Genomic DNA, 56,548 nt, shown 5'->3' with positions numbered 1-56,548 from the left:
GAACGCGATACCGAGCTCGCCAGGTCGGTCTCCTGCGATCCGGACGAGCCGCCGGACGGCGCGTTCGACGACTTCACCGACGAGGAGTTCCGGCTCACCGGCGACCCGGTGATCGACGGCGACTCGGCGACGGCGCCGTTCGAGGTGACCGGAACCGATCCGGACAGCGGTGAGGAGGTCTCGGAGTCGAGGGAGCTGTCCATGAAAAAGGAGTCCGGCCGGTGGTGCGTCACCTGACTGGGGAAAGGCGGCTGGCCATGAGGTCGAGACGCGGGAGCATGGCACTGGGGGTCGCTGTCGGGGTCGTACTGGTGCTTGCCACCGGCATCGGGATCCTCGCGTTGTTACTGCACGCGAGCACGACCCGACCAGCCGTGTCACGCGGCACGGCGACCGAGCCACCGCTCGACTCCCCCGGTGGCCAGAGCGATGCCGGGATGGCGAGACGCGCGGACGGCTCGCACACCGCCGAGGCACGGCGCGTCGCCGACGAGCTCGTGGCCGCCGCCAACACCAGGGACCTCGCGCGGTTCCAGCGCGTACTGTGCGAACCGTCCAGCGCCCGCGCGGAGGATCTCGCCGAGATCGCGCCGCAAGCCCGGTTCACGCTGCTCGGCGACCCTGTCGTCGAGCAGGCCGACCCCGACCGAGCGCACTGCGTCGTGCTCGCCGAGGTGGGCTCGGCCGCGGAGGAAATCACCCTTCACCTCGTCCGGAACGGGTCGCGCTGGTGCGTGACGGGTGGTCGGGCCGCTGCGCAGTGACCGCACCGCGCCCGGTCCCGCCGCGCAGGACCGGCCGCGCAGGGGCCGGCCCGGGTCAGCCCCGGCTCGGGCGCCGGTGCACGCGGGGCGGCGTTACGCCGTCGGCCAGCCGACGCGCGGTCAGCAAGAAAGCCGTATGCCCCTGCATGCGGTGTTCCGGCCGCACCGCGAGACCGACGACGTGCCACGGCCGGTCGATGGTTTCCCAGGTTTCCGGCTCGGTCCAGCACTGCTGCTCGCGCAGCGCCTCGGCGATACGGGACAGCTGCGTGACGGTGGCGACGTAGACGGTCAGCACCCCGCCCGCGACAAGGCTCGCGGCGACGGTGGGTAGGGAGTCCCACGGGGAGAGCATATCCAGGATGATCCGATCGACCTCCCCGGTGTGCTCGGCGATGTCCTGCACGTGCAACGACCAGTTCTCCGGCTGCTCCCCGAAGAACCGCTCGACGTTGGCCCTGGCGTGTCCCGCGTGGTCCTCGCGGGACTCGTAGGAGAGCACGCTGCCGTCGTGCCCGACAGCCCGCAGCAGCGAGCACGTCAACGCCCCCGAGCCCGCGCCCGCCTCCAGGACGCGGGCGCCGGGGAACACATCGCCCCACATCACGATCTGTGCCGCGTCCTTGGGATAGATGACCTGCGCGCCCCGGGGCATCGACCGGACGTAGTCGGCGAGCAACGGGCGCATCGCGAGGTAACTGGTGCCGCCTGCCGAGCTCACCACCGACCCCTCCGGCTGACCGATGAGCTCGTCGTGCGCCAGCAGGCCGCGATGCGTGTGGTACTCGCCACCCTCGGACAGCACGATGGTGTAGCGCCGCCCCTTCGGGTCCGTCAGCTGTACCCGGTCCCCTACTCCAAACGGCCCTCGCCCGGACACTCGATCTCCTCCATTTGTCGCGCCGAACCAGCAGCGTTCGATCGTCCCAGACCCGTCCCCCACCCCCACAGCCGGATGCGCTGAACGACGCGTTCACTCCACGCACGGGACCGAAAGCGTCATTCGGCCGCACCGTGCACGTCCTGCCTGTGCAGCACGCCGGCCGGACGGCCCTCGTCGTCGATGACCAGGAACTGCCAGGCGGGAGTGTCGCGCACACGTTCGGCGATCTCGTCTCCCGGCTCGGAGACCAGCACGATCGTCTCGGGGCGCACCGGCTCCGCTGCCTGCGCCGCGGGCGCCTGCGGCGACCGGGCGGCCAGCTCCCGTGCGGCGTGCGCATCGAGCAGGCCAGCAGCGATGCCGTCGACGCGCACCAGAACGACCCCTCGACCGGCACCCGCAGCCAGGGCGTCAGCGACAGGGCTCTCCGCCGACAGCTGCAGCACCGGCCGCATCAGCCGGGCCACGTCCAGCTCGGCGCGACCCTGCCTGCGCCGGTCGGCTCGCAGCTCCGCCCGCGCTCCTGCCAGCACGAACCAGCCGACCAGCAGGCCGAGCGCCAGCCGCAGCCAGCGGTCCGGACTGTCCACGGCGATGCCGTGCAACGCCCAGACGAACAACCCGGCCGCGATCACGCCGCCCCCCACGGCCGCGGCACGGGTCCCCGTCGAGCGCGCCCCCGTGACCGACCACACGCCCGCGCGGAGGATGCGTCCCCCGTCGAGCGGGAGTCCCGGCAGGAGGTTGAACACGCCCACGAGCCCGTTGGCGACCGCGCACTGCGCCACGAGCAGCCACACGGCACCGCCTGCCGGTACCGTCAGCAGCATCCCGGCGAACGCCGCGGCCAGCACGAGGGACACCACGGGGCCGGCCACCGCGACCAGCCCTTCCTGCCCGGGCCGCCGCGGCATGCGCGCGATCTCGGAGAGCCCGCCGAGCAGGAAGAGCCGCACGCGGCGCACGGGAAGCCCCATGCGCAGCGCCACGAGGGTGTGTCCCAGCTCGTGTGCCAGCACCGACGCACCGAGCAGCAGCGCGAACGCCGTCGCGACGGCCCAGGACACCACCGGCCCCGCACCCGGAAGCACCCTGCCCACCAGCGGCGCGTACAGCACGACGAGCACGAACGCACCGAGCCACCACGAGGGGGCGAGCAACACCGGCACCCCTCGGACCTTGCACAGCAGCAACCCGCCGCGCGTCAGGTTCACCGAACGTGGCCCGCTCGCCCTGTCCTCTCCGGTCGATGACACACCGAGCACGATAAACGGTGCGGTGTGTGTCAGCAGTGATGCGATGTCCGTACCGGACGCACGCGACACGGCCACCCCGCGGCTGTCGCGCGGTCCACCCCCTTGTCGGTCATCTGGCATAGGGTGCTCGGTATGAGTCAGAGTGCCCCTGCCGACGCCGAACCGCGACGCCAGCCAGCGCTGTCACCGTCCAGGGCCAGTGACTTCAAGCAGTGCCCCCTGCTGTACCGCTTGCGCGTGATCGACAAGCTCCCCGAGTCCCCCAGCCGCGCACAGGTTCGCGGCATCCTCGTACACACCGTGCTCGAGCGCCTCTACGCCCACCCGCCCGAGGAACGGGACCCGGCGGCGGCGAGCGCGTTGCTCGAACCCGCCTGGACCGAGCTCTACGCCGAGCACCCCGAGTGGCAGGAGGCGTTCGACGGCGACGACACCCCGGCGCGGTCCGAGTGGCTCGCGTCCGCACAGCGCCTGCTCGACGCCTACTTCCAGCTCGAGGACCCCAGCACCCTGCGTCCGGAGGCCTGCGAGCTCTACCTGGAGACGGAGCTGTCCTCCGGGTTGCGGCTGCGCGGGTACGTGGACCGGCTCGATGTCGCCCCCGCAGGCGATATCCGCGTGGTCGACTACAAGACCGGCTCCGCGCCGCGCGAGGTCGGCGAGGCCAAGGCGCTGTTCCAGATGAAGTTCTACGCGGTCGTGCTGTGGCGGTTGCGGGGGGTAGTACCTCGCCAGCTGAAATTGCTCTACCTCGCCGATGCGCAGCAGCTGACCTACGCCCCGGACGAGGCCGAGCTACGCAAGTTCGAACGGACGCTGGACGCGATCTGGCAAGCGATCCTGCGCGCGGGCGAGTCCGGCGATTTCCGCCCCAACCCCAGCAAGCTGTGCGGCTGGTGTGATCACAAGCCGATCTGCCCGGCCTACGGGGGCTCCCCACCGGAGTATCCGGGATGGCCCAGTTCCCTCGGCGCGGCCGAGACCGTGCTGGACAGATCCGATTAGGAGCGTGTTGTGGTGGACGCATTCTACGACGCCGCGGGTGACGGCGTGTTCACGTCGACCCCGCACACCGCTGGCCCGTGGTTCGCCGACGCCCAGCACCTCGGCCCGCCGTCGGCGTTGCTCGTACGCGCGCTGGAGGCGCTACCCGGTGACGGGGAAAGCGTGCTCGGGCGAGTCACAGTGGACATTCTCGGACCCGTCCCCGTGACGGAGGTGGCGGTCTCGGCGCGGGTCGAGCGGCCGGGACGCTCCGTCGAACAGCTGCGCGGTGAGCTCACCGCCGACGGGCGGCTGGTGGCGACCGCTACGGCCTGGCGCATCGCGAGCTCGGACACCGGCGACCACGTCACCGGCGGCGCGGGGGTACTACCCGCTGTCCCGCAGGCCGAACCCGCCACCCGCCCTCCGGGATGGCGCCCCGGCTATCTCGACGCCATGGACTGGTACCTCGTGCACGGCGCGTTCGGCGAGCCCGGTCCGGCATGCGCGTGGGTGCGCCAGCGCGTCGATCTCGTCTCCGGCGAGCGACCCAGCCCGTTGCAGCGCCTCATGACCGTCGCCGACTCCGCGAACGGGTTGTCCAGCCCTCTCGACATCGAGGACTGGCTGTTCATCAACACCGAGCTGACCGTGCACGTGCAACGAGAACCGGTGGGTGAATGGGTCGGCATCGACGCCAACACCGTCATCGGCCCTCGTGGCGTCGGCACGGCAACCAGCGTCCTGCACGATCGGCTCGGGCAGGTGGCGACCGGTGCGCAGGCGCTGCTCGTACGGCGCAGGAAGCCGGGGTAGCGCGTCGCGGTCGCGAACACCGGCGTGACCGATTACCGTGCGGGAGTCCGCTCCGCTCGGGCAGGCCCTCCTCGGGCCGTGATGGGACACAGGAGCTACGACATTGGCCATGCAGATCACCTCCGTGATCAACCAGAAGGGTGGGGTCGGTAAGACGGCCCTGAGCGTGGGCGTCTCCGCCGCGCTCGCCGAGCAGGGCAAGCGGACCCTGCTTGTCGACCTCGATCCGCAGGGTCACGCCACCACCGAGTTCCTGGGCCTGCCGGAGGCACAGCCGGGCCAGCCGAGCCTGCCGCTGGCGCTGAGCAAGATGTGGAAGGGCTCCGTCGAGGAGCTCGCCGTGCGCCATCCGCGGTGCTCTGTCGCGCCGGGTGGCTGCCTGGATGTCGTGCCGACCGCACCAGGCATGTTCGACCTGGTGCGCAGGCTCGACCAGTTCCGGGTGCCGGGATGGCAGCTGGCCCGGGTGATCCAGTTCGGCAACTACGATCACGTGATCATCGACTGCCCACCGGCTCTCGACCTGCTGACCAACAACGCGCTGGCCGCGACGCACGGCGTGCTCGTTCCCGTCCAGCCGGACCGCACGAGTATCCGCGCGCTGCGGTTGCTCTACGAGCAGGTGAACTATCTCGAGCAGCTGATCGACCGTGACCCCATCACCTACTACGGCCTCGTACCAGGGTTGTACCGCAGGCCGATGTCTGCCTACGCCGATACCGCGTTGCGTGAGCTACATGCCATGGGTATCCCGGTACTGCCGCACATCCCGATGGGAGTGGTGATCAACGAGGCGGCCCAGCGCGGGATACCGATCACCACGTTCGCGCCACACTGCGTCCAGACATCGGCGTTTCACCAGATCGCCCAGATTCTCGAAGGGCGTCGTGCCCAGCAGACCTCCGCGCAGGGGACCAAACCGGCCGCGGACGGTACCGAGGAGTTCGTCTTCGAGGACTTCATCAGCGACATCTCCGGAACCCGCAGCCGCAGGGACACCGGTGCGCGCAGCGGGTTGTACGACCTCATGCCGCGGCGCAAGTCGCGCTGAGCGCCACTTCCGGCGGATCACCCCGGAGTACCCGGCGACGTGCCCGCGAGCGTCGCCCGCTACAGGCGGCAGGAGCGGATGTCGGAGGCCAGTACGGCTTTGGCTCCCAGCTCGGCCAGCGCGTCCATGGTGTGGTTGACCTCCTTGCGAGCGACCATCGCGCGAACGGCCACCCAGCCCTCCTCGGCGAGCGGGGCCACGGTCGGCGACTCGAGGCCCGGTGTGAGGTCGACGGCCGCGTCAAGCAGCGAGCGTGGGCAGTCGTAGTCGATCATCATGTACTGCTGGGCGAACACGACGCCCTGCAGGCGGGCCGTCAGCTGAGCCTTCCACTTCTCGTTGTCCGATCCCGTGCTGGCGGCGCGCTGGATGAGCACGGCCTCGGACTGGCAGATCGGCTCGCCGAACGCAACGAGGTTGTTCTGCCGCAGGGTACGGCCGGAACCGACCACATCCCCGATCGCCTCGGCCACGCCGAGCTGGATGGAGATCTCCACCGCGCCGTCCAACCGGATCACCTCGGCCTCGACGCCGTGGCCCGCGAGATCGTCTTGCACCAGGCGCGGGTACGAGGTCGCCACCCGCTTGCCTGCGAGATCACCGATGGTCCATTCGCGGTCCGCGGGGGCCGCGTACCGGAAGGTCGACCCGCCGAACCCGAGGCTGAGCCGGTCCTCGACAGGAGCACCCGAGTCCAGGGCGAGATCCCTGCCCGTGATCCCCAGGTCGAGCTCGCCGGAACCCACATAGATCGGGATGTCCTTGGGGCGCAGGAAGAAGAACTCCACCTCATTGACCGGATCGATCAGGATGAGGTCGCGCGCTTCATGGCGTTGCCGGTACCCCGCCTCGGCGAGCATCTCGGATGCGGGCCCGGACAGCGTGCCCTTGTTCGGCACGGCTACACGAAGCATGGTGCTACCTTTCCCCTATCTGCCGCTACACGGAGCATGGACTACGGACCCCTCTGGCACACCCGGCGCACCGCGCCCGCGATCGCGGGTCACAGGTACCGGTAGACGTCCTCGGCACGCAGACCCCTGCCGAGCATGAGCACCTGCACCCGGTACAGCAGCTGCGAGATCTCCTCGGCGAGCCGCTCGTCGGGTTCGTGCTCGGCCGCGAGCCACACCTCGCCCGCCTCTTCGAGTACCTTCTTGCCCTGCGCGTGCACGCCCGCGTCGAGCGCGACCACCGTCCCGGAGTCCGCTGGGCGCGTGGCCGCCTTGTGGCTCAGCTCGGCGAACAGTTCGTCGAAGGTCTTCACGTGACGATCCTCGCACCCGCACGCCGTATCCGCCGATCCGCCCCGCTCGGCTGCAGTCCGGATCACACCGCCGCGCCGTTCTGGCCCGCCGTCATCGCGGGAACGTGCCGGTCAGCGCCGCCTCGTCCAGGGCGGTCAGCGAATCGAGCACCCTGCGGCGCGGCCCGTCCGGGACCTCCAGCTCGCTGGGCACGACCAGGACCACGCATCCGGCGTCCTCGGCCGAGGAGACCCCGGTCGGCGAGTCCTCGACGGCGAGGCACTCTTCCGGGTCGACGCCGAGCAGGTGAGCGGCCCGCCGGTACGGCTCGGGGTCGGGCTTGTTCCGCTCGTCCACCTCGTCCCCGCAGACGATCGCGTCGAACCAGTCCCTGCCGACCGTCTCGAGCGCGAGCTCGGTGAGCTCGCGTGTCGTGGACGTGACGAGGGCCGTGGGCACGCCTGTGCCGCGCACCAGCCGCAGCGCCTGCGCCGCGCCGTCACGCCACCGCAGATCCGTACGGAACAGCTCCGACATGCGCTTGGTCAGCCAGCTGTCCGCGTCGGCGAGCGTCTCGCTGTCCCTCGGTAGCCCGACCTCGCGGAGCAACAGGTCGAGCGTGACATCGGCGTTCTTGCCGACCATGAGCGCACGCGTCCGCGGGCTCAACCGGCCACCGAGCCGCTCGGCGCTCTCGTACAGCGCCCTGTCCCAGAGGCGTTCGGAGTCGATCAGCGTTCCGTCCATGTCCCACAACACCGCGGCGGGAAGCCTGGTGCCTGCGGCGGGTACTGGGAGGCTTCCAGACATGCCGTCCAGCCTACGGTCTCCCCGATTGGCCGTTGGGTCTTAGGCTGGGGAAGTGACCGAACAAGAGCGGAGCGAGCACACGCGGCTCGACAGCGACACGAACACGGCGCCGATCATGATCGTGGCGTTCGAGGGCTGGAACGACGCCGGTGACGCGGCCAGTACGGCGGTGGAGCACCTGCAGCTGTCCTGGGACGCGACCTCCGTCGGCGAGCTCAACCCGGACGACTACTACGACTTCCAGGTGACTCGCCCGACCATCAACGTCGTCGACGGCGTGAGCCGCAGCCTCGAATGGGCGACCACGACCCTGTCCACGAGCAGCCCGGAAGGGCTCGACCAGCAGGTCGTCTTCGTCAAGGGGCCGGAACCCAACTTCCGGTGGCGTGCCTTCTGCGCGGACCTGCTCGAGCGCGCCGAGCAGTTCGGCGTGGCCAAGGTGGTGACGCTGGGAGCGCTGCTCGCGGACACGGCCCACACCCGGCCCATTCCGGTCACCGGTTCCGCGCACGAGACCGCGGCCCTGGACCGCAGCAACATCGACCGCAGCAAGTACCAGGGGCCGACCGGCATCACCGGGGTGTTCCACGACGCCTGTGTACAGGCCGGGATACCCGCCGTGTCACTGTGGGCGGCTGTACCGCACTACGTGTCGCATCCACCGTGCCCGAAGGCCACCCTGGCGCTGCTGCGCACGCTGGAGGACGTGGTCGACGTCGAGATCCCCATGGGCACGCTGCCCGAGCAGGCCGAGGAGTGGCAGCGCACCGTCTCCGAGCTCGCCGAGGACGACGAGGAGGTCAGCGAGTACGTCCGTTCGCTGGAGGAACGTGGCGACGAGCAGCGCGGCCTCGAGGAGACCAGCGGCGAGCAGCTCGCCGCCGACTTCCAGCGGTACCTGCGCAGGAGGCGTCCCGGCCCGGGCCAGAGCACCTGATCAGGCTGATCAGGCTGATCAGGCACCGCCCTGTGGTGCGGGTGCGGACAGCGCACCCACGACCATGCGTGTGAGGTTGTCCACGAACGCCTCGTGTGCGAGCAGGAGCGTGCCGCCCTCGTCGAGTTGCCTGGCGCGGTCGGCCAACGTGCTGGCAAGCATCCCGGCGATGGTGGCCACCCGTTCGCGCGCGAGCCGCTCGGACAGCCGCTCGGCGCAACAGCGCACGGCCAGCTCCAGCTGGTGCTGCAGCACCGTGCCGGTCAGCGGTTGCGGTGGTGTGATGGCGCGGATTCCCGCGTAGCCCGCGAGCTGTGCGGTGATCCGCAGGAAGTCGCGCCCGTCGCCGGAGTGCAGCGCATCCGCGGTCGGATCCAGGATGCCTCGCACGACCGCGGTCAGCTCGCCGTGCAGGCCGTCGCGCTCGAGCAGTCGCTGGTGTTCCGCGCGGGCGGGTTCCATCCGCCGCACGTGCTTGACCAGGATCGCCTCGAGCAGGCCCCTGCGCGACCCGAAGTGGTAATGCACAGCCGAACCGTTGGACTGCCCGGCTTCGGCGACGATATCCCTGGTCAGTGCCCCGTCGACGCCGCGGGAGGCGAACAGCCGCTCCCCCGCCCTGATCAGTTTCTCGCGCGTATCGCTTGCGTCCCTGGCCACAGGTGCATAATACTCCCTATTAATGACTCTCATTAATAGGGAGGGTGTATGCGACTCGGTCGAGTGGCGGCAGTCGTACTGGCCGGTATCCTCGCCGCCGGCCTGACCACGACGAGCGACTCCGCACCGGAGGCCGGTGCGGCGGAGGTATCCACGCCGCTCTGCGGCTGGCCCATCGCGCAGACCGGCATGACCCCGAACGTCATGGCGCCGCATCCGGACACCGGGTACTGGTTCCTGCGCTACTCGGCCGTCCCGGAGGGGCGCCTGGCCATCCGGGGCAGCTATGCCCGGGCGCGGTACTTCTCGTTCGTCGTGCACGACGAGACGGTCACCGCGCTCGACGGCATCAACGACTCGCGGATCGCCCCTGACGACGGCAGCGTGAACCCGTTCCTGACGCGCAGGCCCGGCGATACCGACTACACCGTCTACATCGACTTCGGGCCCGAGCCGCCCGACCCGGAGCCGAACACGCTCTACGCGGGCGAAACCCTCGAGGGCGAGCCCAACCCGGGCGGGTACCTGGTCTATCGCGTGTTCCTGCCGCACGACCGTTCCGACCCCGCCGGTGGTGTACCGCTTCCGGAGGTCACGCTGGAACTTCCCGGTGGTGACGCCGAGCTGACGTTCGACTCGTGCCCGCCGTTCCCGCCCACCGGGGCGCAACGGCCCCTCAACGAGCTGGTCGCCGGTGCGAGCAGGCCCGCCGCTATCGCAGGCGTGCCGCCGCCGACCAACCGGGTGACCTACCCGCCGGAGTTCGAGGTCATCCACAACGGTCAGGTGCTGCAGGCCGCGCTGAGCCAGGTGCTGCCCGAACCGATCTACGCGCTGCTGCCGGAACGGAAGGGCACCACCTACGGAAACACCGACGTCGCCTACGTCGTGCTGCTCACCCATCGCCAGTACGGTGACCTCGTCGTCTTCCGGGCGCACTCGCCCAGCCACACCGACCTGCGTGGCGGTGAGCTGGCCACCGCGCGCAAGCAGGTACGGCTGTGGAACGCCTGCACGTCGGGATCTCCGCAGGAGGGCGGCTTCTACTCGCTGGACTGCATCGACGACGAGGAGGCGGCGCTCACGCCGCGCCCGCCGCGCGGCGCGGTGACCCCGGATGCCTGGGAGACGGGTGCCGGAGCCACCTTCGTCGTGTCCGATCCCGAGCACAGACCGACCGAGCACATGAGCGACGTCAACTGGCTCCCGCGTGGCCCGTTCGCCGAGACGATGGTCTTCTACCGGTTCATGCTCCCGCATCCCGACTTCGAGCAGCACCCGGGCAACGTCGACGAGGGAACGGACCCGGAGGAGGTCATGGGCGACTACTTCCCCGAGGCGACCTACTGCTCGACCGAGACCTTCAACGAGGGCGGAGCCGACGCGTGCTTTGCTGAATGACGCTTTCAGCTTCGCACGTCGATGCCGAGCAGGGCGTCGATCGCGCCGGCCATCACACCGGGGGCCTCCCGGTCGTCGCCCCTTCCGGTGTTCGCCTCCCGCGCCCAGGAGTCGACCGCGGCGAGCGCGCCCGGGGTGTCCAGGTCATCGGCGAGATGATCACGCATCCGGGCGATGGTGTCCTCGGCGGCGGGAGCACTGGACCGCGTGGCGGCTTCCCGCCACGCGCCGAGCCGCTGACCCGCCTCGTCCAGCAACTCGCCCGACCACTGGCGGTCGGCGCGGTAATGACCGGACAGCAGGGCCAGCCGGAGCGCGGCCGGGTCGGCACCGTCCGCGCGCAGCCGGGAGACGAACTCCAGGTTGCCGCGCGACTTGGACATCTTCTGCCCGTTGAGCCCGATCATGCCGGCGTGCGCGTACAGCCGGGCGAACGGCTCGTCCCCGGCGAGGGCCCCCGCGAGGGCCTCGGCGTGCGCGGCGCTGTACTCGTGGTGCGGGAACGCCAGGTCCGATCCCCCGCCCTGGATGTCGAAGCCCAACCCGAGCCGGTTCAGCGCGATCGCGCTGCACTCCACGTGCCAGCCGGGACGGCCGGCACCCAGCTCGGAGTCCCAGGACGGTTCACCCGGCCTGGCCATCCGCCACAACAGCGCGTCAAGCGGGTGTCGCTTGCCGGGTCGTTCTGGGTCGCCCCCTCGCTCGGCGAACAGCGCGTTCATGGTCTCGACGTCGTAGTTGGACTCGTAGCCGAACCGGCCGGTGGCGTTGTGCGGGAAGTACACGTCCGGGTAGTCGGGATCGTCGGCACGGTAGGCCGCGCCGCAGGCGAGCAGCTTGCGCACCATCTCGATGATCTCCGGGATGGTCTCCACCGCACCGATGAACTCGGTGGGCGGCAGCACCCGCAGGAACTCCATGTCCTCCCGGAACAGCGCGGTCTCCCGCATCGCCAGCACCACCCAGTCGTCCTGATCGCGCTCGGCGCGCTCGAGCAGGGGGTCGTCGATGTCGGTGACGTTCTGTACGTAGTGCACCTCGTGACCGGCGTCCAGCCACAGCCGGTACACCAGATCGAATGCCAGGTACGTCGCGGCGTGCCCCAGATGGGTCGCATCGTAGGGCGTGATGCCGCAGACGTACATGCGCGCGGTCTGTCCCGGCGCTACCGGCTTCAGCGACTGCGTCGCGGTGTCGTACAGGCGCAGCGGCCGGGGTGTGCCGGGCACCCGGGGAACCGCGAGCGGCGACCAAGACTCCATGACCTCCAGGGTATGTCCGAGCCGCGCGGGACCGATCGCCGGTACGGCTCACGCCCCGGGTCGGGGGTCTGAGTAGCAGCTGTACAGGATCTGGATGACGACAGCTATCAGCGGGCCCTGAATGCCCAGCTCAACACCACCGAATACCGCCACCGGCTGGCCCGCAAGCTCTGCTTCGGCTCGCATGGGGAATTGTGCGGGAGCGATCGGGAAGGCGTGGAAGAGCAACCCGGCGAGCTCGGCCTGGTGCTCAACGCCGTGGTGCTGTGGAACACCACCTACCTTCAACCGGCCGCCATCAGCTGGACTGCGCCCGTTGCGGGCCCCGGACGAGACGGTTGAGGTCGACGATTCGTATAACGCTGGTCACTGGCGTCGCGCTCTGCCGGTCCGGGCTATCGTGGTCGGGTGGATCTCAGGTCAGGGTCGCAGGCGGAGCTGATCGCGACCGCCGAACGCGCACTCGGGGTAACGCTGGCCCTGGACCAGGCGGTGCGCAAGCGGCGTTCTCTGGGACTGCCCACCAACCGGGACACGTGGGTGCGCATCTCGGCGTGTTCGACCGAGGTCGCGGCCGAGCGCGGTGGGTTGGAGGCCACGGCCGCGCTGCCGACGGAAACCCGGCATCCGCGGTGGTACCAAGGCATCTGCTGGCGTGACGGGGACCTGCTGGGGCGAGCGGAGGAGACTGAGCGAGTCACCGAGCCGGTGATCTGCTCCGGGGGCGTGCTCACCCACGCCCCCGAGTTACCGGAGATGTGGTGGCAGCACCTGGCCGAGGCGTTAACGACCCTGGGCACGGTGCCCACGGCGCGGGTGGCGACCCCGCACACGCGGCCGATCACCCAACGGCGCATGACCGAGACGATCCAGGCGATGTTTCCCGACGTCGATGCGATCACCGAGGAGTGGACGGTCGCCCACGCCGATCTGAGCTGGGTCAACCTCACGGCCCCGTCCTGCCGCCTGCTGGATTGGGAGGACTTCGGACTCGCCCCGCGCGGGTGGGATGCGGCCACGTTGTGGGCGAACTCGCTGGCCGTGCCCGACCTGGCCGAGCGGGTACAGCAGGTCTTCGCTGCGGACCTGGGAAGCCGCACCGGATTGGTGTGCCAGTTGTATGCCTGCGCCGAACTGTTGGCCGCGGGCGAGGACTACGCCGGCCCGCTGGCTGAGCCCGCCCGGGCCGCGGCTGACGGACTGGTCACCGCGCTGAGCTGGCGTGGGCCGTGAGCCGCTGTCGGTAGGCGCTCACCCGCTCTTGATCGACGGGGAGCGTGGTCGCGGCGGTGAGCTGGTCCAAGTGCGCGGGACTGCCGGTGCCGACGGCGAGCCGGGACACCGCGGGCATGTGGAAGGCGGCAGCCACCGCCGTCGGCAGCGGCGAGGCGGCGGCCCGCGGCACGTGGTCGGTGAGGAACTGGGTCAGGTTGATGCCGTCGAGCAGGCGCGGGGCACCGGCGAAGGGACTCATCCCCCACCGGTGGACGCCGTCGTACTGCAGTCGGTCCAGGAGTGCGTCGCCGGCGGCGAGCACGTCGGCGGGTACCAGGAATCCCGCCCGGACCATGGCCACGGCGGGCTGCGGCGCATGTGTCCAAGCTGGGGTGTCCAGCAGGCCCAGTAGTGGGCGCGGGTCCCAGCACGCGATTCCCCACGCCCGGCACGCACCGGCCGCCACGAGGTCGGCCATCACCTCGGCGGTGGTCGCCCACCACTCCCCGGCCTGGGCCGTTGGTAGGCCGCGCAAGACGTGTTCGGGGTTGTGCACCAGGAGCACCGCAGGCGGCAGGCCGAGGTCGCATACCGCCCGCTTGGCTTGCTCGGTCAGCGGGGCCAGGTCCGCACGTGGGCTGACTTTGGTCGAGATCGTGAAGTGCTCCAACAGATCCCCGGCAGTGTGCGCCAGCATCCGGTGGGCCTGCCCGTCGTGGTATGTCGTGGCCACGTCCAGGTCGGTGATTCCCCTGGTCAGTGCGTGTTCGAGCAGAACTCGCTGGGGGCGAGTTCGGAACATCCCGAGCGCAACGCGTCGGTGACTTCGGCACACAGCCCTTCCTCCAGCAGCACGTGGGCGAGCTTGGTCGCGTCGATGTCGAAGTCCTCGGCGACCTCGGCGATCGATACCGGATGACCCGACAAGAGCTGCCGCACCGCCGGCTCGGCGCGGGCGGGAAGGGAAAGCTGCGTGCCCGCGGCGGCCACCCGCAGCGCGCCGTCCTCGCGTGTGATCAGCGGGGGAAACTCAGTGATCGCCACGACCTCGTCGATCGCACCGAACAGGCCGTGGGTGACCACGTGCCGCGCCGAGCCCTGACGCTGCTGGCGCCACCGCCGGTACTGATCGATGTCCATCGCCGACAGCAGTGCGGCGGTGGCTTGGCGCAGATCCTGCGCATGGCCGTCCTGGTCTGCGGCTTGAACCGGCGGCAGGTCACGGCGGAACACCTCCTGATCGCGGGCACTCTGATCCGCGAGCCAGGTCAGCAGGTCGATGCCGGTGCGCTGCTGGAGACCGAAGGTGGCGTGCAGGCTGTGGCCCTCTCCGTCGTCGGCGCGGCTGGCCCGATGCCAGTACCCGCGGGGAATATGCAGCACATCGCCTTGATGAAGGGTGCCGGACCAGGTGATCTCGTCCGGGGGTTCGAGGTTCGGATCGAGGTCGCGGAACATCGGCGCAAGCCGTGAGGGTCCGCGGACTTCCCAGTGTTTACGGCCGTCGAGTTGGACGATGAGCACGTCGTGGTCGTCCCAGTGCAACGCGAACCCGCTGCTGTCGCGAGTGGTCAGGTAGACGTTGACCTGGCAGGTTTCGTGTGCCCACCACTGCAACGCGCGGCAGGCGATCTCCAGCGTCGGGTCCCACCGGTTGAGCCCGTCGACCACGAGGGTGGCGCCGGCGGCGAGCACCCGGCCCAGCCCGGCGGGTGCGACCATCGGTAGCACCTGTCCGCGACGAGTGGTGATCTCGGACAGATACTCGTGGGAGGCGACTTCGGCGCCGTCGCGTACGCACCGCACCTGCGGCGGGGCGAGGCTGCGGCGCATCACGGTGTCCAGCAAGTGCTGCGGGGTCAGCAACCGTGTGCCCAGGCTGGGGTCGTGCAGGCTGCCGACGGCGAACTCGCCGCCGAGCGCGCACGGTCCCGACCAGCCCAGCGCTTGTTCGATCCCGGTCACCAGCCTGTGTCGCATTCCTGCACCTCGATTCGACTCATCGGTTTTGGCGAGGGCGCGCTGGCGGGTTCCGCCAGCGCGCCCGGTCAGGGAACTGCCAGTGCTGCCCTGGCCGTCACGGATCGCGGTTGTCGCCGCTGTCGCCGGTCGGGCCGTCGCTGGTCGATGCGACGGTACGGTCGGCGGCCGCTGCCAGCCGGGCCACGGTGATCTCCAACTCCTCGTCCACGCCTACTCACCTCCTCTCGCAGTTGGCTGCGCTCCGACGGAATCGCCACACCGGGTGACGACGACCGTGCCGGGCGCTGGACTCCACGATCAGCGGGCCGGCGTGTGCGGCTCAATGACGGCCACGGGGGCGAACATTGCCGCGCGCGGCAATGTCACCGACGCCGTCAGCGGGATACTGTCGGTGACCAGCGGAGGGATAATCATGCCGAGGATCAGCCGGGCACACCGGGCCCAGATCGCCAGCCGGGCCGCGGACATTCGCCGACGCGGCCAGCGCGCTGACTGGGACGTGACCACTATCGCCGACGAAATCGTGCGCCAGGTGCCCGAGCTGACCCCGTTGGAGATGTGGCGTCTGGCCTATGGATGGAGCCGCCCGCAGGTAGTGGCCGCCATCAGCGAGCTCTATGCAGCCGACGGGCTCGCCCCACCCGGCGTGACCACCGCCCGGCTATGCCGGTGGGAACATGACGCCGTCCAGCCCGACCCGGATTACGCCGCGGCCCTGGCACGGGTGTATCAGGTGCCGCCGCGCCGACTCGGCCTCAACCTGCCCAGCGTGCTCTCCGGCTATGGGTATGGTCAGCCCGCGACACCGTCGACGTTGGGAACAGTGATGGCCGAGACCGCCCTGAGCGCCGTTGCCGACTCGGTGCAGCTCCACCGCGAGGCCGAAGGACCCGCCGGTGGGCCAGCCACCCGCCAGCACCTCCACCAAGCGGTGGACTACTACACTGATCACTACGGTCGCTACGCACCGAACGTCCTGGCTGGTGAGATCCACCGGGCTCGGCAGATCGTCGTCGACATGCTCACCCAGAGCCAGCGTGGGCACGACCGGACCGAACTCCGGCGGCTGGCCGGGTGGTTGTCCGCGCTACTGGGCAACCTGGCCTTCCACTGTTCCGATTACCCCGGCGCCCACATCCATCTCGGAACCGCCTCCCGGCTGAGCACCAGCGTCGGCGAACACCGCCTGACGGGGTGGAGTCTGGGAGCACAGTCGATACTCGCCTGCTTCGGGCAGCGTCCCGACCACGCCTTGGACATCGCGGGCCAGGCCCACGAGTACGCCACCACGGCCCTGCACCGAGCGCAGATCACGGCCTGGTGTGAACTGCGCGCCCTGGCCGCGCTCGGCCGCCGCAGCGACGCGGCCCAGGCCGCCACCCGTGCCCAGCACGAGATGGACGCCGCCGAGGACGAGCCCGGACGCTTCGGCTTCGACCGGGCCGAGTTCCACCAACATCTCGCCGAATCCGCGCTGCGCCTCGGCGACACCAGCAGCGCCGCCGGCCACGCCGAAACCGCGATCAGCCTGAAAACGACGGGTTCGGGTGGCTGGGCCGCCGCGACCGCCATCCTCGCCCGCACCCACGCCGCCGACCGCAACCCCGCTGATGCCACCGCGCTGGCCAGTTCGGTGCTCGACACCGTGCCCGCGGACCGCCTGCGGGAAACCACCCGGCAGCGCCTGAGCGCTCTCGATCGGGAACATCAAGCTGCGCGCTCACCCGGTACGGGCTCGGCCGACCTCCACATGCGACTGCTGGCGTTGCCTGCCCACATCCCCGCTCAGCGCAGCAGCCCCGAGCCCAACGGACACTGAACGCCTCGCCATCGCACCGACTTCGTGGCCACGATCGCTACTCAGCCGAGTCGAGGAGTGGTCGTCTGCCGACACCCGTCGGGACTCTAGAGTCTCCCAAGGTTGCGCATATCGACAACCAGCGACCGAAGGCAATGTTGCCTGAACCGCTGCTACTCGGAGCCCGGCTCGGCCTGCTCGCCCGGACCCCGCCCGTAGCCGCCGGACATCGACCACACCAGGTCCAGGCCCGCGCGTAGCTGCTCGGCGGACGGGGCCTCGCCGGGGTCGAGCAACCACTGCAGGGCGAGGCCGTCACAGGTGGCCATGACGAAGCTGGCGATCGCCGCGGCCCGGGGGTCGTCCGCGCCCAGCCGCTCTGCCATCGAGGTGGCCACCAGCTCGGCGACGCGACCACGCACGTGCTGGTACTGCTTGGCGAACTGTTCCCGCAGCTCGGGTGACCTGTCGGCCTGGGCGACGGCCTCCATGAACGACACCAGGAGCGCACGCTTGCTGTCCAGGTTCTCCAGCAGAGCCACCCAGGTGATGTGCGCGCGCTCGACGGGCGTGGCATCCGTCGCGCTCATCGCGATGTCGGCGAGCTGCTCGGTCCACTCGTCGAGCACCTGCCCGATCGCGGCATTGAGCAGGCCCGCCTTGGAGCCGAAGTGATACCCGATGGAGGCCAGGTTCGTGTCGGATGCCGCGACCAGGTCACGCGCCGTGATGTGTGCGTATCCCTTGTCCTCGAGCAGCCTCCGCGCGGCCGCGAGCAGGTCTTCGCGATGTCCCACCCCACCAGCGTATCCCGCCCGTCCGCACGGACCGGCGTATCCAGTGCCGGTGCGGCGCGACCGTACCGCGCCTGAGCGCCGATTCGATGCCCCGTCTCGACAACCGATCTATACGGGTGTATAAGTCGGGGATGTATGACCGCAGTCACGCCGCAGGAGCGAGGAGGACCGCGATGACCGCAGCAGTCCAGGACAGCACGCCTCGCGCGCTGCCGACCCCGCCAGGGCCTCGCGCCCCGATGCCGGTACAGACCCTGCTGTTCGGCACCCAGCGTCACCGGCTGCTGCCCGCCCTGCACCGGCACTACGGCCCTGTCGTGCGGATCAAGCTCTTCCTGGAGCGCGCCGCGGTCAGCCTGGCCGACCCGGAGGACATCCGTGCGGTGTTCAGCGGCCCCGCCACGACGTTCCACGCAGGCGAGGGCAATCTCATCCTCAAACCCGTCATGGGCGAGCATTCCGTGTTGACCACGGACGAGGACCAGCACCGGCGCATCCGCAAGCTGCTCATGCCCCCGTTCCACGGTTCCGCGCTGCGGAGCTACCGCAGCATGACAGCCGAGCTCGCCGCCGAGGAGATCGCGCGGTGGCCCCGCGGCACCCCGTTCCCCGTGCACGAGAGCATGCAGCGCCTCACACTCGAGGTGATCCTGCGGGTGGTCTTCGGGTTCGGCGACGGCCCCCGGCTCAGCGCGCTGCGCGGTGCGCTGCGCGGCGTCATCGACATCGGCGCGCTCGATGTGTTCGGCTGGCACAGCCGCACGCTGCAACGGTTCGGCCCGTGGCGGCGCGGCAGGCAGGCACTCGACCAGGTGGATGAGCTGCTGCATGCCGAGATCACCGAACGCCGCTCGGCAGCGGACCTCGCATCACGCCAGGACGTGCTGTCCCGGCTGCTCGCTGTGGAGGTCGACGGCGACACCCTCACCGACGCCGAGCTGCGCGACCAGCTCGTCACCCTGTTGCTCGCCGGGCACGAGACCACGGCCACCGCACTCGCCTGGGCGTTCCACGAGCTCGCGCGCGGACCGCGCGCGCACGCCGCGGCGACAAGGGCAGCGGACGAGGGCGACGACAGTTACCTGGAGGCCGTGGCCAAGGAGTCGATGCGCCTGCATCCGGTGATCTCCGAGGTCGCGCGGACGACGACCGAGCCCGTGGAGGTCGGCGGCTACCACATCCCCGCGCGCACCACGATCATGCCGTCGATCGGTGTCGTACACGGCGACGCGGGCAACCACGACCGTCCGGACGTGTTCCGGCCGGAGCGGTTCGTCGGGCAGAACCCACCCACCAGCACCTGGTTGCCGTTCGGCGGTGGGGTGCGGCGCTGCCTGGGCGCCGGGTTCGCGCTGATGGAGGCTGTCGAGATACTCCGCGCCGTACTCACCAGTTACCACATCACCCCGGAACGCGCCCGACCCGAGCGCGTGCGCCCCCGGCACATCACACTCGTCCCGGCCAGCGGAGCGAGCATCGTCGCCACCCCGCGCTGACGTCGCGTGACAACGCGACCGCGTTGCGCGAGCATGGAGGTCCATGCTCGGCGACACGGGTGGTGATGGTCATGACACGGCACACGAACGCCCGGCATACCGGCCGGTACCTCGTGCTCCTCGCCGAAGGTGCGGCCGATGCCGGGGCCCGCGTGTTGCGCGATTCGGCCGGGATCCGCACGGTCAACTCGGCAGACAGCGGTACCACGGGCATGGCCCGCCTGCTGGCCGAGACCGACGGTCTGCTGCTCAACGATCTCGAACTCTGTGTCGTTCGTGCCGACCCCGACCAGGCTCGCGCGCTGTACGACGCCGTCGGCTTGCCCGGCCCGATCGCCTCCTGCGAACCCGAACGCATCGTCCACGCGATCGACTCACCGGCCCCCGTGCAGCCGGTACCGCCCACCGAGGAGACCCTCACCTGGGGACTACGCGCGGTGCGGGCAGCAGGCAGCACCGCAACCGGCGCAGGCGTGCGGGTGGCGATCCTGGACACCGGGTTCGACGCCGAACATCCCGACTACTCCGGCCGCACGGTCGAACGAAACTCCTTCGTCGAGGAAGAGGAGGACGCCGGTGACGCGCACGGTCACGGCACGCACGTGATCGGCTCGGCGTGCGGGCCCCGCGAGCCCGCCGAAGGCCCCGGTTACGGCGTGGCCCACGAGTCCGAGATCTACTCCGGCAAGGTGCTCGACAGCCAGGGAGCAGGCACCGACGGTGCGATCCTCACGGGGATCTCGTGGGCCGTACAGCACGGATGCGCCGTGGTGTCCATGTCGCTCGGCTCCCCAGCCGAGCCGGGCGAACCGTACTCGCGTGCCTTCGAGGAGGCCGCGGTTCGCGCGATGAACCAGGGAACGCTCGTCATCGCGGCCGCGGGCAACGAGAGCCGCCGCGACAGTGGTGTGGTCGCGCCGGTCGGCCATCCGGCCAACAGCCCCACCATCATGGCGATCGGCGCGGTCGACCGGGAGTTCGCCATCGCCGGCTTCTCCTCCGGCACGGTCGGCGATGTCGGCCAGGTCGACGCCGTCGCACCCGGTGTGGACATCCACTCCAGCTGGCCGATGCCCGAACGCGTCAACACCATCAGCGGCACGAGCATGGCCACGCCGCACGTCGCCGGGGTGGCCGCGCTGCTCGCCGAGGACACCGGCGCACGGGACTGGGAGCTCTGGGCCCGGTTGAGCCAGACGGCACGCCGGTTGCCACTGCCGTCGACCGATGTGGCGGCCGGGCTCGTGCAGGCACCCTGAGCCTGCCCCTGGCAGGTGCTGGGGCGGGTTCCGTGCGAGCCCCGGCACGGGTACACCGGCGCGCGGCCGGTCCCGTATCCTTGACGGTCGTGTGCTGTCCATCTGCAACACTCGCGGTCTGGTCGTCGGCGTGGCTCACCCAGCGCGCCGCCTCCGACGATGTGCTCGACGCGCTGCTGTACTGGACGCAGCGGCACAGGGTGCTGGCCGCCGACGACGGAGCCGCCGAGACGTTCGACCTCGCCGCCGGGCAGGCGGCTGGGCCGGCGGTCGGTTCGGCAGAGGGTGTCGCGCCCGCGCAGCTGCTCGCCGCCCTGCGCAGGCACGGACTCACCCGCGCCGCACTCCTGCTGCCGGAGGCGGGCGATGTTCGTGGCCTGGGCGGTCCGGGCCCGTTCTCGCGGGCGGCTCTGGCTCGCGGCGAAGCCGTGGTCTTCGACGAGGTCGGCATCGGCCTGGTGCCCGAGCAGGCCGATGACGGTTCGCTGACGTGGACGGCGCACACCGCAGCAGGCTGCGGTGACAGCATCACCTCCGGGATCTCCGAGGTCGAGCGTGAGCTGCGTGACGCGGTTCGCTCGAGCGCCGACGAGCTCGACGCCCTCGACGTCGCCCGCGCACATCCCGGCGCGCACGACTCCGTACGCCGGCGCCTCGCGGCCTCCCCGCAACCGCCGTGGCCGGACGACATGCCCGCGCAGGCACTCCGTGTCCTGCAGCGCGCGGATGAGGTGGACACGATCCTCGCGGCCGCGACGGACGACGAGCCCGGCGGCGCCCACTCGGCGAGCGCCGCCCGCAGGCGCTCCGAGGCCCTGCGCCCGCTCGCGGCAGCCGTACGCGAAGCCAGGTGCGCCGCGGTGTCCGAGGCGGTGCGGCTGTTCGCGGGCTACGCCGACCGCCGGCGATAGCGGCCGCGCGGGCGCGTGCCCTGCTCCCGTCACCGGGATGGCACGGATGCCACGGCCGCTGGTGTGCGCAGCAGGCCGATGCCCACGGTCAGCAGGCCCGCCGTCAGCACGACCGCCCCGAGGTAGGCCAGGTTGATCAACGCGTTCGGCTCGGTCGCCTCCGGGGAGAGCACGGACAGGAAGAACCCGGCAGGCAGCAGGATCGCCGAGATGGGCGCGGCGTGCATGGCGAACCAGCGGGCACGGCGTCCCAGCGTGGTCTCGTCCACGTACCGCAGCACGACCAGCGACAGCAGGAGCAGGATGCCGGCATGCGCGTGGCCGGCGCGCCACAGGTCCTGCCGTACGGGGTTGGCCGCGTAGGCGGGGTCGTCGATCAGCAACCGGAGGATGCTGGCGCCGCCGAACACCACAGTCGGCAGGACGATCAGCAGGATCGCCGCGAGCCTGCGTGACGATGTGGACATGATGGTTCTCCTGACTCGCTCGGGCGGTGGCCCCGTGCACCGCGACACCGATCTACAGTAACATTGTTACTGTAATAGAACATCGTTACTGTACAGCGGGATGAGGTTCCATGGACTCCGAACCGGCACCGGGCTCCACCCCGTACGCCACAGCCAGGGCGCACGGGCACGCGGCCCGGCGCACCGCCGCGCTCGACACCGCGAGCGAGCTCCTGGAACGGGACGGGCCCGGCGCGCTGACCATGCGGCGTATCGCGGCCGAGCTGGGGTGCTCGACCACGGTGCTGTACACGATCTTCGGCGGCAAGTCCGGCATCGCCGAGCAGCTGTGGCTGGAAGGTTTCGACCGGCTCGACCGTGCCGTGCGGGGTGTGCGCGAACCCGACCCGCTCGCCAGGCTCACCGGCATGGGGCAGGCCTACCGCGCCAACGCGTTGAGCAACCGCGCCTACTACGCCGTCATGTTCCAGCGGGCGATTCCCGGCTTCGAGCCATCGGCACAGGCCTATGCCGCGAGCCTCCGGCCGCTGCACGCGCTGGCCGACGCGGTCGAGGAGTGCATTCGTGCCGGGGTGTTCGCCCCGGCCGATCCCATGCACATCGCCAGGGTGCTGTGGGCGGCCTCGCACGGCGCGGTCAGCCTCGAGCTCGTCGGGTACGAAGGGGCCATCGATGCCGAGGAGCGCTACGAGTGCCTCATGCGGGCCGCCGCGGCCTGGTTCATGACCGGCGGCGGCGAAGGCTGACTACGGCGCGCCTGCCGGCTCGCAGCACCCGGACGCGCAGGGCGCGCCGTTGAGTGTGCAGCCTGCTGGCGGGAAGTCGGAGAGCTTCCGCGCGGGCGCGCCGCCGAGATGCTCCCGTACCAGCTCGACCACGAGCCGCGCGAACCGCGCGTCCCCGCTCGGGGTCAACGCCCGCGCGAACGCCATACCGAGCTCGCCCGCGCGCTCGGCGGCCTCGTTGTCCAGGTCCCACTCCACCTCGAGGTGGTCGGACACGAACCCGACCGGACACACCACGACCGCGGTGGCTCCCGCGCCGTGCAGGGTGTCGATGTGGTCGACGATGTCCGGCTCCAACCACGGCACATGGGCCGGTCCCGAGCGGGACTGCCATACCACGTCGTAGTCGGCCACACCGCACTGCTGCGCGACCAACCGCGCGGCCTCGGCGACCTGCCGCGAGTACAGGCGGCCACCGTCCTGCGGTGGCCCGGCAGCCCGGTCGGCGGAGTCCGGAATGGAGTGCGCCGTGAACACCAGTCGCGCCGCGCCGCGCTCGTGCTCCGGCAGCCGCATCCACGCGACCCGCACGGCATCGGCGAAGCACTCCACGAACAGGGGGTGGTCGAAGAAGTGCCGGAGCTTGACGAGCTCGGGAGCCCCGCCCTCCATCGCCTCACGTGCACGAGCGATGTCCTCGTCGTACTGGCGGCACGCCGAGTAACCGCCGTATGCGCTCGTGGGGAAAACCAGCGCTCGACCGACCCCGTCAACGGCCATCCGGCGCACCGCGTCCTCGACGTACGGCGTCCAGTTGCGATTGCCGAAGTAGACGGGCAGGTCGACGCCTTGCGCGCGAAGCTCGGCCTCCACCGCGGCAATGGCCTTGCGGTTGAGCTCGTTGATCGGCGACACCCCACCGAAATGGTGGTAGTGCTCGGCGACCTCGGCAAGGCGCTCGCGCGGCACTCCCCTGCCGCGCGTGACGTTCTCCAGGAACGGCATGACGTCCTGCGGCCCTTCCGGCCCACCGAACGACAGCCACAGCATCGCGTCGTAGCTCACCGCGCTCGTGTCCCTCGTTCTCTCCGGCTACCTGGCGCGGGCTCACTGCCCGGTCGCGTGCACCCCACCATCGGCCATGATCATCGAACCGGTCGTGGCCGGAAGCCAGTCGGACAGCACCGCGCAGACCGACTTGGCCACCGGTGTGGGGTCGGTCGTGTCCCACCCCAGCGGAGCGCGTCCGTCCCAGCCGTTCTCCAGCTCCTCGAATCCGGGGATCGAGCGGGCGGCCATGGTCTTGACCGGCCCCGCCGAGACCAGGTTCACCCGGATACCGTGCTCGCCGAGGTCGCGCGCCAGGTACCGGTTCACGGCCTCCAGCGTGGCCTTGGACACCCCCATCCAGTTGTACGCGGGCCAGGCGACGCGCGCGTCGAAGTCCATTCCCACGATCGACGCCCCCTCGGACAGGAGCGGCCGGGCCGCGACGGCCAGTGAGGCGAACGAGTACGCCGAGACCTCCATCGCGGTGGCCACATCCGACCACGGCGCCTCGGTGAACGGGGCTCCCAGGCAGGACGGTGGGGCGAACCCGATCGAGTGCAACACCCCGTCCAGACCGTCGACGTGCTCGCCCACCCGTTCGGCGAGACTGTCCAGGTGCTCCTGGTTCTGCACGTCCAGCTCGACCACCGGCGCCGGCTCCGGCAGCCGCTTGGCCACCCGCTCCACCAGGGACATTCGACCGAACCCGGTCAGCACGACCTGTGCGCCCTGCTCTTGCGCCACCTGGGCCACGTGGTACGCGATCGATGCGTCGGTGATCACCCCGGTGATCAGCAGTCGCTTGCCGTCGAGAAGTCCTGGCACGCTTCCTCCAGTTCGGACGATCGGTGGAATGGTCGGTGTGTCGGTACGCGCGGTCAGTGGCCCATACCGAGACCACCATCGACGGGAAGCACCGCCCCGTTGATGTAGGCGGCCTCGTCGGATGCGAGGAAGTTCACCGCACTCGCCACCTCGCCCGGCTCCGCGTAACGCCCCGCTGGGATCCGGTCCAGCGCGGCAGCGCGTTGCTCCTCACTCAGCGCGTCCGTCATGTCGGTGACCACGAACCCCGGCGCGACCACGTTCGCCGTGATGTTACGCGATCCCAGCTCCCGGGTGATCGAGCGTGCCATCCCGACGAGCCCGGCCTTGCTCGCCGCGTAGTTGACCTGGCCCGCGCCGCCGGTCAGGCCGACGACCGAGGAGATGAACACCATCCGCCCCCATTTCGCGCGCAGCATCCCGCGGGCGGCACGCTTGGCCACCCGGTACGCCCCTGCGAGGTTCGCATCGACGACCTGGGTGAACTGATCCTCTTCCATGCGCATCAGCAACGTGTCATCGGTGATGCCGGCATTGGACACGAGGACCTCGACAGCTCCCTGGTGTTTCTCGACCTCGGAGAACGCGGCGTCGACCTGCTCGGCATCGGTGATATCGGCCTGCACCCCGAGCAGATCGTCCGGTGCGCCCGAGCCACGGTGCGTCACGGCGACCTTGTCCCCCCGTGCTGCCAGGTCGCGCGCGATCGCCAGCCCGATGCCGCGATTGCCGCCGGTAACGAGAACCGAACGTGCCACGTGCTTGTCTCCTCATCCGTTCACGGAACCATCGTCGCGCACGAGGCTATCGAGTTACCGCTCAGTCGGTCGCCCCGAGTGGCATGTGCCATGCCACTCGGGGCCGGCGCATGCGAGGATCAGCCCATCAGGGCAGCCCATCAGGGCAGCCCAGCACCACCGCGCGACCGTGGAGCCAGCCATCGTGTTCCGACTCGTGTTCTACCACCCGGAGATCCCACCCAACACCGGCAACGCCATCCGGCTCGCCGCCAATACGGGTGCGGAGCTACACCTGATCGAGCCACTCGGGTTCTCGCTGGAGGCCAGTCACCTCAGGCGCGCGGGCCTGGACTACCACGAGCTCGCGAACGTGCACGTCCATCCGGACATCGACGCGGCGCGCGAGGCACTCGCGCCCGGCCGCGTCTACGCCTTCACCACCGCGGCCACCCGGGACTACACCGACATCACGTACCGCACCGACGACATGCTGCTGTTCGGGCCGGAGTCGGTCGGGCTGCCCGAGGAGGTCGCGCACGCGCCGTGGGTGACCGACCGGCTGCGACTGCCGATGATGCCGCGCAGCCGCTCACTCAACCTCGCCAACTCCGCGGCCGTCACGGTCTACGAGGCCTGGCGCCAGCACGCGTTCGCAGGCGCGGCGCGGCCGTGACCGCCCGACGCACGCCTCCCGGCTCAGCCGGAACGACTCGCGAAGTACGCGTTGGCAGGAGCGCGGAACATCACCACTGTCGCCGCGACCATCGCCCCGGCCGAGCACACCCGGAGCAGCCCCATCAGCACGCCCAGCCCACCGACAGCCAGCGCATCGTCCAGGCTCAACAGGGCACCGACCACCCACAGGGCCCCCACGGTGGCCACGGCGATCCGTACCCGGTTCGCTCCGCCGCGCATCGCGAACGCCAGCACGGCCAGCGCGCAGGCCAGCCCGAGTCGCAGCGCGATGCCGAACACCGTCGCCGTCCGCGCGATCGACTCGGCACCCGCGGGAGTCGACGCCCCTACCTGCCCGGCGCCCCGTGCCGTCAACTCGTCCAGCAGCACCAGCGCGAGCAGGACGCTCACCAGCGCGAGACCTGCCGCGACCGCCCACAGCATGACGCTGGTGTCCACCGAGCGGGGTGGCAGGCGCGGGGGCGGGGCTGGCTCTCCCGTAGCGCGCAGGCGCTCGTCGTCTCCGGCCGTCATGGCCCTCAAGAGTAGGGCACGCTCCCTGCTGCGCTACACGTCGAGCCCGTAGCCGCCACGCGACCGGTGCGCGGACCGCGTAGCCACATCCACCGCGCCGTAACTGCCCATCATGCGTGCCGGTCAGGGCAGCCGCTGGCCGAGGAACAGGGACGAGCCCGCGGCCACGATCAGCATGATCGCGCCGAGCGCCATCCACGGGCGGCTGGCATCGGACTCCTCGATCTCGTAACCGATCTGCTCGCCCAGGTCCTCGTAGACGTCCTTGATCTGCTCGGCCGTCGCGGCCTTGTGGAAGTCCCCGCCCGTGATGCGGGCGATCTCGTCCATGGCGACGTCGTCGACAGGGACGGGGATATCCCGCCCCTCGATCTCCACGGATCCGCGCTCGGTCCCGAACGAGATCGTCGAGATCGGCACGTCCGCTTCCTTCGCCGCGCGTGCGGCGGTGTAGGCCCCACGTGGGTCGGTAGGATCCTGAGTCGGCACCGTCTGCTTGCCGTCGGCCATCAGCACGACCTTCGCCGGCGGCGGCCCCTCGGCGCCGCCCACGACCGCGGAGAACCCCTCGATGGCTTGCAGCGAGGCGAAGATCCCCTCTCCGGTGGCGGTCGACCGGGCCAACGACAGGCTCTCGATGGCGTTGCGCGCGCTCTCCCGCTGGGTGGTCGGCGAGACCAGGACGCTGGCCGTACCCGCGAACGACACGATCCCCAGGTTCACCCCGTCGGGGATCTCCTCGAGGAACGTCAGCGCAGCATCCTTGGCCGCGTCCAACCTCGTCGGCTCGATGTCGGTTGCCTCCATCGACAGCGACACGTCGATCGCCAGGATCACGGTCGCGCGATCGCGCGGCACCTTCTGCTCCGCGGTCGGGCCCGCCAGGCCGAACGTCAGTAGCATCAACGACACCAGCACCAGCACTGCGGGTACGTGCCGGACCCAGCCCGGCGAACTCGGCGCGATCCTGTTGAGCAGCTCGAGATTGGCGAACCGCAACGTCCGCCTGCGCCGGGAGCGCTGTACGAGGACGTACCCCACGGCGACCGCCGCGAGCACGATCAGCAGCAGGAACCACCACGGCGCGGCGAACCCGGAGACGCTCATCCCGTTCCCCCAGACCACAGACGCTTGCGTGCCACAACGAACCGCACCGTGTCCGCGATCCAGTCCGAGTCGGTCCGGAGCACGAGGTGGCCCGCTCCGGCACGGCGCAGCGCGCTCGCGACCTCGTCGCGATGAGCCTGCGCGGCGGCCGCGAACTCCTTGCGTAGCCGGGCGGAGGCATGCACATCGCGTTGCTTGCCCGTCTCGGGATCGGACAGCACCACCGTCCCGACGTCCGGCAGCTCGACGTCCCGCGGGTCCAGCACCTCGATCGCGATGAGGTCGTGGCGCGCCGACAGGGCCCGGAGCGGGCGCTCCCAGTCGGTCGCACCGAGGAAGTCGGACACGACCACCACCAGTCCCCTGCGTCGCGGCGGTCGCCGGAGTTGCTCGACCATGGCGGCCAGATCACCGCGCGTTCCCACATCCGCGCGCGGCATCTCGGCCACCGAACGCACCAGCGCACGCGCGTGCGCGCGGCCGCCACGCGCCGGCATCCGCTTCGTCGTAGCACCGTTGGACAGCAACGCGCCGATCCTGTTGCCGCCCCCGTGCGTCAAGTGGCCGATGGCGGCGGTCGCGCACACCACGAGGTCGCGCTTCTCGCAGACCGCCGTGCCGAAGTCGAGGCTCGGAGACAGATCCGCAGCGACCCACGTCTCCAGCTCCCGGTCCGCGATGGTGTCCCTGATGTGCGGGTGCGCGGTACGCGCGGTCACCGCCCAGTCCATCCGCCGGACATCATCGCCCGGTTGGTACGGCCGTGCCTCGCCCGGTTCCGACCCCGGACCCGGTACCAGGCCCAGGTGGTTGCCCTGCAGCAGACCGTCCAGGCGTTGCCGGACCTCCAGTTCCAGGGTGCGCAGGCCCGACTCGAGCCGATCCCCGCGCAGCACCGGCGGAGCCCACGCGGTGCGCTCGCCTCCTGCGCCGTCCTGAGTGGATGCCATCGACTATCCGGCCTATCCGGACACACCAGCCGACATCGGCTGCCCGCTACCGGCGTGTGGCCGTGCGGAGACCTGCGGCAGTGGCACGGTCTGCAACACCCTGTTCACGATGTGGTCGACAGGAACGCCATCGGCGAGCGCGTCGTAGGACAGCACCAGTCGATGGCGCAGCACGTCCGGCGCGACGTCCACCACGTCCTGCGGGAGCACGTAGTCACGCCCGCGCACCAGGGCCAGCGCACGGGCCGAGGCGATGATCCCCAGGCTCGCGCGCGGCGACGCCCCGTAGGAGACCCAGCCGGACACATCGGACAGGCCGTGTTCACGGGGTGTCCGCGTCGCGAGAACCAGCCGGATGACGTAGTCCACAAGGGCGTGATGGACGAACACGTGCGATGCGACCCCCTGCAACCGCTTGAGCTCGTCGGGGGTGAGTACCTGATGCGGTTCGGGTGGTTCCACGCCCATCCGGTAGACGATCTCGCGCTCCTCCTCCGCCGAGGGGTAGTCGACGACGATCTTGAACAGGAAGCGGTCCCGCTGGGCCTCCGGCAACGGGTACACGCCCTCGTTCTCGATGGGGTTCTGCGTGGCCAGCACCAGGAACGGCTCGGGCATCGGGTACGTCGACCCGCCGATCGAGACGTGCTGCTCGGCCATCGTCTCGAGCATCGCCGACTGCACCTTCGCGGGCGCGCGGTTGACCTCGTCGGCGAGCACGAAGTTGGCGACCACCGGCCCGAGCTCGACGTCGAACTGCTCCTGGCCCTGCCGGTAGATGCGGGTACCGATGATGTCCGCGGGCACCAGGTCGGGGGTGAACTGCACGCGGGAGAACGACCCGCCGACCACGCGCGCGAACGTCTCCACGGCCAGCGTCTTGGCCACCCCGGGCACGCCCTCGAGCAGCAGGTGCCCCTTGGCGAGCAGGCCGACCAGCATCCGCTCCACGAGCCTGTCCTGGCCCACGATCACCCGTTTGACCTCGAACACCGTCTGTTCGAGCAGCTGGGCATCGCGCGCGGGCGTCGACTCCACCGCGTCCGCGGTACCGGAAGCAGGCTCCGCGCGGTCGGCACGAGCGTCGTCGTGCCGAACCTCGCCGTCTCCCCGGTTGCCGGCGTCGCCGGGCTCGCTCACAGTTCCTCCCTCGGTACGTACCTGCGCAGGCGGCTCATGGCGCGGCGCACCGGCCTCGCTCGCACGAGACCCGCGCGCCACCACATACCCTGCTACATGCGCGGTATGACCGTTGTGAAGGGGGCAGGGAGGACCGTTTCGTGCCGCGGCCGGTTACTCGATGACGCGGGTGGCATACGGCAGGATGTCGCCGTAGCGCACCGGAACGATCCGCACGTGCCCTCCCGACTGGGGCGCCTCGATCATCTGACCGTTGCCCAGGTACATCGCCACGTGATGGATCCCCTGTGTCCCCCAGAACAGCAGGTCACCGCGTCGCTTCTGGGACAGTGGCACCTTCCGGCCCTCGTCGTACTGGTACCCGCTGTACTTCGCGAGCGTGCGGTGCGGCGCGAAGGCGTACACCATCAGGCCCGAGCAGTCGAAACCGATCTTCTTGTAGTCGCCGTGCGCGTCGGCGACCCCGCCGTCCCGGACGCCGCGCGTCGGCCCCTGGGTGTTCCCGCCACCCCAGGCGTAGGGCACGCCGAGCTGTGACTTGGCGCGCTGGATCACGGTCTCGATCGAGACGTTGGACGACTGTGCCTGCTGCGCCTGGCCGCCATTCGATCCGGAGCTCTCGGCCGCGGCAAGCGCGGCCTGCTGGGCCTGCTTCTCCTCCTCGCGGCGCTTCTCCTCGCGCCATTCCTCGTAGCGCTGCCGCTGCCCTTCCAGATCCGACACGCGGGACTGCGCCGCGTAGAGTTTCTCGGCGACCTCGTCGCGTTCGGCCTCCAGCCGCTCGGTGCGCTCCGCCCGCGAGCTCCGCGCCTCGACGGCATCCTGATAGGCCGACTCGGCCGCCTGCGCGGCTTCTTCGGCCTCCCGTTGCCGCTGCTCGGCGATCTCGGCGGCCTCCCTGGCCGCGGCATCGGCGTTGGACTTCTCCACCCGTGCGGCGCGCACGCCCTCGAGGGCATCGCCCTCGCTGTCCCCCATGGCGCCGAGCAGCTGTTCCCTGGCGAGCAGCTCCTCGCGGCTGCTCGAACCGACATAGGCCGTCACCGACCCCACCGTGCTGCCTTGCTGGTAGCTGCCGGAGATGAACTCGTCCGCGCGCTGCCGCGCGGCTTCCAGGTCCTCGGCGGCACGGTCGGAGTCCCGCTGTGCCCGTTCGGCCTCGCGTTCGGCCTCCGCGGCGGCCTCCTCCGCCGAGGCCAGGTCGACCTGTGCCTTGTTGACCAGCTCCTCCTTCCTGGCCACCTCGGCACGAGCCCGCGCGAGGCGATCCTCGGCCTCGGCCAGCTCGTTGGTCAGCTCACCGACCTCGCCCGCGCGCTCCCGCTCCTGTTCCCTGCTCTGCTCGAGTTCGCTGTCGCTGGGATTCGGCGGTGGGGGCGGAACGGCGCCCGCCGTCGCAGGCACCCCGACAGCCACCACGAGCGCGGTCGCCGCGGCGGCGACCATGCCTCGCACGGTCCGGCCGCACTCTCCCCTTGGCCGTTTCGCCACCAGCACGAACTCCACCTCCTGAAGCGGGCCCGCCCGCACCCGTCGGACGCGGTTTCACCTACGCGAATCCGACGGTTCCGCGGAGCTGTCAACCTCAGCAATAAAACTTTGCCACAGGCGACAATCCAATACCAGCTACCACTCGTACACATTCGCACAACACGAATACGCACACACCTCATGTGTCACCTTAACCACAGGTGAGTAGCTCATTTCCGCGCCGCTGCCCCGCGACCAAGCGATATGAATCTCACCCGATCGGGTTGGGCATGGACGGCCATTCCTGCGCCGGCCGCGGGAAGACGTCCTGAAAGTCGATCCGGAAGTCGAATAGACACGGAAAGACACGGAAATGCCCCGGAACGCCATGCCGGTGGTCGAACCCGACAAACGGGAAACGGTTCCGCGCTCCCCTTCGGGGGAGGGTGACTGCCCGTCCGCTACCCGGCCCGCCCCATCCCGGCGCCACGCCGGGCAGGGGACGGGGTACGCTTGATCTATAAAAAGGACAGGCGTACGGTTTACTGTCGCGGGCCGACTGCTGTGCTTTCCCGTGGCCACCACCCGGCCGTTAGCCGGCCGCTGCCCGGGCTCCCGGCAACGGACAACCTCCCCGCACCGCTGTACCGACAAGCCCGATACAAGCCCGAACTGTGTCGACCTCGATGGAGACAGACGTGACTGCACCCGCAAGTAAGGACAGCTTTGGCTCCCGCTCCACGCTCCGGGTAGGAGACGAATCCTACGAGGTGTTCCGCCTCGACTCCGTCGCCGGCTCCGAGCGTCTCCCCTACAGCCTGAAGATCCTCCTGGAGAACCTGCTCCGTACCGAGGACGGGAAGAACATCACCGCCGACCAGATCTCCGCGCTGGCCGGCTGGGACCCGAAAGCGGAACCGTCGACGGAGATCCAGTTCACCCCCGGCCGGGTCATCATGCAGGACTTCACCGGCGTGCCCTGCGTCGTCGACCTTGCCACCATGCGTGAGGCCGTCACCGACCTCGGCGGCGACCCCGACAAGGTCAACCCGCTGGCGCCTGCCGAGATGGTCATCGACCATTCCGTGATCATCGACGTGTTCGGCAGCTCGGATGCCTTCGAGCGCAATGTCGAGATCGAGTACGAGCGCAACAAGGAGCGCTACCAGTTCCTGCGCTGGGGCCAGAACGCGTTCGACGAGTTCAAGGTCGTCCCGCCCGGCACAGGGATCGTGCACCAGGTCAACATCGAGTACCTGGCCCGCTCGGTCATGGCGCGCAACGGTCAGGCCTACCCGGACACCTGCGTCGGCACCGACTCGCACACCACCATGGTCAACGGCCTCGGCGTCCTCGGCTGGGGCGTCGGAGGTATCGAGGCCGAGGCGGCCATGCTCGGCCAGCCGGTGTCCATGCTCATCCCCCGCGTGGTCGGCTTCAAGCTCTCCGGCGACCTCCAGCCGGGCGTCACCGCCACGGACGTGGTGCTGACCATCACCGAGATGCTGCGTGAACACGGCGTCGTCGGCAAGTTCGTCGAGTTCTACGGCGAGAGTGTCGGTGCGGTGCCGCTGGCCAACCGCGCCACCATCGGCAACATGAGCCCCGAGTTCGGCTCCACGGCCGCGATCTTCCCGATCGACGAGGAGACACTGCGCTACCTCACGCTGACCGGGCGTTCGCAGGAGCAGCTCGACCTGGTCGAGGCGTATGCCAAGGAGCAAGGCCTGTGGCACGACCCGGCGAGGGAGCCGGTCTACTCCGAGTACCTCGAGCTCGACCTGTCCACCGTCGTACCGTCGATAGCGGGCCCCAAGCGGCCGCAGGACAGGGTCGCGCTGTCCGCCGCGCGGCCGTCGTTCCGGCAGTCGCTGCGCGACTACGTCACCCACGACGAGTCGGTGCCGCACACGAACCTGGACGAGGTCGACGAGGAGTCCTTCCCCGCAAGCGACGCACCCTCGCTGTCGTTCGGCACCGAGGACCGCAGTCCCGCGCGGTCCGCGGCGGCGGGCTCGAACGGCAGGCCGTCCAAGCCGGTCACGGTCAACTCGAGCGAGCGCGGCGAGTTCGAGCTCGACCACGGGGCCGTGGTCATCGCCTCCATCACCTCGTGCACCAACACCTCCAACCCGTCTGTGATGCTCGGCGCGGCCCTGCTGGCCCGCAACGCCGTTGAGAAGGGTCTGGAGTCCAAGCCGTGGGTCAAGACGTCGATGGCACCCGGATCGCAGGTGGTCACCAACTACTACGAGCGCGCGGGCCTGTGGCCGTACCTGGAGAAGCTGGGCTTCCACCTGGTCGGCTACGGCTGCACGACGTGCATCGGCAACTCGGGACCGCTGCCGCAGGAGATCTCCGAGGCGATCGCGGACAACGACCTGGCAGCGGTGTCCGTCCTGTCCGGCAACCGGAACTTCGAAGGCCGCATCAACCCCGACGTGAAGATGAACTACCTCGCGTCGCCTCCCCTGGTCATCGCCTACGCCCTTGCCGGGACGATGGACTTCGACTTCGACAACCAGCCCCTCGGTGTCGGCAAGGACGGTCAGCAGGTCTACCTCGCCGACATCTGGCCGACCCCGGCCGAGATCCAGCGGACGATCGACTCCTCGATCACCAAGGACATGTTCACCCAGGACTACGCCGACGTGTTCGACGGCGGGCAGCGGTGGAAGTCCCTGCCCACCCCGACCGGCAAGACCTTCGAGTGGGATGCCGACTCCACATACGTGCGCAAGCCCCCGTACTTCGACGGCATGCGGCTCGAGCCCGCACCGGTGACCGACATCAGCGGGGCGCGGGTACTCGCCAAGCTCGGTGACTCGGTGACCACCGACCACATCTCCCCCGCAGGCGCGATCAAGCTGGACTCCCCCGCCGGCCAGTACCTGGCGGCGCAGGGCGTCGAGCGCAAGGACTTCAACTCCTACGGTTCCCGCAGGGGCAACCACGAGGTGATGATCCGCGGGACCTTCGCCAACATCCGGCTGCGCAACCTGCTGCTCGATGACGTCCAGGGTGGCTACACCCGCGACTTCACCCAGCCGGGCGGGCCGCAGTCGTTCATCTTCGACGCCGCGCAGAACTACGCCCAGCAGGACATCCCGCTGGTCGTGCTCGGCGGCAAGGAGTACGGCTCGGGCTCGTCGCGGGACTGGGCAGCCAAGGGCACCCGGCTGCTCGGGGTCCGGGCGGTCATCGCCGAGTCGTTCGAGCGGATCCACCGCTCGAACCTGATCGGCATGGGCGTCATCCCGCTGCAGTTCCCGAGCGGGCAGTCGGCGGACTCGCTGGGCATCGACGGCACGGAGACCTTCGACATCAGCGGGATCACCGCGCTGAACGACGGGAGCACCCCGGAGACTGTGCGGGTCACAGCCACCCGCGAGGACGGCTCCACGGTGCGGTTCGACGCCGACGTCCGCATCGACACCCCGGGCGAGGCCGACTACTACCGCAACGGCGGCATCCTGCAGTACGTGCTGCGGAACATGCTGCAGTCGTGACACAGGCCCTGCTCGTCGCAGGGCTGGCGCTGTTCCTCGGCGCCGTCGTACAGGGCGCGGCCGGCTACGGGATGAACCTGCTGGCCGCGCCCGTACTGGCGCTGGTCGACCCCAGCCTGGTGCCCGTGCCGTTGCTGCTGGTCAGCACGGTGCACGCGGTGCTGGCCGTCGCGCGCGAGCACCGGCACACCGACTGGTCCGGGGTCGGCTGGGCCATCGCGGGGCGGGTTCCCGGAGTGGCACTCGGCGTGCTCATCGTCGCCTCGCTGGCGCCCCGCCCGTTCTCCGTCGTCGTGGGCCTGTCCGTACTGGTCTGCGTGCTGCTGTCGGTCACGACGTGGCACCCGCGGCCGACGCCGCGCGCACTCGTACTCGGTGGTGTGGCAGGCGGTACGTTCGGGACCGCCGCCACCATCGGCGGACCCCCCATCGCCTTGCTGTACCAGCATGAGAACGGAGCCACCATCCGCTCGACGATGGCGGTCTACTTCGTGTGCGGATCGCTGCTGTCCATCGGGGGGCTGGCGCTCGGCGGCCAGGTCCACTCCGACCCGGTCCTCCAGGCAGGCACGCTGCTGCCGTTCATGCTCACCGGGTTCGTGCTGTCCAACCCGCTCCGCCGGTTCCTCGACGCGGGCTGGATGCGGCCCGCCGTCCTGCTCATCGCCACCGCCAGCGCTCTCGCGCTGCTCGTGCGCAGCCTCGTCGGCTGACGCCGGTCCGGCACCCGCCTCGCCACGTCACAGCCCGCTCGATGGCACAGGGATTTCGAGTCGCTAACGAAGCGACGGCGAGAGGACCAGGCCCGTCACCCGGCTTCCGCTGTAACGTTAATCCGATCAGGGTAGATATAACTCGTAATTCGAGCGATCGTGATCGCTCCCCTTCACCCTGACCTCGTACAGCAAGGCCGCCACGTGACTGGACGACACACTTCCGCTGCCGCGGGCGCGCGCACGTGGCCGACAGCCGTGCTGTCGGCTGCCGCGGGTGTGCTCGCCGTGCTGGTCGTGCTCGCCGGGTTGATGTGGATGATCGGGTCGTCCGACGGCGCCGAGCACCCTGGGCGCGCCCAGCAGGGCGAGCAGGACGGCCGGGCCGGGCAGCCGGGGCGGTCCGGGCAGTCGGAGACCGGAACCGACACCGTCGAGCTGGTCGACTCCACTACGCACACCACCGTCGAGGGCGCTCCCGTGGACCCGGCTCCCCGGCAGGGCACCGACGGGATCATCGTGCACCCCCTGCGACCGACCCCGGTGCACGCCGAGCCGGGCGGCGAGGCGATCGCCAGGATGACGCCCACACAGATCAGCGACACGTGGTTACCGGTCATCGACGAGCGCGACGGCTGGGTACGCGTGCTGCTTCCGTCCAGGCCGAACGGGTCCACCGGGTGGCTGCGCGGCGAGGACCTCGAGCGCGCCTTCACCCCGTACACGATCCGCGTGCATCTGGAGTCCATGACGCTGCGCCTGCTCTTTCGGGGCGACGAGATCGGCTCCTGGCCCATCGGTATCGGCAAGGCGGACACACCGACGCCCGCGGGCCGCACCTTCCTGCTCGGTTCGTTCACCGACGCCGAGCAGCAGTTCTCCCCGGTCATCCTTCCGCTGGGGTCGCACAGCGACACGCTGGACGACTTCGGCGGTGGGCCGGGCACCGTGGCCATTCACACCTGGCCGACCGAGGACGTCCTCGGCACCGCGACCAGCCACGGCTGCATCCGCGTACCGCGGGACGCGCTCGACCGACTCACGGAGGTACCACTGGGGACGCTCGTCCTCGTGGATCAGCAATAACGAAGAAAGGCACGCGATACATGAAACGACGAGCACTCGCCGGAATGGGAGCCACGGTCGGTTCTCTCACCGCCGCAACCGCACTGTTGATCGGGGCGGTGTCCGGGCACGCATCGCCGTCCCCCTCCGAGGCCTACGGCGCCTTCATCACCGGCGTGATCGACCCACCGCAACCGCACGTGCAATCCACCGACGGGACCGAGCAGTCCGACACACTCGCGGAGCTGCCGGACAACCCGCTGCTGGATCTGCGGGCCGCGACGGTCACCGCGGGAGACGGCCACGCCTCGGTGGAGCTTGCCAACGTCGAGATCGTGCCATCGGGCGGGCTGCCACCCGAGCTCGAGGAAGCGCTTCAGCCGCTGCTGGATCCCGTCGAGAGCGGAGTCACCCAGCTCTGCGCGGAGGATCCGACGCAAGATCTCAGCGGGGAACTTCCCGGGGAGCTCGATCCGCTGACCGAGCAGCTCAGCTCGCAGCAGTTGTGTGACGTTGCCGAGGGCGGTACTCCCGCCCTGCTGTCGGCCGATCTGATCACGGTCGCCTGCGAGGGCGACTCCGGCACCTTCGAGATCGCCAATCTGCGGCTGCTCGGACAGGAGATCGAGATCCCCGGCCCGGACGCCAATACGGAGATCCCGCTCGACCCGCTGGTGAACATCACATTCAACAAGCAGTTCAGCGACGACGACGGCTTCACCACACAGGCAATGGCCGTCGAGCTCGCCGAAGGCGAGTTCGAGGTCGTGCTGGCCTCCGCCACGTGCGGCACGGCGCAGGATGAGCCCGAGGAGCCCATGGCTCCGAAGCCGACTCCTGTCGAGACCCAGCTTCCCGTAACGGGCTGACCTCCACGGGCTGACGTCCGCACGTCGCGATGGCCCGGCCGGTTCACCGGCCGGGCCATTCCGTCATGCCCGGCCGAGGGTATGCGCGCGCTCCGGTGCCCGCCGTACCGCGCACCGTTCCGAAGCGCGCGCAGTACCCGGATCGACCCCGAGGAAGCGAATCGCGTTCGGAAACACCGCCACGAACCGGAACCGTGGCGGTGCTGGCCGGGCCGCGGTCCCGATTACCGCACGGTATCCCGCGAGTTCACCGCCATCTCATCACTCTGTCGAGTGAAGTTCGCCGGTCAGGCACCATCCGGCGGGCCGGCCCGAGGGGGCCCGGATGCGGCCCCGACACGCCGCGCGGCGCTGTACCGGGTTCACGCTACGTCGCCGCGAGGTGCCGCCGTGACAGCGTTTTCGCAGCTCATGATCATCGACAACGGACCCGCTACGGGCACGCGACCATCACGGTGCGTACAAGGTGGATCCCTCGCAGTTGTCCACTCCCGAACGTGCTAGGTTCATCGGCAGCTCGGGGACGTAAGTAGGTAAACCAGACAAGCACCGGAATTTCCGCGTGCGTCCACATCATTGGGAAGTCAACTGTGTCGGATGAGGGTGTTTCAGGTTCTTCAGGCCGGTCACGCCTGCCCATGCTGCTGGTCTCGGTGGTCGCCGGGGTACTGGCGGTAGCACTGGTGCTGGCCGGAGTCATGTGGCTGTCGGGGTCCGACGAGGCCGGTCAGCCACAAGCGGCGAACGAACCGGTGGAGGTGGATCCGACCTCGTTGGAGAATCTGCCGGTCGCCGATACGCACGCCACGATCGAGGGCGCTCCCGAGGATCCGGACCCGCAAGGCGAGACGGACGGCACGATCGTCCACCCGACGGTTACCACCCCGGTGCACGACGCCCCGGACGGTGAGCCGATCGCGCGGATGGAGCCCGAGCAGCTCGGGGACACCTGGTTGACCGTCATCGATGAGCAGGACGGGTGGGTCCAGGTACTGATGCCGTCACGACCCAACCTGTCCACCGGCTGGCTGCCCACGGATGACCTCGAGGAGGCGTACACCCCGTACGTCATCGAGGTGCACCTGGGGTCCATGGAAATGAACCTGCGCTTCGAAGGTGAGCAGGTCGAGTCCTGGGAAATCGGCATCGGCAAGGAGGACACCCCCACTCCGACGGGGCGTACCTACCTGATGGGATCGTTCACCGACGCCAACCAGCCCTTCTCGGAAGTGATTCTTCCGCTGGGGTCGCACAGCGACACGCTGGACGACTTCGGCGGTGGGCCGGGCACCGTGGCCATCCACACCTGGCCGACCGAGGACGTCCTCGGCACCGCGACCAGCCACGGCTGCATCCGCGTACCGCAGCACGCGCTGGAGCGGCTGACCGAGGTACCACTAGGGACTCCTGTCCTCGTGGATCAGCAATAGTACAGAAAGGGACCCAACGAGATATGAGAAGACGAGCAATGGCCGGTGCCGGCGCTAGCGCCGTGGGCGCCGCGACCGCCGTCACCGCACTCGTGCTTGGTTCGGTCACCGGGCACGCCCAGACCGGCACCTCGGAGGCGTTCGGCGTCGAGGCCGTCGGCGGCGCCCTCAACATCGACAAGACCCCGCACGCGGTCTCCGACGACGGTGTGGAGGACAGCAAGGAGCTGGCCAACGTCGACCTGCAGGACTTCGGCAACATCGACGTGCTGAAGGCCACTGCCGGGGACAACTCCGCAAGCGCCAAGACGGCCGGTGTCGACCTGGGCTCGGAAGAGCTGGGCAGCCTCAGCGCCCGGGTCATCAACGTGCAGTGCGACGGTGAGGACCGTTCGACCGAGATCGTCGGGCTCGGCGGTTCGTTCGGCGGCGAGGAGTTCGACGAGAGCTTCGCTCCCGACCCCAACACCGAGATCCCGGCCGACCCGCTGCTGAACGTCACGTTCAACAAGCAGTTCACCGACGACGACGGCCGGCACGTCGTGCAGGGTGTCGTCATCGAGGTCCTGAACGGTGACGACCTGCCTCAGGAGCTGACCGACCTCGCCGGGCACAAGATCGTGCTGAGCTCCGCCACCTGCGGCGGCCCCGCCGACGACGGTGACAACGGCGACGGTGACGACGGCGACGACGGCAACGGCGACGGTGACAACGGCGACAAGCCGGGTGACGGTGACGGCGACGGCGATGACGGCGCCGGTGACGGTGACGGCGACGGCAAGCCGACGGCCCCGAAGCCGACCCCGACCGAGACCGAGCTCCCGGTCACGGGCTGAGCCAGCCTCATCCCGACCCGCGTGGGCCCTGCCGAGATCTTCTCGGCAGGGCCCACGTTTTTGTGCTCTCCCCGCTCGCTCCGCAGGCACACTACCGCCCGACCGCCGACAGGCCGATCTCGGCAGCCGTGGAGCGCACCACGTCGATGATCAGGTTCAGCGCCGGCCTCCGTAGCGCGGTGCTCCGGTACACAATCGACACCGTTCGAGTGATCGGCGCGGTCAGCGCAAGGGCATCCATGCCCGGCGGCCGCAGCTGCAACCCCAGGTCGGAGACCAGCGTGACGCCGAGCCCGGCGGCCACCATGGACATCGCTGTCGACTGCTCCTCCACCTCGTGGGTGATCCGCAGGTCGAACCCGTTGCGCAGGCACGCCGCGCGCACGGCGGTACCGAAGTGGCTCTTGGGTCCCGAGAGAATCCACGGCTGGTCTGCCAGGTCCGCGAGGTCCACCGGGCCCGACCCCAACGTTCCTGCGGGAGCGGCGACGTGCAGCCGCTCTACCGCGATCTGCGAGCCGAGCAGGCTGGAGTCCCACGGCATCGGTGCGTCGGCGTAGTCGATCACGAAAGCGAGGTCGAGCTCGCCGTCCCGCACCGCGAGCGCGGTGGCTTCCGGTGCCAGTTGCCTGGTTCTCAGCTGGATCCCCGGATGCCGGCCGGCCAGTGTGTCCATCGCCTTCGGCAACAGTCCTGCCGCGACTGTCGCGAATACACCCGTGGTCAGCCGGACCGCCGTCGCTTCCTGTGCCTCCTCGAGCGCCATGCTGGCCCGTTCGACGGCGCCGAGGATCTCCTCGGCGTGCTCGGCAAGCAACGTACCGAGCTCGGTCAGCTGTACCCGCCTACCGATCCGTTCGAACAACCGCGCGCCGACATCGCGCTCCAGCTGCGCGAGCTGCTGCGACACGGCCGAGGCCGTGTAGTGCAACGACGACGCCGCGGCCGTCACGGTCCCCCTGCGGTGTAGCTCCCGCAGCATCCTCAACCGGTGTAGCGACAGGTCCATGAACGAACCATAAACAGACCAGTCCACGATCCGTAACTAGACGCGCAGGCGTTGGCGCACGCATGCTGAAAGTAGCAACGGGGCCCATGCTCGTCGCACGGATCGAACCGCCTCAGTCATCACGACGTCCTCGCCGGCCAGCCAACTACCTCACGGGCACGCGGCTGGTCTCGCGATCGCCGCGCGAGACGATCCGACCACGACAGGCCCGACCCGTGACCTGTGCGTATGTCTGGAGGTGGTGGACCGATGACGACACGCGACCCCATGGTGCAAGTCACCTGGACCGACCCGGTCACGGGAAAGCGTGGCTACCTGGTCGTGCACAGCTTGGTCTCCGGTCTGACCACCGGAGGAACCCGGATGCGGGCAGGCTGCACCGCCTCCGAGGTGGCCGATCTGGCGAGGGGAATGGACGCCAAGACCGCGGCGTTCAACCTGCCCATCGGCGGCGCCAAGGGCGGCATCGACTGCGACCCCAAGGACCCTGCGGCGCGTGGGGTGCTCGAGCGGTTCTGCACGGCCATGCGGCCCTGGCTGGACGACCACTGGGTCACCGCGGAGGACCTCGGAGTGCCGCAGGACCTCATCGACGACGTGTTCGCCTCGCTCGGACTGGACCAGACCTACCACGCCGCGATCAGGCGCGCACCCGACCCGCAACGCACCCTCCAACGGGTGCGGGCGGGCCTGCACACGCCCGTTCCCGGGGGCCACGTCCTCGGCGATGTGATCGGCGGGTACGGCGTCGCACAGGCCTGCCTCGGCATCGCGAGCGCCTGGGGCTGGACCGAGGAGGCCACGACGGTCGCCGTGCAGGGGGTGGGCACCATGGGCGGCGGCGCCGCCTGGTACCTGCACGAGGCAGGCGTGCCGGTCGTGGCCGTCGCCGACGCGCGGGGAACGCTGTACGACCCGGAGGGCCTGGACGTCCAGATGCTCCTCGAGCTCCGGGACGGCTACGGCGAGATCGACCGCGACCGGCTCCCCGCCGACGTGCGGCAGCTGCCCCGGGACGCGATCACCTCCGTCGAGGCCGACATCCTCGTGCCCGCCGCGATCTCGTACGCGATCACCGAGGCCAACGTCGGTGCGGTCCGCGCGAAGGTGGTGGTGGAGGCCGCGAACGCGGCAACCACCCCGGAGGCGGAGGCCGTGCTGACCGCGCGTGGCGTACCGGTGATCCCGGACTTCATCGCCAACGCGGGTGCCGCGGCGTGGGCATGGTGGCTGCTGCTCGGCGAGGTGGGCGCGGAGCCCGCGGACTCGTTCCTGCGGCTGCGTTCGGAGATGCAGTCCAAGGTCGCCTTGCTCCTCGCTGACTGGGACTCGGCACGGATCCCGCCGCGTGACTCCGGAATCGCGCTCGCCGACCGCAACCGCGCCCAGAGCGTCGAGGCCGAGGCCCACGGCTCCGGCGCCCTCGCGATCCCCTAGGCTGAAGGGCGCTTTCGGTCCGTGTAATGGACCGAAAGCGCCCTTCAGCGCGTCCTCCTGACGGGTGGAGGGACATCACAGTACGTACGTACGGATTGCACGAACGGCCGCACCGGTGACAGGATCACAGGGTGCCACGGGTGAGTCAGGATCATCTCGACGCGCGCCGTCGACAGATACTCGACGGCGCGCGGGTGTGTTTCGCGCGATACGGCTACGAGGCCGCCACCGTGCGCCGGCTCGAGGACACCATCGGCCTCTCGCGCGGGGCGATCTTTCATCACTTCAAGGACAAGGAGTCGTTGTTCCTCGCCCTCGCCGAGGACGACGCGGCCCGCATGGCCGATGTCGTCGCCCGCCAAGGGCTCGTCCAGGTCATGCGCGACCTGCTCGCCGGGGACAGCGCACACCCGCCCGACTGGCTCGGTACACGCCTCGAGGTCTCCCGGCGGCTACGCACCGACCCCGAGTTCCGCGCGCGTTGGGCCGAGCGGTCCCGGAAGATCACTGTCGCGACCAGGGACCGGCTGCTGCGCCAGCGCGAGGCTGGGAAGCTGCGCGACGACGTGGATGTGGACGTGCTCACCTCGTTCCTCGAGCTGGTACTCGAGGGACTTGTCTCACACCTGGCCATGGGCTTCCCCGCCGATGACGTGGAACCTGTGCTGGACCTCGTCGAGGAGACCGCCCGCCGACACCGTGCCGGCGAGTAACCCACGACACGCACGCTCGGCCGGCCCGGAGCACGCGAGCTATTCTGAGCGACCGATAACGGGCTATCATCGTAACTGCCGAGTGTTCACTGGCCCGTCGTATTGACACCTTCCGAACAACGCCGACATCGCTGCAAGGAGTGACCACCCCTCGTGCGCATTGCGCCGTCACCCGATGACAGTGTTTTATGCCGCGCGCGCCGCGGTCACCACCGCGTTCCATGCCGCGCGCGCCGCGGTCACCACCGCGTTCCATGCCGCGCGCGCCGCGGTCACCACCGCGTTCCATGCCGCGCGCGCCGCGGTCACCACCGCGTTCCATGCCGCGCGCGTCACCGTTACGACCGTGTGCGCTCACCCGGCCCGGCGACTGAGCACGCCGTGCGGCGCGCGATCCGAGGCAGGCCTACCGGACCCACCGAACGGGGCGGCCACTGATGGACACGTTGCTCGCCGCCGGCGGCGTGCTGTTCTTCCTGCTGCTGACCGTGGGTACCGGGCTCGCTGTCGCCGCTGAGTTCTCGCTGACGGCGCTGGAACGCAGCACCGTCGAGACCAACGTCCAGCAGCGCGGTGACCGCCGCGCGCGCACCGTGCTGAAAGCTCACCGCACCCTGTCGTTCCAGCTGTCCGGGGCGCAGGTCGCGATCACCATCACCACCCTGGTCAGCGGTTTCCTCGCCGAACCCATCATCGGCCAGTTCGTCCGCCCGCTCTTCACCGCGCTGGGTGCAGGCGAGCGAGCGGCAGGCGTCATCTCGCTGGCGACCGCGTTGTTCCTGGCGACCTCCCTGTCGATGGTCTTCGGTGAGATGGTGCCCAAGAACCTCGCCATCGCCCGCCCGCTGGGCACAGCGCGGTTCGTCGCCGGTTACCACTCCAGGTTCTCGTCCCTGTTCGCCTGGCTGATCCGGTTGCTCAACAACGGTGCCAACCGGATCGTCCAGCTGTGCGGCATCGAGCCTCAGGAGGAACTGCGCTCGGCGCGTTCACCCCAGGAGCTCGGGTCGATCGTGCGGTCCAGTGCCGAGCGAGGCACGCTCAACGCCTCCACGGCCGAGCTGCTCGGCCGCTCGCTACGTTTCGGCAACCGCACAGCCGGTGAGCTGATGACCCCGCGCGTTCGCATCCAGTACCTGCTGCGGCACAACTCGATCAACGACTTGCTCGCGCTGGCGCGCAGCACCGGACTGTCCCGCTTCCCGGTCTGCAGCGAGGACCTCGACGGTGTCATCGGTGCCGTACACATCAAGCAGGCATTCACCATTCCCACGGCCGACCGTGATGCCGTCGAGGTCGTGTCGCTGACCCGCCCCATCCCCACGGTGCCCGAGTCGCTGCAGGGAGATGCACTGCTCAACCGGCTTCGCGACTCCGGCCTGCAGCTGGCGATCATCGTCGACGAGTACGGCGGCACCGCGGGCCTGGTCACCCTCGAAGACGTCGTCGAGGAGATCATCGGGGACGTGCGCGACGAGCACGACTACGGCGAGGAAGCTCCCGCCCAGCGGACCGGTGAACACAGCTGGCTGGTCTCCGGGCAGCTGCGTGGCGACGAGCTCGCCGAGATCACCGGGTTCGTCATGCCGGAAGGCGACTACGAGACCGTCGCCGGACTGGTTCTGGCCATGCTCGGTGAGATCCCGAGTCCGGGTGAGTCGGTGACCGTCGGCAACTGGGTCCTCACCGTCACCCGGCTGGACCGGCACCGCATCGCGGAACTCAGCGTGCGGAGGCCGGACTCGGAGGACGTACCCGAGCACGGGGCGGTGCGGTCATGAACGACTGGCTCTCCGTCCTGATGGTCGTGCTCGTCCTGCTGGCCAACGCATTCTTCGTCGGCGCCGAGTTCGCGTTGATCTCCTCGCGCCGGGACCGGCTGGAAGCCCTGCTCGAGCAAGGCAAGACCCGGGCAAGGATCGTCATCAGCGCGAGCAAGAACGTCTCCCTGATGCTGGCGGGCGCCCAGCTGGGCATTACGATCTGCTCCCTGCTGCTCGGGCGCCTCGGTGAGCCCGCTGTGGCCCACCAGCTGGCACTACTGTTCGACCTGACCGACGTGCCCGCGTACATCACACACGCGATCTCGTTCGCGATCGCCCTGGCATTGGTCACCGTCGCGCACGTGCTTCTCGGCGAGATGGTCCCGAAGAACCTCGCCATCGCCGAACCGGAACGCCTCGCGCTGTGGCTGGTTCCCGTGCACGTGGTGTGGGTGAAGGTCGCCAGCCCCTTCATCTGGACACTCAACGTCACAGCCAACCTCATCCTGCGCATGTTCCGCGTGACGCCGAAGGACGAGATGGAAACCGCGTACACCTCGCGCGAGCTCGCCGAGCTGCTGAGCCAGTCCCGGAAGGAGGGGCTCATCGAGCACTCCGAGCACCGCAGGCTCAGCCAGACGCTGTCCTCGGTGGAGAAGTCGGTCGCCGACGTTCTCGTGCCATCGGGCGAGCTCACCACGCTGGATCAGGACGCCACCGTCGGTGACGTGGAACGGGCGGTGTCGACGACCGGGTTCTCCCGCTTCCCGGTCCGCACCGGCTCCGGTGAGCTCGTCGGTTACGTCCACCTCAAGGACGTGCTCGACCAGATCAACGAGCAGACCGACTCCCGCGTGCCGGCGAGCAGGCTCCGCCGCCTCACGCGGCTGCCCGTCACCGCGCGGCTCGACGACGCGCTGTCAGCCATGCGGCAGGACGGCAGCCATCTGGCGTGCGCGGTCGCCGACGACGGGGCGACCGTGGGCGTGGTCGCGCTCGAAGACCTGGTCGAGGAGTACGTCGGGACGGTTCGCGACGGCACGCATGTGGCACTCTGAGTACACGTATGACGCGCAGCGACGCTACCCTCGCCTTCCCGCACACGGTGCTCGCCGAGGAGGACTGGCGTGCCCGCGAACGCGCCCACGCCGAACGGGTGCGCCACTGGACCGAGCCGCACCGGCAGCGCAAGGCACGCGGTGCCAAGCACCCCGTCTGGGACTTCCTGTTCACCTACTACTCCTACCGGCCCTCGCGGCTGGAGCGCTGGCAACCCGGCCCGGGTGTCGTCCTGACCGGTACGGGCGCGCGCCAGTTCCTCGACCGCGCCGGCTATCGCGTGGTCTCCGAGGGCGTCACCCTCGATATGGCACGGTTCGACCGGACCAGGAGCGACTCGACCCGGTTCATCCTGTCCCTCCTGGAAGCCACGGCCGGCCGCCAGGCCCGGCTGAACTGTTTCGGGCTCCACGAGTGGGCCATGGTCTACCGCGAGCACGGCGACGCCATCCGGCATTCCGAGGTACCGCTGCGGCTCGGCGCGGACGGCACCAACGACGTCGTCGACGCACTCGACGTACGCTGCAGCCACTACGACGCGTACCGGTTCTTCACCGAAGCGGCCAAACCGCTGAACTCCACCGCACTGACCCGCTCCGGACAGCGCACGCACGAGCAACCGGGGTGCCTGCACGCGAACATGGACCTGTTCAAATGGGCCTACAAGCTCGACCCGTTCGTCCCCTCCGAGCTGCTCGCCGACACCTTCGAGCTGGCCGCACGGGTTCGCGAGCTGGACATGCGGGCGAGTCCCTACGACCTGAGTGACTACGGCTTCTCCCCTGTCCGGATCGAGACCAGCCAGGGGCGAGCCGAGTACGCGCGCGCCCAGGCGGAGTTCGCCCGGCGGGCCGCGTCCCTGCGCGCGACGCTGATCGACCACTGCCGGACGCTGCTCGGCGACGGCGGTGAACCGGACGCCGCGGGAGATGTTCACACCGGGCCGGCCGCGATGGGAGGCTGACCGACACGGCCAGTGAACATCGCTGCTCCAGGTGAGCGACCGGCGGGAGCGAGCGCAGACCGACCATCACATTTTGTTGACCCCGCTCGCCTTCCGGAGTGATAGCATCAGCGGCGGTGCACGTGCATATATCGATCTGATTGCGAAAGGGTCTCGACACGGATGGGGCGACACAGCAAGGCAACGCCTCGCGCGGGTTCCCCGGTCAGGCGTCCTCGACCGTCCGGAAGCCACCGGGCGGACGACGACGCGCCACAGCGCCGCGGCATCGCCGGCTGGGCGATCGCCAGCATGGTGGCAGCGGGACTGCTCGCGATCGGTGGTGTCGGCTGGGTATGGGGCACCAACGCGATGAATACCCGGGCAGAGGCACAGTCGCAGGAGTGCGAGGAACACAGCACCCTGCATGTCCTGGCCGACGAGGGCATCATCGACCCGCTCGAGGCCGTCGCCGAGGAGTGGAACGCCGGTGACGAGGTGGTGCGCGCGCACTGCGTGACGGTGCAGGTGACCAGTGCCAACTCGGAGATCGCCGGCGAGACGCTCGCCGAGGCCGACACGGACAGGGATATCCCCGCGGTCTGGATCCCGGCCTCCACCGGTCAGGTCGACACCCTGGCCGATGCCCGTTCCGAACGCATCGCCGCGGAACCCGAGTCGGTCACCGGCGACGGGGACGGCGACTACCCCCTTGTCCGGATCCAGGGCCCCGGGGTGGACGATGTGCAGGAACGGGCCGCCCAGAAGTTCCACACGTTCGTATTCGAACCGGACCGGCGAGCGGTGTTCGACACGCTCGACGAGCCGTGACCCCAGCCGCTAACCCCAGCGGCTAACCCCGGCGGCTAACCGCCGCTACGCGCGGTTGAACGTGTCGGGATCCGGGCCCGTGCGAGTGCCGTCGTCGAGCTCACCGAGCGTCGCCATGTCTTCGGCGTCGAGCTCGAAGTCGAAGACGTCGTAGTTCTGCACGATCCGCTGCTGGGTGACGGACTTCGGGATGACCACGTTGCCGAGTTGGATGTGCCAGCGCAGCACGATCTGGGCGGCGGTCTTGCCGTGCTTGCTCGCCAGCCCCGTCACCCTGCCGTCCCCGAGAAGCTCGCCCTTGGCCAGCGGGCTCCACGCCTCGGTGACGATGCCGTTGGCCTCGTGGAAACGGCGCAGCTCGTGCTGTTGCAGCCGCGGGTGCAACTCGATCTGGTTGATGGCAGGCGGCACGTCCGCCTCGTCGAGAAGCTTCCGCAGGTGCGGGATGTGGAAGTTCGACACCCCGATGGCCCGCGCGCGTCCTTCGGAGCGGATCCGTTCCAGTGCCCGCCAGGACTGCGTGTACAGGTCACGCTCGGGAACGGGCCAGTGGATCAGGTAGAGGTCGACGTAGTCCATACCCAGTGCCGTCAGGCTCGCGTCGAAAGCAGCCAGCGTCGCGTCGTAGCCGTGGTCGGAGTTCCACAGCTTGGTCGTGACGAACAGCTCGTCCCTGCCGATCCCGCAGTGCTGCACGGCCTTGCCGACGGCTTCCTCGTTGCCGTACGCGGCGGCCGTATCGATGCTCCTGTACCCGGCGTCGAGCGCCATCTCCACGCTCCGGGCGGTCTCCTCCTGCGGGATCTGGAACACTCCGTAACCGAGCTGCGGAATCCGCACACCGTCGTCGAGTGTGATCTGCGGGGTCATGGTCACTCCTCCCGTGCGGCACACACGTGACGCGCCGCACCCGACGTACCCGTCACGCAGAACGTTCGCTTGTCTCACGAGATGATCGCACAGTGACATGCCTATGAGTAACGAGACCGGCCGAGACTCGCGGGCCGCCGGGGTCACTCCCCTGCCCCTGGCGTTCCTGCTGCTGGGCACGCTGGCGGTGCACGTGGCCATGTTCCTCAACCGTCCCGCGGCGTCCTACCGCGTGCTGGCACTGGACGGCGACGCCCAGGCTGTCGGGCTCGTCGCGGCGTCCAGCGCGGTGCTGCCTGTCGTGCTCGCCATCCCGATGGGCCGGTGGTCGGATCGCGGCAAGGCGCCTGCCCTTCTTCTCGGCGGCGGGGCCGTCATGGTGCTCGGGTCACTCCTGCTCGCCCACGCGGGATCGCTGCCGAGCATGGCCGCGTCCAACGCGATCCTCGGGATCGGGCAGCTCGCGCTCATGGTCGCCGCCCAGTCGGTCGTCGCCGACCTGTCCGGTCCGGGGCAGCAGGACAGGAACTTCGGCCTGTTCACAGCCGCGGCCTCGCTCGGGCAGCTGCTCGGACCGCTGCTCGGCGGCTGGGTGATCTCCGGCCGGGACTCCGCGGAGCTGCTGCAGGCCACCACACGGGCCTTCTGGGTGGGGGCGGGGGCCTCCGTGCTGATCCTGCTGTTCTACGGTCTGATGGTGTTCGTCCTGCGCGGCAGCACGTTCGGCACCACAGCCCCCGCGGGCGAGGCCCATCAGCCGGGCCGCGGCTCCGCGCTGGCCATGCTGCGCAACCGCCAGCTGTCCGTGGCGGTCTTCGTGAGCTTCAGTGTCATGGCCACTGTAGACCTGCTCGTCGCCTACATGCCTGTACTCGGGGAACACCACGGCTTGTCGCCCACCGTCGTCGGTCTCCTGCTCGCCGTCCGAGCCGGGTTCTCCTTCCTGTCCCGGCTGCTCATCCCGCTCCTGCTTCGCCACGTCGAGCGCCTGCTGCTCCTCGCCATCAACGCCACGCTCGCCGCGGGCATCGTGCTCGGCGTGGTGATCATCGGCGACCCGATCACGCTGGCCGTGCTGATGATGGTGCTCGGCATGAGCCTGGGACTCGGCCAGCCCCTCACCATGACCTGGGTCGTGCGCGAGGCACCCACCCAGCTCCGTTCCACGGCCCTCGCGCTGCGTATCACGGCCAACCGGGTGGCGCAGGCAGCCGGCCCGGCGGTGGCGGGCGGGCTCTCCACGCTCGTGGGCGTCGCGGGCCCGTTCTGGCTGATGGCGGTGCTGCTCACGGCGAGCACCGGCGCGATCCTGCCGTTGCGCCGCGGGCCCCGTGCGTGACAGGTGGAACCACCCCGTACGCACGGGGCCCGCGACGGATCAGCTGGAGTACGCGTCCAGGGGCGGGCAGGAGCACACCAGGTTGCGGTCCCCGCCTGCCTGGTCGATCCGCCGGACCGGGGGCCACACCTTGTGCGCCGGGTTCCCCGCGGGGAACACCGCGATCTCACGGCTGTACGGCCGGTCCCACTGCCCGGCGATGCACCGCGCGGTGTGCGGAGCATGACGCAGCGGGCTGTCCTCCAGCGGCCACTCGCCGGAGGCGACCCGGTCGATCTCGCCACGAATGGCGATCATGGCGTCGCAGAACCTGTCCAGCTCGGCCAGGTCCTCGCTCTCCGTCGGCTCCACCATCAACGTGCCGGCGACCGGGAACGACATGGTGGGCGCGTGCAGCCCGTAGTCGGCGAGGCGTTTGGCCACGTCGTCCACGGTCACGCCGGTGGACTTGGTGATACCCCGCAGGTCGAGGATGCACTCGTGGGCCACGAGACCGTCCTGTCCCGCGTACAACACGGGGTAGTACTCGTCGAGACGGCGCGCCACGTAGTTCGCCGTGGCCACGGCCGTCAGGGTCGCCTTGGTGAGCCCTTCCGAGCCCATCATGCGCACGTATGCCCAGGAGATCGGCAGGATCGACGCACTCCCCCACGGCGCGGCACTGATCGGGCCGACGCCCGTCTCGGGACCGGCGGCTTCCTGCAGCGGATGGTTCGGCAGGAACGGCGCCAGGTGCTCGCGAACGCCGATCGGCCCGACGCCGGGCCCGCCGCCACCGTGCGGGATGCAGAAGGTCTTGTGCAGGTTCAGATGGGACACATCGGATCCGAACTTGCCGTACCGTGCCAGTCCGATCAGCGCGTTCAGGTTCGCACCGTCCACATAGACCTGACCACCCGCGTCGTGCACGACACCGCAGACCTCCTGCACGGTGTCCTCGTACACGCCGTGCGTGGAGGGATAGGTGATCATGATCGCCGCGAGGTCGTCCTTGTGCTGTTCGGCCACGTCGCGCAGGTGCGCGAGGTCGATGTTGCCCTCGCTGTCACACTTGACCACGACCACCCGCATGCCTGCCATGACCGCGCTCGCGGCGTTCGTGCCGTGCGCGCTCGAGGGGATCAGGCACACATCGCGGTCCGGCTCACCACGCTCCCTGTGGTATGCCCGGATCGCGAGCAGGCCGGCGAACTCGCCCTGACTGCCGGCGTTCGGCTGCAGCGACACCGCGTCGTATCCGGTGATCTGCGCGAGCCACCGCTCGAGGTCGGCGATCACGCGGAGGATCCCCGGCGCGTCCTCGACAGGGGCGAACGGGTGCAGTTCGGCGAACTCCGGCCAGGTGACCGGCTCCATCTCGGCGGTGGCGTTGAGCTTCATGGTGCAGGAACCCAGCGGGATCATGCTGCGGTCCAGCGCCACGTCCGCGTCGGCCAACCTGCGCAGGTACCGGAGCAGCGCTGTCTCGGAACGGTAGGTGTGAAAGACCGGGTGGGAGAGGTACTCGCTGTTGCGCGTGAGCTCCTCCGGCAACGCGCCGGGGGTCTCGGCGTCGAGGCTGTCCACATCCGACACCGAGACACCGAATGCCTTCCACACCAAGCCAAGGTGCTCGCGCGTGGTCGACTCGTCACACGTGATCCCGACGTGGTCGTCGTCGATCTGCAACACGTTCACGCCGAGCCCGCGCGCCGACTGCACCACCGTGGCCGCGCGGCCGGGAACCCGGGCACGCACGGTATCGAAGAAGTCATCGTGGACCACCTCGACACCGTTGCGGGTCAGTCCCGCGGACAGCACCGCAGCCATCCGGTGTGCGCGCATCGCGATGGCTCGCAGCCCCTCCGGCCCGTGATACACCGCGTACGCCGAGGCGATCACGGCCAGCAGCACCTGGGCGGTACAGATGTTGGATGTGGCCTTCTCGCGCCGGATGTGTTGTTCCCTGGTCTGCAGGGCGAGCCGGTAGGCACGCGTACCGTCGGCGTCCACGCTGACGCCGACCAGGCGGCCGGGAAGGTGCCGCTCGAGGCCCTCGCGCACGGCCATGTAGCCGGCGTGCGGACCGCCGAAACCCATCGGAACGCCGAACCGCTGCGCCGAGCCGACCACGACGTCGGCCCCCATCTCGCCGGGCGCGCGGACCAGCGTGAGCGCCAGCGGGTCGGCGGCGACGACCGTCGCGGCACCGATCTCGGCAGCCTCGGCGATGACTCCCTCGATGTTGCGCAGCCGACCAGAGGCGCCCGGGTAGGACAGCAATACGCCGAAGGCCTCCTCATCGACCCCGGCTGCGGCCAACCCACCGGACAGGTCGGCTCGCACGATCTCGATGCCCAGCGGCTCGGCGCGCGTCTCCAACACCGCGATGGTCTGCGGCAGGGTGTCGGAGTCGATGACGAACCGGCTGGACTTCGACTTGCTGGAACGCCGGAGCAGCGTCATCGCCTCGGCAGCGGCCGTCGACTCGTCCAGCATCGAGGCGTTCGCGATCGCCAGGCCGGTGAGATCGGAGATCATGGTCTGGAAGTTCAGTAACGCCTCCAGCCGGCCCTGCGAGATCTCGGGCTGGTACGGGGTGTAGGCGGTATACCAGGCAGGGTTCTCGAGGATATTGCGGCGGATCACCGGCGGCGTGATCGTGCTGTGGTAGCCGAGCCCGATCATCTGGGTGTTCGTCCGGTTCTCCGCGGCCAGCGAGCGCAGCTCGGCGAGCGCCTGCGCCTCGGTGGCCGCGGCAGGCAGGTCGAGCGACCCGGTCACCGAGTCGTTCTCGAGGATCGAGGACGGAACGGCGCGGCGCGCCAGCTCCTCCAGGGAGTCCACGCCGATGACCTTCAACATCTGCGCGAGCTCGTCACGGCCTGGGCCGATGTGTCGCTCTGCGAACGGCGTACCGTGCTCGAGCGCGGACAGCGAGGTCGGCTCATGGGGGTGACGCTCTGTAGCCATCTGGTGCCTCCGGGGTCGGGTTCGCGGCGCGGGTCACTACCTTGCTGCGGCCCTCCCCACTGTCTATGCCCGTACTACGGGCGCCTGAGAGGTTCACCCGGCTCCCGGCCGAGCTTGCACCTTCGGCGGGGTCGTCGCGGGGCTGGCCCGTACGACCCTCTTTCCAGAGGCAACTCACACTCGCGGTCCTTGGTGCCTGAGAGGTTCCGGGGAGGAGTTGCTCCTTCGGCGCCGGTCAGCGTCTCACCGACCGGACTCTCCCGCGAGGCTACTAGCGTCTGCACCTACACTCTATCGTGTCTGAAACGCGCGAGCTGCATCAACCGGTGCGGCGCGCGTCGCGCCGCTGGGACAGCTCGTCAGGTACCACCGTCTCCATCTCGCCGCTGTCGGCACGTTCCGCGGGGAACTCGTGAATCGTTCCGGAAATCTCCTGCATTGCCCCGCTCACGGCGATACCGAAGACGCCTTGACCTCCCTGGAGCAGGTCCACGATCTCCTCGGGAGAGGTACACTCATAGACCGTCGTGCCGTCCGAGAACAACGTCACGCGTGCGAGATCGCGCACACCGCGCTCGCGGAGATGCTCGACGGCGACCCGGATGTTCTGCAGCGATACGCCGGTGTCCAGCAACCTTTTGATCACTTTCAGGACGAGGATGTCCTTGAACGAGTAGAGTCGCTGCGAGCCCGAGCCGTGCGCGGTACGGATACTCGGCCCGACGAGCTTGGTGCGCGCCCAGTAGTCGAGCTGGCGGTAGGTGATGCCAGCGATCTGGCAGGCCGCGGCGCCCCGGTAGCCGACGAGCTCGTCCGGCAGCGACGAGTCCGGAAACAGCTCGCCCTGCTGGCTCTGCGCCACGTAGACGGGCTTCTCCTCGACCACGCATACCTCCCCTCGCCCGGCCTTGAGCGGCCGACGAACATGACCGCCACCCCGAGGTAGAGGCGAGCGGCGCCGAATCACACCCACGCGATTCGCCGAGTGGGAGAGCGAATCACACCCACGTGTCACCTGATCATCGACTGAATCACATCGACGCGATTCGTCTACTAAGACACTAAGCGTGCCGAGGAAGCGGGTCAACGCGACGCGCGGTTAACCTCAAGTTCACATTGAGGCTTGACGTATGGGTACCGTGCCGGCCAGGGAACTCGCCGGGAAGCGGCGAGGTGTGATGCTCGATACCCCGGAGAGGCGCAGGCGGGGGTATCCCGAAACGTGCCTCAGGTGTCCGCCCCTCGGAAGTCCTCCGGGGAGACCGAGTCGAGGAACTCCCGGAACTTCTCGACCTCGTCCTCCTGCTCGTCCGGGATGAGCAGGCCCGCCTCATCGAGCACCGTCTCCGCGGCGTGAATGGGTGCGCCGGCGCGGAGCGCGAGCGCGACCGAGTCGCTCGGCCGTGCCGATACCCGGACGTCACCATGGAACACCAGTTCGGCGAAGAACGTCCCTTCCTTCAGGTCGGTGATCACGACCTGTTCCAGTTCCTTGCCGAGAGCGCCGATGACTTCCTTGAGAAGATCGTGCGTCAGCGGCCGCGCGGGACGCACTCCCTGCTGCTCGAGCGCGATCGCCGTGGCTTCCACTGATCCGATCCAGATCGGCAAGTAGCGCTCGCCCTCGCTCTCCCGCAGCAACAAGATCGGTTGGTTATTGGGCAGTTCGACCCGAACACCCACGACGTGCATCTCGCTCATCGGGCCTCGCCTCCCTGTACAGTGCGCCGGCTGACGCTTCTACCCGGCACTTCCCATATCGCTGCCATCGACGCTACTCGCCATACCGTCACTAGGCACAGCGTAAGCTCCATTTTCTCTCACTTGAAGGGTTCCGCGCGTACGGGGCCGTCCGTGTCCCGTTCGATGCCGAACCGCACGACCGGCAGCGGCGCGACCGCCACCGCAGGCGGCAGGGCCGTCCGCACGCCACGCCTCGTCCGCGTCCTGCTAGGTGCCCGTCACGCTCCGGATCCCGGACTTGACCAACAGCGTGTGCAGTGTGACCGACAGCGCGGCGAGCTCGCGGACCACCTCGTCCGCCCTCGCCCGCGAGTCGGCGTCCCGCTGCCGGGAAACCGGAGTCACGATCTGCTCCAGCAGCCCTACCTCGCGATCGGCCGACGCCCGGAAGGCACGCAAGTGCCTCGGCTCGATGCCGTAGGTGGTCATCGACTTGACCGTCCTGGCCACATGCACCGCATCGGCGTCGTAGAAACCTGCTGCGCCCGGCGTGATCAACCCATACCGTTCCAGTTCAGCCAGCATCGCGTCGTCGATCCCGGCCTCGCTGAGCAACTCCTCCTTGGTCAGCCGGATCTCCCGCGACGCCGCGAAGTCCCCGGCCGTCGGGGCCGCGTAGGAGTCCCCGTCCAGCGACGCCAGCTGGCGGGGCAGCCGCGGCATCGGAGTCGACGGCTCCAGCCCCCTGTCGACGGCGTCGAGCTGCTCCCTGATGACCTTCAACGGCAGGTAGTGATCGCGCTGCGCGGAGAGCACGAAACGTAGCCGCTCCACGTCGGCGCCCGTGAACTGCCGGTATCCGGACGACGTCCGTGCCGGCTGCACGAGCCCTTCGGACTCGAGGAACCGGATCTTCGAGATCGTGACGTCGGGGAACTCGGGGCGCAGTTGCGCCAGTACGGAACCGATGCTGAGCCCGTCTCGGGGCCCTTCTCGGGACCCGTCACCGGGTTCGTCCCGGGACTGGCCCTCCGCAGCCGTCACTGCTCCCTCCTCCCACTGCTCGAACCGATCACGGATGCACGAGTGTGTCACGTCCGGAGGGCGCTACTCGCCCCCGTCAGCGACCACGCCACAGCACGAACACCGCCGTGCTCATGCGCGGGCGGGAGACGCCGAGGTCACCGGGCGCCCTGGCTCCCCTCCGCTGCCGCGGCGGTCAGGAACACCAGCCGGAACTTGCCGATCTGGACTTCGTCTCCGCCGGCGAGTACCGCCTGGTCGACGGGCTCCCGGTTGACGTAGGTGCCGTTGAGGCTTCCCACGTCGATCACGACGAACTCGCCACCCTCGCGGCGGAACTCCGCGTGCCGCCGCGACACGGTCACGTCGTCGAGGAAGATGTCGCTGTCCGGATGGCGTCCCGCGCTGGTGGTGTCCCTGTCGAGCAGGAAGCGGGAGCCCGCGTTCGGGCCGCGCTTGACGACCAGCAGGGCCGAGCCCGCCGGCAGAGCCTCCACTCCCGCGGCAGACGCCTCGTCCTGGGCGGGTTGTTCCTGCCCCTCGGCTTCGGAAAGGAAGTCAGCCCGGAAGACCGAGGTCCTCTCCGGAGACTGCTCCGGGGGAACGCCGGGCTCGTCGTTCGTGCTCACCTGAGGTCTCCTTACGCGCTGTGGGCTTGATCGGATACCGGGCTACGCGTCACCGCGAAGGGCCGTCAACCGGCTGTTCGCCCTGCTCCACCAGCTCCCGGGCGTCCGGCCGGCTGCTCGTGTTCGCTGGATGGTGATCAGCCCTCCCACTGAACCGCTGCCTGGATGATTGTGTTCCTGCCAACGTACCGTGTCGGTACCGGCCTCGTGACCGAGACTCCCGGATCTCCTGGGCCCGGGCCGGCACCGCACGCGGCGGCGCGACAAGAGTTAATCGGAGATCAACCTCGTGTACGCCTCGGCGTTGAGCAGACCCGCCGTGCTCGAGGCGTCCGCGGGGGTGATCTCGATGAGCCAGCCCGAGCCGTAGGGGTCGTCATTGATCAGATCGGGTGACTCCGAGACCGCCTCATTGATCGCGGCGACCTGACCTGCCATAGGCGCGAACAGTTCCGAGACGCTCTTGGTCGACTCGACCTCACCGAAGACCTCGCCCACGCTCAGCTCCTTGCCGACCTCGGGCAGATCCACGAAGACCACGTCACCGAGCTGGTCCTGGGCGTACTCGGTGATCCCGATGCGCACGTTGCCTGTATCCCGCGCATCGACCCACTCGTGTTCTTCGGTGTAGTGCAGTTCCTCAGGAACGGACACGTCACGTT

General features: G+C 69.5%; 56 protein-coding genes and 2 riboswitches (1 of these 58 cut by a window edge). Of the genes, 28 read left to right on the top strand and 28 right to left on the bottom strand.

What is annotated here, in order from left to right; translation table 11 throughout:
* Together H0B56_RS09695 and H0B56_RS09690 are read left to right on the top strand one after the other, a co-directional pair.
* Positions 1 to 237 carry the final stretch of a hypothetical protein gene (locus H0B56_RS09695; protein ID WP_180892648.1) on the top strand. Its footprint begins 669 nt before the window's first position, so 237 of the gene's 906 nt are visible here — the last part of the coding sequence; its start codon lies beyond the left edge, outside the window; its stop codon occupies positions 235 to 237.
* A gap of 41 nt (positions 238 to 278) precedes the next feature.
* Positions 279 to 764 (top strand): hypothetical protein, encoded by a 486-nt coding sequence (locus H0B56_RS09690; protein WP_180892647.1) that lies wholly within the window; start codon positions 279 to 281, stop codon positions 762 to 764.
* A 55-nt stretch (positions 765 to 819) separates the two neighbouring features.
* On the opposite strand, the gene H0B56_RS09685 is transcribed toward H0B56_RS09690, so the two are convergent.
* Positions 820 to 1,644, bottom strand: coding sequence for a tRNA (adenine-N1)-methyltransferase (locus tag H0B56_RS09685; RefSeq protein WP_180892646.1), 825 nt, complete (start codon positions 1,642 to 1,644; stop codon positions 820 to 822).
* Between the two features lie 119 nt (positions 1,645 to 1,763).
* Entirely contained in the window at positions 1,764 to 2,903 is a 1,140-nt protein-coding gene (locus H0B56_RS09680; protein WP_425484519.1) for a site-2 protease family protein, read from the bottom strand.
* Between the two features lie 132 nt (positions 2,904 to 3,035).
* Between H0B56_RS09680 and H0B56_RS09675 the strand changes: the two genes are divergently transcribed.
* From H0B56_RS09675 to H0B56_RS09665, 3 genes are all read left to right on the top strand, one after another.
* Positions 3,036 to 3,908, top strand: coding sequence for a RecB family exonuclease (locus H0B56_RS09675; protein WP_180892645.1), 873 nt, complete (start codon positions 3,036 to 3,038; stop codon positions 3,906 to 3,908).
* Between the two features lie 9 nt (positions 3,909 to 3,917).
* Entirely contained in the window at positions 3,918 to 4,703 is a 786-nt protein-coding gene (locus H0B56_RS09670; RefSeq protein ID WP_180892644.1) for an acyl-CoA thioesterase domain-containing protein, read from the top strand.
* A 109-nt stretch (positions 4,704 to 4,812) separates the two neighbouring features.
* Positions 4,813 to 5,754 carry a ParA family protein gene (locus H0B56_RS09665; RefSeq protein WP_180892643.1) on the top strand — a complete coding sequence of 314 codons (942 nt, stop codon included), beginning with the start codon at positions 4,813 to 4,815 and terminating at the stop codon, positions 5,752 to 5,754.
* Between the two features lie 59 nt (positions 5,755 to 5,813).
* Here H0B56_RS09665 and hisG read toward each other — a convergent pair whose 3' ends face one another.
* The 3 genes from hisG to H0B56_RS09650 all read right to left on the bottom strand — a co-directional run bounded on the left by hisG (position 5,814) and on the right by H0B56_RS09650 (position 7,811).
* Positions 5,814 to 6,668: an ATP phosphoribosyltransferase gene (gene hisG, locus H0B56_RS09660; protein WP_180892642.1), complete on the bottom strand. Its 855-nt coding sequence runs from the start codon at positions 6,666 to 6,668 to the stop codon at positions 5,814 to 5,816.
* A gap of 89 nt (positions 6,669 to 6,757) precedes the next feature.
* Positions 6,758 to 7,021, bottom strand: a complete 264-nt coding sequence (locus tag H0B56_RS09655) for a phosphoribosyl-ATP diphosphatase (protein WP_180892641.1) — start codon at positions 7,019 to 7,021, stop codon at positions 6,758 to 6,760.
* A gap of 91 nt (positions 7,022 to 7,112) precedes the next feature.
* On the bottom strand, positions 7,113 to 7,811 hold the full coding sequence (locus H0B56_RS09650) for an HAD family hydrolase (RefSeq protein ID WP_180892640.1): 699 nt from the start codon (positions 7,809 to 7,811) through the stop codon (positions 7,113 to 7,115).
* Between the two features lie 115 nt (positions 7,812 to 7,926).
* On the opposite strand from H0B56_RS09650, the gene H0B56_RS09645 reads away from it, so the two are divergent.
* A complete protein-coding gene (locus H0B56_RS09645; RefSeq protein ID WP_180892946.1) occupies positions 7,927 to 8,748 on the top strand; it encodes a PAC2 family protein in 822 nt (273 codons plus the stop codon).
* An 18-nt stretch (positions 8,749 to 8,766) separates the two neighbouring features.
* On the opposite strand, the gene H0B56_RS09640 is transcribed toward H0B56_RS09645, so the two are convergent.
* Positions 8,767 to 9,408: a TetR/AcrR family transcriptional regulator gene (locus H0B56_RS09640; RefSeq protein WP_343063827.1), complete on the bottom strand. Its 642-nt coding sequence runs from the start codon at positions 9,406 to 9,408 to the stop codon at positions 8,767 to 8,769.
* A 48-nt stretch (positions 9,409 to 9,456) separates the two neighbouring features.
* On the opposite strand from H0B56_RS09640, the gene H0B56_RS09635 reads away from it, so the two are divergent.
* Positions 9,457 to 10,809 (top strand): hypothetical protein, encoded by a 1,353-nt coding sequence (locus tag H0B56_RS09635; protein WP_180892639.1) that lies wholly within the window; start codon positions 9,457 to 9,459, stop codon positions 10,807 to 10,809.
* Positions 10,810 to 10,814: 5 nt separating this feature from the next.
* Here the strand turns inward: H0B56_RS09635 and mshC are convergent, their stop codons facing one another.
* Positions 10,815 to 12,071 carry a cysteine--1-D-myo-inosityl 2-amino-2-deoxy-alpha-D-glucopyranoside ligase gene (gene mshC / locus H0B56_RS09630; protein ID WP_180892638.1) on the bottom strand — a complete coding sequence of 419 codons (1,257 nt, stop codon included), beginning with the start codon at positions 12,069 to 12,071 and terminating at the stop codon, positions 10,815 to 10,817.
* 90 nt (positions 12,072 to 12,161) lie between these two features.
* Here mshC and H0B56_RS09625 point away from each other — a divergent pair, with 90 nt between their 5' ends.
* The gene (locus H0B56_RS09625) at positions 12,162 to 12,413 is read left to right on the top strand and encodes a Tn3 family transposase (RefSeq protein ID WP_180892944.1); all 252 of its coding nucleotides are present in this window, start codon (positions 12,162 to 12,164) and stop codon (positions 12,411 to 12,413) included.
* Between the two features lie 66 nt (positions 12,414 to 12,479).
* A complete protein-coding gene (locus H0B56_RS09620; RefSeq protein WP_180892637.1) occupies positions 12,480 to 13,304 on the top strand; it encodes a hypothetical protein in 825 nt (274 codons plus the stop codon).
* Here H0B56_RS09620 and H0B56_RS09615 read toward each other — a convergent pair.
* Positions 13,276 to 14,019 carry an aldo-keto reductase family protein gene (locus H0B56_RS09615; RefSeq protein ID WP_343063826.1) on the bottom strand — a complete coding sequence of 248 codons (744 nt, stop codon included), beginning with the start codon at positions 14,017 to 14,019 and terminating at the stop codon, positions 13,276 to 13,278. The two genes, H0B56_RS09620 and H0B56_RS09615, sit on opposite strands and share 29 nt — an antisense overlap.
* A gap of 23 nt (positions 14,020 to 14,042) precedes the next feature.
* Complete coding sequence (locus tag H0B56_RS09610) at positions 14,043 to 15,266, bottom strand: JmjC domain-containing protein (RefSeq protein ID WP_180892635.1); 1,224 nt, start codon at positions 15,264 to 15,266, stop codon at positions 14,043 to 14,045.
* A gap of 415 nt (positions 15,267 to 15,681) precedes the next feature.
* Between H0B56_RS09610 and H0B56_RS09605 the strand changes: the two genes are divergently transcribed.
* On the top strand, positions 15,682 to 17,088 hold the full coding sequence (locus tag H0B56_RS09605) for a helix-turn-helix domain-containing protein (protein WP_219632548.1): 1,407 nt from the start codon (positions 15,682 to 15,684) through the stop codon (positions 17,086 to 17,088).
* A 152-nt stretch (positions 17,089 to 17,240) separates the two neighbouring features.
* On the opposite strand, the gene H0B56_RS09600 is transcribed toward H0B56_RS09605, so the two are convergent.
* Complete coding sequence (locus H0B56_RS09600) at positions 17,241 to 17,864, bottom strand: TetR family transcriptional regulator C-terminal domain-containing protein (protein WP_180892634.1); 624 nt, start codon at positions 17,862 to 17,864, stop codon at positions 17,241 to 17,243.
* A 173-nt stretch (positions 17,865 to 18,037) separates the two neighbouring features.
* On the opposite strand from H0B56_RS09600, the gene H0B56_RS09595 reads away from it, so the two are divergent.
* The 3 genes from H0B56_RS09595 to H0B56_RS09585 all read left to right on the top strand — a co-directional run bounded on the left by H0B56_RS09595 (position 18,038) and on the right by H0B56_RS09585 (position 21,530).
* Positions 18,038 to 19,360, top strand: a complete 1,323-nt coding sequence (locus H0B56_RS09595; protein ID WP_180892633.1) for a cytochrome P450 — start codon at positions 18,038 to 18,040, stop codon at positions 19,358 to 19,360.
* A gap of 71 nt (positions 19,361 to 19,431) precedes the next feature.
* Complete coding sequence (locus tag H0B56_RS09590) at positions 19,432 to 20,619, top strand: S8 family serine peptidase (protein WP_246361016.1); 1,188 nt, start codon at positions 19,432 to 19,434, stop codon at positions 20,617 to 20,619.
* 89 nt (positions 20,620 to 20,708) lie between these two features.
* On the top strand, positions 20,709 to 21,530 hold the full coding sequence (locus tag H0B56_RS09585; protein WP_180892631.1) for a hypothetical protein: 822 nt from the start codon (positions 20,709 to 20,711) through the stop codon (positions 21,528 to 21,530).
* Between the two features lie 29 nt (positions 21,531 to 21,559).
* Here H0B56_RS09585 and H0B56_RS09580 read toward each other — a convergent pair whose 3' ends face one another.
* On the bottom strand, positions 21,560 to 21,997 hold the full coding sequence (locus tag H0B56_RS09580; RefSeq protein WP_180892630.1) for a hypothetical protein: 438 nt from the start codon (positions 21,995 to 21,997) through the stop codon (positions 21,560 to 21,562).
* Positions 21,998 to 22,107: 110 nt separating this feature from the next.
* On the opposite strand from H0B56_RS09580, the gene H0B56_RS09575 reads away from it, so the two are divergent.
* Positions 22,108 to 22,743 carry a TetR/AcrR family transcriptional regulator gene (locus H0B56_RS09575; protein ID WP_180892629.1) on the top strand — a complete coding sequence of 212 codons (636 nt, stop codon included), beginning with the start codon at positions 22,108 to 22,110 and terminating at the stop codon, positions 22,741 to 22,743.
* Here H0B56_RS09575 and H0B56_RS09570 read toward each other — a convergent pair whose 3' ends face one another.
* From H0B56_RS09570 to fabG, 3 genes are read right to left on the bottom strand one after another with little or no spacing between them, the layout of a single operon-like run.
* Positions 22,744 to 23,787 (bottom strand): ferrochelatase, encoded by a 1,044-nt coding sequence (locus H0B56_RS09570; protein WP_180892628.1) that lies wholly within the window; start codon positions 23,785 to 23,787, stop codon positions 22,744 to 22,746. It abuts the gene before it with no gap.
* Between the two features lie 42 nt (positions 23,788 to 23,829).
* Complete coding sequence (gene fabI, locus H0B56_RS09565) at positions 23,830 to 24,597, bottom strand: enoyl-ACP reductase FabI (protein WP_180892627.1); 768 nt, start codon at positions 24,595 to 24,597, stop codon at positions 23,830 to 23,832.
* Between the two features lie 53 nt (positions 24,598 to 24,650).
* Positions 24,651 to 25,355: a 3-oxoacyl-ACP reductase FabG gene (gene fabG / locus H0B56_RS09560; RefSeq protein ID WP_180892626.1), complete on the bottom strand. Its 705-nt coding sequence runs from the start codon at positions 25,353 to 25,355 to the stop codon at positions 24,651 to 24,653.
* 184 nt (positions 25,356 to 25,539) lie between these two features.
* Here fabG and H0B56_RS09555 point away from each other — a divergent pair, with 184 nt between their 5' ends.
* On the top strand, positions 25,540 to 26,010 hold the full coding sequence (locus H0B56_RS09555; RefSeq protein ID WP_180892625.1) for a TrmH family RNA methyltransferase: 471 nt from the start codon (positions 25,540 to 25,542) through the stop codon (positions 26,008 to 26,010).
* Between the two features lie 23 nt (positions 26,011 to 26,033).
* On the opposite strand, the gene H0B56_RS09550 is transcribed toward H0B56_RS09555, so the two are convergent.
* From H0B56_RS09550 to H0B56_RS09530, 5 genes are all read right to left on the bottom strand, one after another.
* Complete coding sequence (locus tag H0B56_RS09550) at positions 26,034 to 26,546, bottom strand: hypothetical protein (RefSeq protein ID WP_180892624.1); 513 nt, start codon at positions 26,544 to 26,546, stop codon at positions 26,034 to 26,036.
* 123 nt (positions 26,547 to 26,669) lie between these two features.
* Positions 26,670 to 27,653, bottom strand: coding sequence for a VWA domain-containing protein (locus H0B56_RS09545; protein WP_180892623.1), 984 nt, complete (start codon positions 27,651 to 27,653; stop codon positions 26,670 to 26,672).
* Complete coding sequence (locus H0B56_RS09540; RefSeq protein WP_180892622.1) at positions 27,650 to 28,603, bottom strand: DUF58 domain-containing protein; 954 nt, start codon at positions 28,601 to 28,603, stop codon at positions 27,650 to 27,652. The genes H0B56_RS09545 and H0B56_RS09540 overlap by 4 nt, the downstream gene beginning before the upstream one ends.
* Positions 28,604 to 28,615: 12 nt before the next feature.
* Entirely contained in the window at positions 28,616 to 29,641 is a 1,026-nt protein-coding gene (locus H0B56_RS09535) for an AAA family ATPase (RefSeq protein WP_180892942.1), read from the bottom strand.
* A gap of 255 nt (positions 29,642 to 29,896) precedes the next feature.
* Positions 29,897 to 31,240 carry an NlpC/P60 family protein gene (locus tag H0B56_RS09530; protein WP_343063825.1) on the bottom strand — a complete coding sequence of 448 codons (1,344 nt, stop codon included), beginning with the start codon at positions 31,238 to 31,240 and terminating at the stop codon, positions 29,897 to 29,899.
* Between the two features lie 671 nt (positions 31,241 to 31,911).
* On the opposite strand from H0B56_RS09530, the gene H0B56_RS09525 reads away from it, so the two are divergent.
* The 6 genes from H0B56_RS09525 to H0B56_RS09500 all read left to right on the top strand — a co-directional run bounded on the left by H0B56_RS09525 (position 31,912) and on the right by H0B56_RS09500 (position 39,635).
* Positions 31,912 to 34,722 carry an aconitate hydratase gene (locus H0B56_RS09525; protein WP_343063824.1) on the top strand — a complete coding sequence of 937 codons (2,811 nt, stop codon included), beginning with the start codon at positions 31,912 to 31,914 and terminating at the stop codon, positions 34,720 to 34,722.
* Positions 34,719 to 35,435, top strand: a complete 717-nt coding sequence (locus tag H0B56_RS09520) for a TSUP family transporter (protein WP_180892620.1) — start codon at positions 34,719 to 34,721, stop codon at positions 35,433 to 35,435. Before H0B56_RS09525 ends, H0B56_RS09520 begins: the two co-directional genes overlap by 4 nt.
* Before the next feature lie 204 nt (positions 35,436 to 35,639).
* The gene (locus H0B56_RS23450; RefSeq protein ID WP_219632546.1) at positions 35,640 to 36,521 is read left to right on the top strand and encodes a L,D-transpeptidase; all 882 of its coding nucleotides are present in this window, start codon (positions 35,640 to 35,642) and stop codon (positions 36,519 to 36,521) included.
* A gap of 20 nt (positions 36,522 to 36,541) precedes the next feature.
* Positions 36,542 to 37,369 carry a choice-of-anchor P family protein gene (locus H0B56_RS09510; protein ID WP_180892619.1) on the top strand — a complete coding sequence of 276 codons (828 nt, stop codon included), beginning with the start codon at positions 36,542 to 36,544 and terminating at the stop codon, positions 37,367 to 37,369.
* A gap of 638 nt (positions 37,370 to 38,007) precedes the next feature.
* The gene (locus H0B56_RS09505; protein ID WP_180892618.1) at positions 38,008 to 38,799 is read left to right on the top strand and encodes a L,D-transpeptidase; all 792 of its coding nucleotides are present in this window, start codon (positions 38,008 to 38,010) and stop codon (positions 38,797 to 38,799) included.
* Between the two features lie 23 nt (positions 38,800 to 38,822).
* On the top strand, positions 38,823 to 39,635 hold the full coding sequence (locus H0B56_RS09500) for a choice-of-anchor P family protein (RefSeq protein ID WP_180892617.1): 813 nt from the start codon (positions 38,823 to 38,825) through the stop codon (positions 39,633 to 39,635).
* Between the two features lie 91 nt (positions 39,636 to 39,726).
* Here the strand turns inward: H0B56_RS09500 and H0B56_RS09495 are convergent, their stop codons facing one another.
* Positions 39,727 to 40,644, bottom strand: a complete 918-nt coding sequence (locus tag H0B56_RS09495; protein ID WP_180892616.1) for a LysR family transcriptional regulator — start codon at positions 40,642 to 40,644, stop codon at positions 39,727 to 39,729.
* Positions 40,645 to 40,893: 249 nt separating this feature from the next.
* Here H0B56_RS09495 and H0B56_RS09490 point away from each other — a divergent pair, with 249 nt between their 5' ends.
* On the top strand, positions 40,894 to 42,081 hold the full coding sequence (locus tag H0B56_RS09490) for a Glu/Leu/Phe/Val family dehydrogenase (protein ID WP_180892615.1): 1,188 nt from the start codon (positions 40,894 to 40,896) through the stop codon (positions 42,079 to 42,081).
* A gap of 131 nt (positions 42,082 to 42,212) precedes the next feature.
* Positions 42,213 to 42,794 (top strand): TetR family transcriptional regulator, encoded by a 582-nt coding sequence (locus tag H0B56_RS09485; protein WP_180892614.1) that lies wholly within the window; start codon positions 42,213 to 42,215, stop codon positions 42,792 to 42,794.
* Positions 42,795 to 42,980: 186 nt separating this feature from the next.
* Here the strand turns inward: H0B56_RS09485 and H0B56_RS09480 are convergent, their stop codons facing one another.
* A complete protein-coding gene (locus H0B56_RS09480; protein ID WP_180892613.1) occupies positions 42,981 to 43,130 on the bottom strand; it encodes a hypothetical protein in 150 nt (49 codons plus the stop codon).
* Between the two features lie 101 nt (positions 43,131 to 43,231).
* On the opposite strand from H0B56_RS09480, the gene H0B56_RS09475 reads away from it, so the two are divergent.
* The 4 genes from H0B56_RS09475 (at position 43,232) to H0B56_RS09460 (ending at position 47,390) form a co-directional block, all read left to right on the top strand.
* Entirely contained in the window at positions 43,232 to 44,575 is a 1,344-nt protein-coding gene (locus tag H0B56_RS09475; RefSeq protein WP_180892612.1) for a hemolysin family protein, read from the top strand.
* Positions 44,572 to 45,615 carry a hemolysin family protein gene (locus H0B56_RS09470; RefSeq protein WP_180892611.1) on the top strand — a complete coding sequence of 348 codons (1,044 nt, stop codon included), beginning with the start codon at positions 44,572 to 44,574 and terminating at the stop codon, positions 45,613 to 45,615. Before H0B56_RS09475 ends, H0B56_RS09470 begins: the two co-directional genes overlap by 4 nt.
* An 8-nt stretch (positions 45,616 to 45,623) precedes the next feature.
* Entirely contained in the window at positions 45,624 to 46,580 is a 957-nt protein-coding gene (locus H0B56_RS09465; RefSeq protein WP_180892610.1) for a 3-methyladenine DNA glycosylase, read from the top strand.
* A gap of 291 nt (positions 46,581 to 46,871) precedes the next feature.
* Positions 46,872 to 47,390 (top strand): hypothetical protein, encoded by a 519-nt coding sequence (locus H0B56_RS09460; RefSeq protein WP_180892609.1) that lies wholly within the window; start codon positions 46,872 to 46,874, stop codon positions 47,388 to 47,390.
* Between the two features lie 45 nt (positions 47,391 to 47,435).
* Here H0B56_RS09460 and H0B56_RS09455 read toward each other — a convergent pair whose 3' ends face one another.
* Positions 47,436 to 48,266 carry an aldo/keto reductase gene (locus H0B56_RS09455; protein WP_343063823.1) on the bottom strand — a complete coding sequence of 277 codons (831 nt, stop codon included), beginning with the start codon at positions 48,264 to 48,266 and terminating at the stop codon, positions 47,436 to 47,438.
* Between the two features lie 97 nt (positions 48,267 to 48,363).
* On the opposite strand from H0B56_RS09455, the gene H0B56_RS09450 reads away from it, so the two are divergent.
* The gene (locus H0B56_RS09450) at positions 48,364 to 49,599 is read left to right on the top strand and encodes an MFS transporter (RefSeq protein ID WP_180892607.1); all 1,236 of its coding nucleotides are present in this window, start codon (positions 48,364 to 48,366) and stop codon (positions 49,597 to 49,599) included.
* 39 nt (positions 49,600 to 49,638) lie between these two features.
* Here the strand turns inward: H0B56_RS09450 and gcvP are convergent, their stop codons facing one another.
* The 6 genes from gcvP to gcvH all read right to left on the bottom strand — a co-directional run bounded on the left by gcvP (position 49,639) and on the right by gcvH (position 56,540).
* A complete protein-coding gene (gene gcvP / locus H0B56_RS09445) occupies positions 49,639 to 52,551 on the bottom strand; it encodes an aminomethyl-transferring glycine dehydrogenase (protein ID WP_180892606.1) in 2,913 nt (970 codons plus the stop codon).
* 59 nt (positions 52,552 to 52,610) lie between these two features.
* Positions 52,611 to 52,724, bottom strand: a riboswitch (glycine riboswitch).
* Positions 52,725 to 52,824: riboswitch (glycine riboswitch) on the bottom strand. It lies immediately after the preceding riboswitch.
* 46 nt (positions 52,825 to 52,870) lie between these two features.
* Positions 52,871 to 53,437: a MerR family transcriptional regulator gene (locus tag H0B56_RS09440; RefSeq protein ID WP_180892605.1), complete on the bottom strand. Its 567-nt coding sequence runs from the start codon at positions 53,435 to 53,437 to the stop codon at positions 52,871 to 52,873.
* A gap of 341 nt (positions 53,438 to 53,778) precedes the next feature.
* Entirely contained in the window at positions 53,779 to 54,252 is a 474-nt protein-coding gene (locus H0B56_RS09435; protein ID WP_089301382.1) for a bifunctional nuclease family protein, read from the bottom strand.
* Between the two features lie 249 nt (positions 54,253 to 54,501).
* Positions 54,502 to 55,203 (bottom strand): transcriptional regulator FtsR, encoded by a 702-nt coding sequence (gene ftsR, locus H0B56_RS09430; protein ID WP_343063854.1) that lies wholly within the window; start codon positions 55,201 to 55,203, stop codon positions 54,502 to 54,504.
* A gap of 212 nt (positions 55,204 to 55,415) precedes the next feature.
* A complete protein-coding gene (gene garA, locus H0B56_RS09425; protein ID WP_180892603.1) occupies positions 55,416 to 55,886 on the bottom strand; it encodes a glycogen accumulation regulator GarA in 471 nt (156 codons plus the stop codon).
* A gap of 270 nt (positions 55,887 to 56,156) precedes the next feature.
* Positions 56,157 to 56,540, bottom strand: a complete 384-nt coding sequence (gene gcvH / locus H0B56_RS09420; RefSeq protein WP_089301380.1) for a glycine cleavage system protein GcvH — start codon at positions 56,538 to 56,540, stop codon at positions 56,157 to 56,159.
* Between the last annotated feature and the right edge of the window lie 8 nt (positions 56,541 to 56,548).

Origin of the sequence: Haloechinothrix aidingensis (genome assembly GCF_013450155.1) — a bacterium.
Classification (GTDB): domain Bacteria; phylum Actinomycetota; class Actinomycetes; order Mycobacteriales; family Pseudonocardiaceae; genus Haloechinothrix; species Haloechinothrix aidingensis.
This window is presented reverse-complemented; position numbering and strand designations above follow the sequence as displayed.

What these genes read in the sequence shown, in the direction of transcription:
- H0B56_RS09605 (WP_219632548.1), top strand. Translation starts at nt 15,682, where the DNA reads ATGCCGAGGATCAGCCGGGCACACCGGGCCCAGATCGCCAGCCGGGCC.
- H0B56_RS09650 (WP_180892640.1), bottom strand. Translation starts at nt 7,811, where the DNA reads ATGTCTGGAAGCCTCCCAGTACCCGCCGCAGGCACCAGGCTTCCCGCC.
- H0B56_RS09665 (WP_180892643.1), top strand. Translation starts at nt 4,813, where the DNA reads ATGCAGATCACCTCCGTGATCAACCAGAAGGGTGGGGTCGGTAAGACG.
- H0B56_RS09490 (WP_180892615.1), top strand. Translation starts at nt 40,894, where the DNA reads ATGACGACACGCGACCCCATGGTGCAAGTCACCTGGACCGACCCGGTC.
- H0B56_RS09595 (WP_180892633.1), top strand. Translation starts at nt 18,038, where the DNA reads ATGACCGCAGCAGTCCAGGACAGCACGCCTCGCGCGCTGCCGACCCCG.
- H0B56_RS09505 (WP_180892618.1), top strand. Translation starts at nt 38,008, where the DNA reads ATGCTGCTGGTCTCGGTGGTCGCCGGGGTACTGGCGGTAGCACTGGTG.
- H0B56_RS09540 (WP_180892622.1), bottom strand. Translation starts at nt 28,603, where the DNA reads ATGGCATCCACTCAGGACGGCGCAGGAGGCGAGCGCACCGCGTGGGCT.
- H0B56_RS09495 (WP_180892616.1), bottom strand. Translation starts at nt 40,644, where the DNA reads ATGGACCTGTCGCTACACCGGTTGAGGATGCTGCGGGAGCTACACCGC.
- H0B56_RS09575 (WP_180892629.1), top strand. Translation starts at nt 22,108, where the DNA reads ATGGACTCCGAACCGGCACCGGGCTCCACCCCGTACGCCACAGCCAGG.
- H0B56_RS09435 (WP_089301382.1), bottom strand. Translation starts at nt 54,252, where the DNA reads ATGAGCGAGATGCACGTCGTGGGTGTTCGGGTCGAACTGCCCAATAAC.
- H0B56_RS09635 (WP_180892639.1), top strand. Translation starts at nt 9,457, where the DNA reads ATGCGACTCGGTCGAGTGGCGGCAGTCGTACTGGCCGGTATCCTCGCC.
- H0B56_RS09475 (WP_180892612.1), top strand. Translation starts at nt 43,232, where the DNA reads ATGGACACGTTGCTCGCCGCCGGCGGCGTGCTGTTCTTCCTGCTGCTG.
- H0B56_RS09590 (WP_246361016.1), top strand. Translation starts at nt 19,432, where the DNA reads ATGACACGGCACACGAACGCCCGGCATACCGGCCGGTACCTCGTGCTC.
- H0B56_RS09450 (WP_180892607.1), top strand. Translation starts at nt 48,364, where the DNA reads ATGAGTAACGAGACCGGCCGAGACTCGCGGGCCGCCGGGGTCACTCCC.
- hisG (WP_180892642.1), bottom strand. Translation starts at nt 6,668, where the DNA reads ATGCTTCGTGTAGCCGTGCCGAACAAGGGCACGCTGTCCGGGCCCGCA.
- H0B56_RS09510 (WP_180892619.1), top strand. Translation starts at nt 36,542, where the DNA reads ATGAAACGACGAGCACTCGCCGGAATGGGAGCCACGGTCGGTTCTCTC.
- mshC (WP_180892638.1), bottom strand. Translation starts at nt 12,071, where the DNA reads ATGGAGTCTTGGTCGCCGCTCGCGGTTCCCCGGGTGCCCGGCACACCC.
- gcvP (WP_180892606.1), bottom strand. Translation starts at nt 52,551, where the DNA reads ATGGCTACAGAGCGTCACCCCCATGAGCCGACCTCGCTGTCCGCGCTC.
- H0B56_RS09580 (WP_180892630.1), bottom strand. Translation starts at nt 21,997, where the DNA reads ATGTCCACATCGTCACGCAGGCTCGCGGCGATCCTGCTGATCGTCCTG.
- H0B56_RS09675 (WP_180892645.1), top strand. Translation starts at nt 3,036, where the DNA reads ATGAGTCAGAGTGCCCCTGCCGACGCCGAACCGCGACGCCAGCCAGCG.
- H0B56_RS09465 (WP_180892610.1), top strand. Translation starts at nt 45,624, where the DNA reads ATGACGCGCAGCGACGCTACCCTCGCCTTCCCGCACACGGTGCTCGCC.
- H0B56_RS09690 (WP_180892647.1), top strand. Translation starts at nt 279, where the DNA reads ATGGCACTGGGGGTCGCTGTCGGGGTCGTACTGGTGCTTGCCACCGGC.
- H0B56_RS09550 (WP_180892624.1), bottom strand. Translation starts at nt 26,546, where the DNA reads ATGACGGCCGGAGACGACGAGCGCCTGCGCGCTACGGGAGAGCCAGCC.
- H0B56_RS09460 (WP_180892609.1), top strand. Translation starts at nt 46,872, where the DNA reads ATGGTGGCAGCGGGACTGCTCGCGATCGGTGGTGTCGGCTGGGTATGG.
- H0B56_RS09610 (WP_180892635.1), bottom strand. Translation starts at nt 15,266, where the DNA reads ATGCGACACAGGCTGGTGACCGGGATCGAACAAGCGCTGGGCTGGTCG.
- H0B56_RS09500 (WP_180892617.1), top strand. Translation starts at nt 38,823, where the DNA reads ATGAGAAGACGAGCAATGGCCGGTGCCGGCGCTAGCGCCGTGGGCGCC.
- H0B56_RS09545 (WP_180892623.1), bottom strand. Translation starts at nt 27,653, where the DNA reads ATGAGCGTCTCCGGGTTCGCCGCGCCGTGGTGGTTCCTGCTGCTGATC.
- H0B56_RS09470 (WP_180892611.1), top strand. Translation starts at nt 44,572, where the DNA reads ATGAACGACTGGCTCTCCGTCCTGATGGTCGTGCTCGTCCTGCTGGCC.
- H0B56_RS09645 (WP_180892946.1), top strand. Translation starts at nt 7,927, where the DNA reads ATGATCGTGGCGTTCGAGGGCTGGAACGACGCCGGTGACGCGGCCAGT.